The following is a 56,218-nucleotide window of genomic DNA, read 5'->3' as shown; positions in this document are numbered from 1 at the left end:
ACAGTGACCCGATCATTATTTCGGTGGATCGTGAAGGCGGATATTTTATTACGCTGGGTGAGGATTCAACCGCCGTTTCGCTTGAGCAAATATCAGAACGCGTTTCGGCCATATTGCAACGTCGCCCGGGCACGCCCGTCATGGTGCGTGGCGACCGAGGCGTACAGTATGGACAAATTGTTCTACTCATGAGCACGCTCCAGCGCTCGGGCGTTGAAAACGTAGGACTGCTTTCAGAGCCGCCGCAAGATGAGTAAGGGCAAGCCGCAAGTAACCGTTGCTGCGCCGCATGACCCGCAAGACGTTGGCTACACATTGCCAATCATCCTCGCGGTCGCTGTGCATTTGGCTATTATTGTTTTTAGCCTTATTAATTGGCCCAGTTCAACCCCGGAACCTGACTCTTCATCCATTGTTCAGGCCACGTTTGTGAGTACCGAGACGTTCACAGATCAGGCCCAGCAGGTAACTGAACAGCAGGCGGCAATGAACAGCTCAACTGAACCTGTTCCTGAGCCGGAAGTGAGTGAGCCTGAGGTAGCTGAGCCAGAGCCGGATAACCAAGAGGCCGAGCAGCAGGCTGCCGCTGAAGCTGAAGCGCAGGAACAAGCGTTGGAAGAAGCCCAAGCCGCAGCAGAAGCCGAAGCGCAACGCCGCGCTGAGGAAGCCGAACGACTAGCGCAAGAACAGGCGGCGCAAGCTCAAGCCCGTGAGGCAGAAGCCCAAGCTGCGGCGGAAGCAGAAGCCCAGGCAGCGGCCGAAGCAGAAGCTCAGGCAGCAGCCGAAGCAGAAGCTCAGGCAGCAGCCGAAGCAGAAGCCGAAGCAGAAGCCGAAGCAGAAGCTCAGGCAGAAGCCGAAGCAGAAGCCGAAGCAGAAGCCGAAGCAGAAGCTCAGGCAGCAGCTGAAGCAGAAGCCGAAGCAGAAGCTCAGGCAGCAGCTGAAGCAGAAGCCCAGGCAGCGGCCGAAGCAGAAGCTCAGGCAGCAGCCGAAGCAGAAGCTCAGGCAGAAGCCGAAGCAGAGCGTCAACGTGAAGCTGAAGAGCAGCGTGCTCGTGAAGAAGCTGAACGCCAAGCTGCTGCCGCAGCGGAAGCCGCCATGCAGCGCCAGTTAGAAGGTGAGGCGGAAGCAGCAGCCAATGCACAGCAAGCGCAGCAGGCCGCCAATAGCTTTATCAATATTGTGCGTCGCGCGGTTGAACAGGCGTGGTTGATCCCACCTGGAGCAAGCGACTCATTGAGTGCTACGCTACAAATACGTTTAGGCCCTTCGGGCGAGCTGCTTGCAACGTCAATTGCTACATCTAGTGGCGACAGTGCATTTGATCGGTCTGCCATGCAAGCCGTTGAACATGCTGCACCGTTTGGTGAATTAAGAGATTTACCTGCGGAACAGCAGCGGAACTTACGTCAATTTAATCTGCGATTTACCCCGGGGGATGTTCGCTGATGCAAAAACTAAGGAAAGTGTGGTTATTTTGCGTACTACTGCTAGTAAGTGGTTTCGCAGCTGCGAATGCAAACTTGACCATCGAAATTACACGGGGCAGCGACCAGGCATTACCCATTGGGGTGGTGCCTTTCGCAGGCAATCAGGGCATGTCGGAAGATGTTGCTCAAATCATTCAGGATGATCTTGAGCGTAGTGGTCTATTTTCACCGCTAGAGCGTAGTGCCATGTTTGACCAACCAAACCAAGCGGATGATGTTGAGTTTGGGACCTGGCGGTCATTGGACGTGCGTTATCTGGTCGTTGGGCGTGCCGAGCAAACGGACAACGGCTATCAGCTACAGTTTGACCTGATGGATGTCAGTGGCCAGCGCCGGATGATTGGCGAAACCGTCACAGCGAATGCCGATGATCTGCGTGGTGCGGCACACTACATCAGCGACCAGATATTTGAGGCGATTACTGATATACGCGGTGCTTTCTCAACCAGCATTGCTTACGTAACGGCCCAAGGGGTTGGCGATAATATGCAGTTCGGTCTCTATATAGCCGATGCTGATGGTCGCAATAGCCAGCAGGTATTAACGTCTGATCAACCGATTATGTCGCCCACTTGGTCGCCGGACGGACGCAAGCTTGCTTATGTTTCCTTTGAAACGGAGCGCCCAGCGATTTATATCCAGGATATCGCCACCGGTCAGCGTGTCATGGCAACATCCTTTGACGGTATCAATGGTGCACCTACGTGGTCCCCCGATGGTCGCCGTATCGCTATGTCGTTATCCAAGGATGGGCAGCCTGAAATCTATATCATGGATATCGCTAACCGCTCGGTAGAACGCGTTACCAACAGCAATAGCATTGACACTGAGCCCGCTTGGTCACCGGATGGTCGTAGCCTGCTGTTCACCTCTGATCGTAGCGGCGGCCCTCAGATTTACCAGCTTTCGTTAGGTAGCGGCGAGACAAACCGCGTGACATTTACCGGCAATTATAATGCCCGCGCGCGCTACTCTCCGGACGGCGATCAGATCTTTTTAATCCACCGTTCCAGCCGAGGATACCAGGTCGCACGCCAGGATTTGGATGGAGGGCGGCTGGTCGTAATAAGCGATTCGATAAGAGATGAATCTCCTAGTGTTGCGCCGAACGGGACCATGGTAATCTTCGCTAACCAAGAGGGTAACAATGGGGTGCTAAGTGCCGTTTCTGCCGACGGGCGATCGTCATTCCGGCTTCCTGCTGCTCAAGGCGAAGTACGTGACCCCGCATGGTCACCGTTTTTAAACTAATGATCTATCGTGTTATTTTTTCAGGCAAGGAGTCTGATTATGCAACTTAAGCCGTTGGCTCGCTCATTGGCCGTAGCGTTATCTATCGTAGCGATTGCTGGTTGCTCCAGCACCGGCGGAACCCAGGATGGGGATTCTTACGGAAGCCAGAATGGCAGCAGCACGGGCGCTGGCACTTCTGGTGCGGGTACCGGTGGTCAATATGGCTCTACTACCGGCTCAGGTACAGGCGCTGGTCAACAAGCTGACTCTCGCATTCCTGAGGTACGCACGATTTACTTCGATTATGACCGCGATGCTATCAAGAGCGAGTATGAATCTGCGGTAATGGCTCATGTACGCTACCTGCGCGCTAATCCGAGTGCCCAGGTTGTGTTACAGGGACATACCGATGAGCGTGGTACCCGGGAGTACAACATGGCACTGGGCGAGCGTCGCGCACGCGCTGTTCAGCGTTTCATGAATATCCAAGGCGTTTCTCCTTCACAAATGACTGTTGTAAGCTATGGCGAAGAGCGTCCGGCAGTAAATGGTCATAACGAAAATGCTTATGCCCAAAACCGTCGCGTTGTATTTAATTACTGATATTGACGGCGTGTAAACGGCACGCCGACTTTGTCTACGGAGTCGTCATGAATCACAGTCTCAAACGCTGTTTTGAGAGGCTGTGCGGTGCGGGAGCCTTAGTGCTCCCGCTGTCCGTATTGCCCCTTGCAGCTATTGCCCAGCAGCCGCTGGTCCAGGATCTTTCTTCCGGTAATTCCAGCGGATTTTATCAGCAGACTCAGCGTCAGGAAGCATCCGGTGGCAACCTTGTGCTGTTCAACCAGGTGGAAGCGCACACGCAGGAAATCCAACAGTTGCGTGGCCAAATTGAAGAGTTGCGCCATCAGCTTGAACAATTGCGTCGCCAATCGCAGCAGCAGTATCTGGACATCGAAGACCGCCTAATGAGCAGTGGATCTACGCCCATAGAGCAGTCTACGCCACAGGTTGAACCTGAGGCCGCTCAAGAAGTTATCAGTGCACCCTCAGCACGTAACGTGAGTGATGATGCCCAGGCGGACTATCAGGCTGCCTTTTCCCATGTTCAGGCACGCCAATTTGAAGAGGCAATTCAAGCGTTTGATGAATTCGTCACTGCTCATCCTGATACCAGCTTGACCTCTAATGGCTATTACTGGTTAGGTGAATTGTATGCCGCTGAAGGCCAGCTTGATAATGCCGATGCGGCCTTTAGCCGGGTTATTACCGACTTTGATAGCAGCAGTAAAGTGCCCGATGCCCTTTATAAACTTGGTTTGGTTAAAGCACGTCAAGGCGATGCAGAGCGCAGCCGTGAGCTGCTAGAGCAAGTGCGTGACGACTATCCGCAAAGTAGTGCGGCTGGGCTTGCCAATGATTTTCTCCGCCAGTCGGCTGGGTAATATCACGTTAAATGTTTGTTTGCAGGAAGTATCATGAGTTGCAAAATCGACTATCAAGCATCGCCGCAATTGCTTGAAAACCGTGTCGTATTGGTCACTGGAGCCGGCGATGGGATTGGTCGTGCGGCAGCGTTGCAGTATGCGCAACACGGTGCGACCGTTATCTTGCTAGGCCGTACTATCGAAAAGCTGGAGCGGGTCTACGACGAAATTGAGGCGTTAGGTGGGCCACAGCCCGCTATTTTTCCGCTTAATTTTGAAGGCGCAACGCTTAGTGACTTCGATGATATGGCGAAAACGCTCGATAAAGAGTTTGGTCGTTTGGATGGGCTTTTGCATAATGCTGGATTGCTAGGCCGGATTACTCCCTTCGAGCAGTACGATGCTGAGCTATGGGAGCAGGTCATGCAGGTGAATATCAATGGCCCAGTATGGATGACTCAAGCGTTATTACCGTTGCTTAAGCAATCAGACGACGCCTCAGTTATTTTTACCTCATCCAGTGTGGGACGCAAAGGGCGCGCGTATTGGGGGGCCTACTCGGTTTCCAAATTTGCCACCGAAGGGTTTGTTGAAGTGCTGGCCGACGAGCTTGAGCATCAAACCAATATCCGGGTGAATACCCTTAACCCGGGAGCTACCCGCACTCAAATGCGGCGAAGCGCCTACCCTGGTGAAGATCCTGCCACACTTCGAACGCCCAATGACATTATGCCGACCTATTTATGGCTAATGGGCCCCGATAGTGCCGGTGTTAGCGGCCAAAAGTTTGATGCGCAGCCGCCGCGTGTTTAATCTTTAATTCTACCGTTAGGGCTTGAATGCAGCGCCTTTAAAAAAGAGCCTTTAAAAAGAAGCCTTAAAGCAAGGCCCTAACGGTGGTTATTACGCCAGCTGTAGTGATAGCTGCTAACTACGCCGCATCATTAAAAGCGTTTAATGCATCAACCAGCATTGAGCACTCTTCAAACCACAGGTCGGCGGGCCACTGCTGATAATCATCCTCTTCACTGATATAACCATATCCGACCGCAACGGCTGTCATACCAGCGGCTTTCGCTGCTTGCATATCACGTACGTGGTCGCCGACATACCAGCACTGTTCCGGCGCGACGCCCAAACGACGGGCCGCTTCCCACAAAGGTTCCGGGTCGGGCTTCTTAACACTCAGGTCATCGGCACACAGCAACGCACCGGGCTCCAGCGCTAATGCGGCGAGTAAAGGCTCGGCATAGCGGCGCGGCTTATTGGTGACAATCCCCCAGGGCCGTTGATTTCCGTGCCATTCAATAAGCCATTGGTCAAGCGGGATAAATACTTGGCTATGCACCGCTACGGCTTGTTCATAGGCATCGAGCAGAAACTGGCGGGCGGTATCATGGCCTGGGGCTTTGTGATCAAGATCCAACGCCAGGGTGACTAGCGCGCTCCCCCCATTGGAAACCTGACGACGAATCTGCTCGTAGGCCAGGGGCGCCAGCCCGTGGTGGGCGCGTAGGGCGTTCGTTGCTTGAGCAAGATCGGGCGCGGTATCCACCAGGGTTCCGTCAAGATCAAACAGAATGGCAAGCGGTGGCGTCGTTGGCATCTATTGGCTCACTTTGCGGCAGTACATCATGTAGTTTACAGAGACATCGTCAGCCACTAAGCGGTAGCGACGAGTAAGAGGGTTGTAGGTCAGCCCTGTTTGCTCACGTACTTCCAGGCCCACTTGGCGGGACCATGCCGCCATTTCAGACGGACGAATAAATTTGGCATAGTCGTGGGTGCCGCGGGGCAGTAGCCTAAGGACATATTCGGCGCCTAATATCGCAAATGCGTAGGATTTTGGCGTACGGTTGAGCGTTGAAAAAAACACATAGCCGCCAGGGCGTACCAATGCACAACAGGCCCGAATCACTGAGGCGGGGTCAGGTACGTGCTCCAGCATTTCCATGCAGGTAACGACATCAAAATGTCCCGGGGTTTGAGCAGCCAACGCTTCAACACTAATATTTTGGTAGTCAACGGACACGCCGCTCTCTTCTGCATGCAGCCTGGCAACGCCAAGTGGCGCTTCGCCAAGATCAATGCCCGTTACCTTGGCACCACGATGTGCCATGGACTCACTCAGGATACCGCCTCCGCAGCCCACATCCAGCACCTGTTTTCCGGCTAAACCGGCGCGTGCGTCAATAAAATTCAGACGCAGGGGGTTTATCTCATGTAGCGGCTTGAATTCACTCTTTGGGTCCCACCAGCGGCTAGCAAGTGCTTCAAATTTAGCAACTTCCGCTGCATCGACGTTGCCTTGGTAGCGATCAGCAGTGCTATCCTGAGGTGTCGCTTGCATGTGTTGACTCCCATCGTCAGTCAGCAATGGATAGTGTTTTCCTATCCAGCCTGGTTATTAGCATCAAGTGCGAGTGGCATCCACTCAATCATTCAGTATTATGGACATTCTAACCACTCCCAGGTCAGAACGCATGAAAAGGACCATTGTATGAATCTTATGGCTATATTTTCTCGCTTTTCCGCCGTACAAGGAGTTCGGTAAATGCGAGTATTTCTTTACGGCAGTGAACTAAGTGCGGTGACAGCAGCGTCCGCATTAGCCTGGGTAGGTCATCAAGTAGAGTGGTTACCTCATCAGAGTGCGCCCTGGACGGTTCTTTCGCAGGTGGCTTGGCTGCGCAGTGAGCCGGAGCTAATGCCGCATATCCAGCAGGGACTGGCCGATGGCACGTTAGTACTGATTGATGATGTATCACAAGCGTCTTCGGCTGATGTTGTCTGGCTTGCACTTTCGCCAAGCCAGCGTAACGACGCCAGCACACTGCTTCAACAGTCGGAACTATGTCTGCAGCAAGGTGCTGTGTTAATTAATAACTCTACGTTTCCGGTCGGCGAAACGGAGCGCTTGGATGATTTAATGAGAGGCCAACATAGCAGCGTGGCCTTGCCTGATACGCTTGAAGAAGGGCGTGCCTGGGCGTCGTTTACTCGCCCCACGCGTTGGCTGCTTGGGTGTGATGATGCCCACGGAGAGCAGGTTGCACGCGAGCTTTTACGCGCGTTCAATCGCCGACAAGAAGTTTTCCAGCCCATGCCGCGTAGGGCGGCAGAGCTTACCAAGCTTGCCATCAATGGCATGCTGGCCACACGAATTAGCTACATGAATGAAATTGCCGGTTTAGCCGATACACTAGGCGTGGATGTTGAGCATGTTCGCCAAGGTATGGGGGCCGACACACGTATCGGTTTTGAGTATTTGTATCCCGGCTGTGGTTTTGGTGGCCCCAACTTTTCGCGGGACTTAATGCGCCTGGCAGATGTTCAGTCAAAAAGCGGCCGTTACTCCGCGTTGCTTGAACAGGTCATGGACATTAATGAGCAGAAAAAAGAGACGCTGTTTCGTAAACTTTGGGCCCATTTTGAAGGCGAGTTAGCGGGTAAAACGATCGCTATTTGGGGAGCCGCGTTCAAGCCTGGCACAGCACGTATCGACCATGCGCCGGTATTGACGCTTTTAGACGCTTTGTGGGCACAAGGTGTAAAGGTAAAGCTTCATGATTCCGCCGCTACTAGCGCATTACATCAGCTTGTTGGGCAGCGCGATGACCTTCAAACATTTGATCAAGACCCATATCAGGCGTGTGAAGGTGCCGATGCGCTAATGCTGGTTACGGAGTGGAAGTCATACTGGAACCCGGACTGGCATCGACTTGCAGGGCTACTCAGCGCTAAGCTGGTGTTAGATGGTCGAAATATTTACGACCCTACATTTGTTGCCAACTGCGGCTTAAAGTACCGTGGTATTGGTCGTCGTGCCGACCCTACGTCTTTTTGAGAAAATGCCATGCCTAATCCGACGCCTTCCCAACGTATTGTTCCCGATGTAGGCCAAAGCTTAACGGCCCAGCATTTGCGCCACCGAAAAGGGCCTCTCGTATGGCCCTTATGGCTTGGAATGCTCTTGTTCTGTGCGCTACTCGCAGGCGCCGCTGTCGTGCTGTGGTTTGAGCGCGAGCGTTTATTAACCGAACTCCACCGCGTCAGTGGCGAGGTCTCTAACGTTCATGCTCGGTTGGACTCAGGTGATACTGATGTGCAGGATACAATTGCGCTAGTGCAGGCTCAGATGACAACGCTGTTCCAAGAGCAGGAGCAGCTGTCTGTTGCGTTAATCAATACGCGTGAAGAGCTTTATGGTGCGCTGACAGATGACGAAGAGCGCCCATCCAATGAGATGATAACGTCGTTTAATCAGCGCCTTTCCCAGTACCAAGAGCAGGCTGCCTTACGTGATCGCCGATTGGCTGCGTTTAGCACCTCCCTGGATGCACTGGAACAGGCGGGCATATCCGGTCGGCAAAACCTTGTTGAAGAGGTTAATCATGTGGAACAAACCACCGCTCAGCAGCTCACGTCACTGGTAGAGCAGGTCAATCAGTTAAACCAAACAGTAACAGGGCAGTTGGAAGAGCAAATCGCTGCTTTGAGCGAGCGCTTTAATCAATTGGACACTCAGCTAAATACGCTACAGTTAGACTCATCCTCTCCAAGTGATGAAATTGCGGCATTTGAAGAGCAGTGGACTCAGCGTTTATCTACCCTTGAAAGTGATATACGGCAAATTCGCCAGGCCCAACTCGCTTTTAGCGCCCAAATAGAAATGCTTAGATAGTAGTAGTGGAACAGGCTATAACCGCCAACAAAAGAGTTTGTTAGGGAGTTTATTGTATGGGAAGACAGTGGCGTTGGCTTTCAGCTACTCGGATGGCTTGTTTGATTGCGCTCCCTCTGAGTTTTGCCTATGTTCCATCAGTTTTGGCGTTAACGGCTACTATTAACGGGGTTGACGGCGACGTTGAAGATAATATCAGCGCCTATTTAGAGGGCATTGATAAAAAACAATATACCCAAACTCGTTTAGAGGGTGAGATACGTAGCCGTACAAAAGTGGCAATGCGTGTCTATGGTTATTATGAGCCCACCGTTGAGATTCAAATTGACCCTGCCGTTGTACTCAATATTGATTCTGGTCCTCGAGTCGAAATTCAGGAGCTTGCGATTAATGTTGATGGCGATGCCAAAGATGATCCTACGTTTAAAGACGCCCTGGATAGCTTTCCCTTAAAAGTAGGCGACCCGTTAGTTCAGCCGCCCTGGGATCAATTGCGTTCGCAGTTTTCGGGGTTAGCTATCGAACGTGGCTACTTTGATTGGGCTTTTACCAAACGGCGTATGGAAGTGCGCCCTTATTTACGAAGTGCGCGCCTCTATATGGATTTTGATAGCGGCCCACGCTTTCGGTTTGGCGAAACCAATATCACAGGGAGCCACATTGTTCTTGATCGCCTGCATAATATGCAGACGTATGAGGATAACGATCCCTATCTCGCGGAGTCACTTGCTACTTATACGCAGCGCTTGGTTGAAACCGGTTGGTTTCGATCCGTTTCGATTCGCCCTCGTTTGACAACGGCCCAAGAGCTGGTGGTTGCGCCTCCTGAGGGGGGAGCCTCGCCTTGGTGGGAGTCAGCCACGGCTTCCCAGCCGAAGCGCCCGCGGATTAGTAGTGCGGCACTGGCGAGCGTACTGACTATCAATAAAAATGACGATATTCGTTTGCCCATTGATGTGAACGTTGATCCTGCGAACCGTCACCAGTATGAGGTGGGTATCGGTTATGCGACAGATGTAGGCCCTCGTTTACGCTTTAGCTGGCACCAGCCATGGATTAATAGTTTAGGTCACAGCCTGAATCATGACCTTTATCTTTCCGCGCCGGAACAGCGTTTTACCGGTGTTTACAACGTTCCCCTTGAAGACCCGCTCCGCGATAGCTATCGATTGCAGTACGGGGTTCGCAATATTGATAATAGCGATACCCGGTCGATGCAAGGCTCTGTTGAGCTGGCTCGTCGCTGGCAATTTGACAACGACTGGATCCAGTCGGTGTATTTTCGAACAACGTATGAAGACTTTACTCAAGGGGGAGAGGCAGACAAAGTCTGGCTCTTTTATCCAGGCATCCAGTGGTCCCGAACGCGGACACGGCCACAGAGATTCCCTCTTTGGGGCGACCGTCAGCAGCTCTCGATTGAGTATTCCGACACAGTGTGGGGATCAGACGCCCAGTTTTTGCGTTTAACCGGTGATACCGAATTTATCCGCACTATCAACAACGATAATCGCTTTTTAGCACGGCTAAGCGTTGGCGCTATCGAAACAGATGATTTTTCCAAAATTCCACCCTCGCTGCGTTTTTTCGCAGGGGGCGATCGCAGCGTGCGCGGTTACTCCTATGAGAGCCTGTCGCCACGAAACGACGAGGGTCGCTTGCAGGGCGGGCGTCAAATGATTACCTCGACGCTTGAATATCAGCGTCGTGTTAGGGGCGACTGGTGGGCGGCGACGTTCGTGGATACCGGTGATGCGTTCGATAACTGGGGTCCACACGATTTAAAAACCGGCGCCGGGGTGGGTGTCCGCTGGGTATCGCCGGTAGGGCCAATTCGCTTTGATGTAGCGCACCCCTTCGATAACGACGATGCATATCGTGTGCATTTCTCCATCGGCCCGGAATTCTAGGAGTACGCTTTGTCCCAGGTTGAATCTTCTACTTCTACGACGCGCCAACCATACTCACCCCGACACCGGGCGTGGTTATTGATCTGGAGCCTTGTACGGCTGGCTATTGTTCTGCCACTTTGGTTATTTGGGTTAGTCGCACTGCTACTGGGTACGGCATTATCGCCTTGGGGGACGGATTTTTTATTCTCACAAGGGGAGAAGCGGGGATACTTTTCTTACGAGCAACAAGACGGCGCATTACTGGAACAATTTACGTTAAAAGGCTTTCATCTTGATCTAGGCAACCTAACGATCGGCATTGCTGACCTTGAGATTGCCTGGGCCGATGATTGCCTCCTCTCTGGACGACTCTGCCTGGATACATTGCACGCTGATGGATTAAATGTGCGCTTGAGTGCAGATGACACGCCTGAAGAGCCACAAGCGTCGGGCGAGCCTTTCCGGCTACATCTGCCATTTCCTATCGAGCTGCGCTCGGTGGTTGTCAATAATAGCAATGTGCAGCTTGCAGATGGTACGCGTATTCAATGGGCATCATTTGAATCATCTGCTAGTGCCGCGTGGAGCAACGTTGATTTAGCGCCAACACATCTTGATCAGTTGACCATTTATTTACCGCCCTCAGCGGGTGTTCAGCTTACGCAGGGTGCTCAAACCTCACTAGCGGCTGAGGGCATTGACGGCGCCATTGCCGTGGCCACGCCTCAACCTCAAGAGGATGCCTTACCAGCTCCGCCGCCCGAGCAACGCTTGGCTGACGGTGAGCGTATTGAGCTGCCCGAGATCGCTTTACCTGTCGATATAAGCGTGAGCGACCTGACAGTAACCGATGTTCAACTGACAGGTGCCTTTGAATACACTGTCGAGCGCTTGCAGTTAGCGGGTAGCACGAAGGAAAGTAAGGTAGATATCACATCTTTTGATGTGGTGACCAAGGATGTTGAAGCCACTCTTGTAGGCAATGTGGGCTTAACCGGTAGTTATCCGCTGGAAGCGCAGTTAAATGCCGAGCTGTTTTTACCCGAACTTTATCCAGAATTAAGGGGGGAAAAACTGGCCCTTACGCTGTCCGGTCCGCTAAACAATCTACAGGCTGAGCTTAGTGCCTCAGACGTGGTAACCGCATCCCTTGCAGTAAGCGTAGATGCATTAGCACCCGACGTACCTTTCCATGCGCGGCTGCAAAGCGACCGGTTGCAATGGCCTTTAGTAGAAGCAGCGCCGCCAGCAGGCGAGAGTGCTCTTGAGCCTTATGTGATTGAAGCCGTTGACCTTACGGTAGAGGGGAGTCTTGAGGCTTACCGCACCGAGGTTAGCCTACGCGCGCAGGGCCCTCAGTTACCACCTACTCAGGTAACGCTTACTGGCGATGGAGACGTTGACCATTTTCAGTGGCAGCCTTTAGTTCTGCAACTGGGGGAAAACACGCTGCGCAGCGAGGGGCATGTCGATTGGTCAACACCTGATTTATCTTTCCAAGCGCGTTTGCAAAGTGAACGACTGCAATGGCCCTTGGTAGACGAACCTGCGGCCGACGGTGCGAGCGCTACCCAGCCGTATGTGGCTGAGGCGGTTAACCTGACGGTGGAAGGCAGCATGGAGGCTTACCATGCGGAGGTTAGTCTTGAGGCGCATGGCCCTGAGTTGCCTCGCGCTAGCGTTACACTGACAGGCGATGGCGATGCTAATCACTTCCGTTGGGAGCCGCTGGTTCTGCAGGTAGAAGAAAGCAGGCTGCGCAGCGAAGGGCGTATCCACTGGTTAGCGCCGCTAACGGTCGATGCACAGGTCTGGTTGGATCAGTTTAATCCCGGCAATTTTGTTGACCAAATGGAAGGTAGCTTAACCGGCGATATTGATCTCAACGTGCGCCAGCTAGACGATGTATGGTCGGTTAGCGTGGCAAACATCGATATTGAAGGCAAGCTTCGCGATTATCCCTTGACCTTGCAGGCGGCGCTGGATGCTAACAGTAATCTGGAAATCGATATTCATCAACTTCAGTTCGCTCAGGGCAACAACCGACTTCACGCGTCAGGCCAGCTAAGCGAGCGGGCAATGTCCTTGAAGGCTGATATTGACCTACGTGAACTCAATACGCTCTCGCCTGAGTTGGGCGGTACATTAACGGGTAACCTGCAGGCCGGAGGTAGTTTTGAGCAACCTACCCTTGTTGCCGACTTGTCAGGCAGTGATCTGCGCTTCACCGACAGCCTTGTGCAGCAACTCTCGCTTAACGCTAATGTGCAGGGGCTTGAGGATCCAAGACTTGATGTTCAGCTAGGCTTGAAAGAGATTTTTGCAGGCGGGCAGGATCTTGAGGCCGTTGACCTGAACCTAACCGGCCGACTTTCCCAGCACCAGCTTGAAGCGACTGTGCAAGGTCAACCAGAGAGTCCATTAAGCCGTGCGGTAGTGGCGTTGAATGGTCGCTTTGATCAACAGCGCCACGTCTACCAGGGACGTTTGACACCGTTGGAGATTGATTCCGAGGCGGGCACTATTCGCCTAGCGGAACCCTTGGACCTAAGCTATAACCTCGCCAATGGTCAAGCGCGTCTCTCCGCGTTTTGTTTGCGCCGTGAGGAAGGCGGGCTGGTGTGCTCTGAAGAGCCGATTAACGCCTCGGCTAACCAGGGCCATGCGGTGGTAAGCGTACGCGAAGTACCTATGGAAATGCTCGAACCTTTCCTGCCTGAAGAGTGGACGTTTGAGGGTGATACAACGGCCGATATGGTTGTTGACTGGCGTCAAGGTGGAGCGCGCTGGCAGGCTGATGTAGAGCTACTAAGCAATCTCGCCATTACCGCTGTTAACGATTATGGACAGCCGGTTCAGCTTCCTGCTATTGACCTCAATGTTCAGGTGCAAGCGAATCAAGCACAAGCGGACGCCAACATCGTACTCTCGTTTTCTGAGGCGGGAGAGCTAACCCTGGATCTTACCCTCGATGATCCGATGGGGCGGGGCACGCTAGATGGCGATCTACGCGCGAATAAACTGTTGCTTGAACCTTATCTACCCATGGCCATCGGCTTAGACCGTCTTGAAGGCGAGTTTGATGGGCGGGTGCTCATTGGCGGAACCACAAGCCAGCCAGATTTACAGGGTGCGTTAGCGTTGCGCAACCTGCATGTTCATGGGCCAGGTATCCCTGTTGACGTCCGTGATGGCGAACTTACGCTTTTATTTGATGGAGAGCAGGGGAATATCAATGGGTTTGTGGAAGCCGAAAAAGGTCGGCTTAACATTACCGGCGACAGCTATTGGCCAGCGCTAGATGATTGGCGTATCGGTGTCGATCTTGAAGCAGTTCAGGAGCCCGTCCTTCTGGTGCTGCCCCAATTTGGTCGTATAGAAGTCGCCCCGGATATTCGGGTACGTGTTACACCCGAGCATTTACAGGTGCGCGGTAATGTTGATTTACCGTGGTCCCGGCTTGTTATTGGTTCCAGATCTTCGTCCGCTATTGAGCCAAGCCCTGATGAGGTCATCATTACTGAGCGCGACGACCGCATGGCAGAAGAGGCCGCGCTAAGGGCCGCGGCAAATGGGGGGATTAGTAATTCGGAGGAGCTAGGCCAAACGGGCATGACGCTTGATGTATTGATTGACCTGACGCTAGGTCGCGATATGCATATTTCCGCTTATGGTCTGGAATCCGATTTGGGCGGGACACTTCAAGTTCGCCAGGATAGCGGTGGACTTCAGCTTTTTGGGGGTGTAAACCTGGTTGACGGGCGTTTCCAGGCCTTTGGGCAGGACTTGCTGATTCGCCGTGGCCAACTCCTGTTTAGTGGTCCACCATCGCTTCCCTCACTGGACTTTGAAGCAATACGTAATCCTGATAGAACAGAAGATAACGTTATTGCTGGGGTCCGCGTTACCGGAAGTGCCGCAGAGCCTAACGTCAGGATTTTCTCTGAGCCTTCCATGGGGGAAACACAAGCGCTTTCCTACTTACTGCGCGGGCGTAGCCAGGATTCAAGTGGTGGGATGGACAGCGCACTGACAACTGCGTTGATCGGAATGTCGCTAGGCCGTGTAGGTGGTGCTGTCGGCTCTATTGGGCAATCATTTGGCATTGATGACCTGGCGCTGGATACAACCGGCGCCGGGGATGAAAGTCAGGTTGCCCTTAGCGGTCAGCTGACCGAAGATATTAGAATTAGCTATGGTGTGGGAATTTTCTCGCCCATTGCAGAGCTAACCGTTCGCTATACGCTATGGCGTAACTTATACGTGCAAGCTGTATCGGGTACTAATCAGGCGATTGATTTGATTTATACTTTTACTCGCCGAGGCAACCCGGTGATTCAGCACGAAACGAATAGAGAGTGATATGACACGATTAACCGAGAACCATGTTCATACTATTAGCGGACACTCCCTGCAAGCGCAGTATCCTGAGGGTTATCAGGAAATCGTTCTGGGAATGGGGTGCTTTTGGGGTGTCGAGCGGCTCTTTTGGCAGCAACCAGGCGTATACGTGACTGCCGCAGGCTATGCGGGTGGCCAAACGCCTGATCCCGATTATGATGCAGTCTGCTCGGGGCGGACCGGGCACGCTGAAGTGGTTCGCGTGGTGTATGACCCCAACAAAACCGATATTGACGCCTTGCTCCAGATATTTTGGGAGCAACACGACCCGACCCAAGGCAATCGGCAGGGAAATGACATAGGCTCGCAGTATCGTTCTGTTATCTATACAACCACCGATGAACAGCAGCAGGCGGCTGAGCAGAGTGCCAAAGCGTACCAAAAGGCGTTAGAGGCGGCAGGTAAAGGTACTGTTACCACCGAGATAAAGCCGCTGGATACTTTCTATTTTGCAGAAGCGTACCATCAGCAATATCTGGACAAAAACCCTAACGGATACTGTGGCTTAAAAGGGACAGGGGTAACATGCCCCATTGGCGGGTAGATAACGCGGTATTAGCAGGCAAAGGCGACTATTGCTTCGGGCAATAGTCGCTTGGGGCTTAATCGGTTGGCTGCACTCGATCAATGCGGTAAAGCGTTTCTACCTGATCCAGCCCAGTGACGGTGCATTTAAGGTCTTTAACACGACCATCGCTTAAGCCGTAGACCCAGCCATGTACTGAAATATTCTGGCCGCTTTGCCAGGCGCGTTGCAAAATTTTAGTGCGACATAAGCTTTTAACCTGTGCTTTAACATTAAGCTCACACATACGGTCAATTTGCTCATCCAACGGAAGGTGATCAAGCGAGTGGCGATGGTGGTTATATTGCTCACGGACGGAGTGCAGCCAGTAATCAACGACACCGCACTCACCCCCCGTCACTGCCGCTCTAATACCGCCACAGCCGTAGTGCCCCACAATCATGATGTGGCTCACGTTAAGGACATCGACCGCATACTGCACAACAGAGAGCGCATTCATGTCGGTGTGATGTAAAAGGTTGGCGACATTGCGGTGAACAAACACTTCGCCTGGTGGTAATGAAATAATCTGATTAGCGGGAACCCGGCTATCAGAACAGCCTATCCATAAATAATCAGGATTTTGCTGATTAGACAGGCGCTTAAAATACTCGGGATCCTCTTCGCACATGCGTTCAGCCCAGGCACGATTATTTTCGAGGAGCGTCGCAATAGGGTCAGACATTGAGTCTCCGTATCGTTACATCGTCAGGTTAAGGCGAAATCAAGCAAGCGATGAAGGTTTTAACCTTCATCGCGACTAAGGTCAATAAGCATGTGCCGTCGGTTTCTTAACGCGCATGCCAATTTTTAGGAGCAAATAATGGTAGCCGATTCTGAGTATCAATATGACTTATTAGTGATTGGCGCAGGTTCAGGGGGCGTTCGCGCTGCACGCATGGCTGCAGCAACGGGTGCCAACGTCGCTATTGTGGAAGACCGCTATCTCGGGGGGACTTGTGTCAACGTAGGCTGCGTACCCAAGAAACTTTATGCCTATGCCGCACATTTTCATGACAGTTTTGATGACGCTGCAGGTTTTGGCTGGCAGCTATCCGAGCCGGCCACCTTTGACTGGGCCACATTGCGAGACAATAAAACAAGTGAAATTAAGCGTTTAAACAATATTTACCAACGCATGCTGGAAGGGGCAGACGTCACCCTGCTTAGCGCTCGCGGTCGACTGGTCGATGCACATACGGTGGCGTTAGAAGATGAAAACGGCGTTACTCACGTGAGCGCAAAAAAAATACTATTGGCCACCGGTGGCTGGCCATGGGTGCCTGATTTCCCGGGTAATGAGCATGCGCTGGACTCTAACCAGGTGTTTGATCTAGACACATTTCCCAAGCGTTTTATGGTCCTGGGCGGCGGGTACATCGCCGTTGAGTTTGCGAGTATTTTTAATGGTTTGGGTAGCGAAACGCATTTGATTTATCGTGGCGATCTATTTTTGAGACCCTTTGATCATGAAGTGCGTGAATTCACGCGTCAGGAAATGGATAAAAAAGGTGTCAATCTGCATTTCAACGCCAATATAGAGCGTATTGAAGCCATTGAATCCGGCTACAACGTTCATCTGACGACCGGCGAGACGTTAGAGGTAGACGCTGTACTGGCAGCAACAGGGCGTAAAGCCAATATTCAGGGCCTGGGCCTTGAAGAGCTGGGTATTCAGTTGGATGGCAACGGCAAGATTCCGGTTAACGCACATTATGAAACGCTGGTCCCGTCTGTGTTAGCGCTTGGAGATCTAACGGCTGGTCCAGAGCTTACCCCAGTGGCGCTGGCTGAAGCCATGCAGTTGGTGGATTATCATTTCAAAGACACCACGCCGACACGGCTTGATTACACTACGGTGCCTACCGCCGTTTTTTGTCAGCCCAATATTGGCACAGTTGGCTTAAGCGAGGAGGGCGCCCGCCAAAAGTTTACCAACATTCGGGTTTACTCCACGGAGTTCCGGGCGATGAAGCACACCTTGTCGGGAAGCCAGGAGCGCACGTTGATGAAGCTTATTGTTGATGACGCAACGGATATTGTAGTCGGAGCGCACATGGTAGGCGAAGAGGCCGGGGAAATTATCCAAGGCATTGCCATCGCCGTTAGAGCTGGCCTTACCAAGCAGGATTTTGATCTCACCGTTGGTATTCATCCAACCGGTGCTGAAGAGTTTGTCACCATGCGGACCGTTACCCGGCATTAACCTGCCAGCAGCTTCCTAATGTGCAGTACATCAAGCGAGCCAGTGGCTCGCTTTTTTAATATCACCGTTTTTTAAAAGTTGGACTAAACTCATATTTTTATTTCGCCAGTGGCGATGTCAGTATTAAAAAACCAAGCCTAATATAACCATAAATTATGGAAAACAGAGTGGTGGATAATATGGCTTTTGAATTGCTAATAATCAGCTGTTATAATGATGCTCAAATTCGCTACAGCGAAGCATAACCATGAATACGCCAATGCAACCTTTTACCCCTTCATCTGAGCTCGCACGACCCACCGTTGCCGACGCGGTCGTTGGGTTTTCAGAAGCGCCTCTCTATATCCGAAAGCCAAATGCAGAGGACGGTTGGGGAATATACGAGCTGGTAAAAGCGTGTCCTCCACTGGACGTTAACTCTGCTTACGCTTACTTGCTGTTAGCCACCCAATTTCGTGATACCTGCGCTGTTGCCACCAACGAAGAGGGCGAAATAGTCGGATTTGTGTCTGGCTATGTAAAAGACAACGCCCCCGATACCTATTTCTTATGGCAAGTAGCCGTAGGTGAAAAAGCACGCGGTACAGGGCTTGCCCGCCGCCTTGTTGAAGCCATCCTTTCTCGCCCTGAACTCGCCGATGTTCACCACCTGGAAACCACTATTACACCTGACAACCTGGCTTCCTGGGGACTGTTTCGGCGTTTAGCCACTCGCTGGCATGCGCCGTTAAATAGCCGTGAATATTTCTCTACCGAACAGCTTGGTGGGGAGCATGACCCAGAGAACCTGGTTCGCATCGGCCCATTCCAAACTGATCACATCTGATTTTTCTTTTTCTATCCGTATTGCCACGATGTTCTCGACATCTCTCGGCTTAACGATGACACAAGGAGGTCGCCAATGAAGACCCAATCGCTTGAACGTATGGAATCTAATGTTCGTACCTATTCACGTTCATTTCCCGTTGTGTTTACCAAAGCGCAAAATGCTCGTTTAACCGACGAAAACGGTCGCGAATATATCGACTTTTTGGCGGGTGCCGGAACGCTTAACTACGGTCATAACAACCCGCATCTCAAGCAAGCCATGATTGACTACCTGTCTAGCGACGGTATTGTCCACGGTCTGGATATGTGGACGGCAGCTAAACGGGAATATCTCGAAACACTCGAAGAACTCATCTTTAAACCGCGTGGGCTGGATTATAAAGTTCATCTACCTGGCCCGACCGGGACGAATGCAGTTGAAGCGGCTATTCGTTTGGCGCGCGTAGCCAAAGGTCGCCACAATATTGTGACGTTCACTAACGGTTTCCACGGTGTGACTATGGGGGCGTTGGCCACCACCGGCAACCGTAAATTCCGCGAAGCAACCGGCGGCATTCCGACGCAAGGGGCAAGCTTTTTACCCTATGATGGCTATATGGGAGAGCATGCCGATACGCTTGATTACTTTGAAAAATTACTGGGCGACCAGTCAGGCGGCTTGGATATTCCCGCAGGGGTTATTGTTGAAACCGTGCAAGGCGAGGGCGGTATCAACGTAGCAGGCTTGGACTGGTTAAAACGGCTTGAAAGTATTTGCCGTGAACACGATATTTTACTCATCGTGGACGATATCCAGGCAGGCTGTGGCCGTACCGGCAAGTTTTTCAGTTTTGAGCATGCCGGCATCAAGCCGGATATCGTCACTAACTCGAAGTCACTGTCTGGCTTTGGCTTGCCCTTTGCTCATGTATTGATTCGTCCAGAGCTGGACGTGTGGAAACCTGGCCAATATAACGGCACCTTCCGTGGCTTTAACCTAGCCATGGTAACGGCGACTGCCGCGCTTAAAAAATACTGGGCAAACGATACGTTTGAGCGCGACGTACAAAGCAAAGCCCGTATTGTTGAAGAGCGTTTCCAGAAGCTAGCGGCGCTGTTGACTGAAAATGGTATGCCGGCTACCGAGCGCGGCCGCGGCCTGATGCGTGGTATCGACGTTGTTTCGGGTGACATCGCCGACAAGATTACCAGCGAAGCGTTTGCAAACGGCTTGATTATTGAGACAAGCGGCCAAGGCGGCGAAGTCGTTAAATGCCTCTGCCCATTAACGATTAGCGACGAAGACCTGCTTGAAGCGCTGGATATTCTGGAAGCGGCTGTCAACACAGTTATCAACGAATAACCTGACGTTACTTTGGGTAGTTAACGAACCTTAACGATAAACTCAACGGCTGGTATCGCCAGCCGTTCAGGCATGGAGCATATTATGATCGTCCGTAGTCTTGAAGAAGCGCGTAAAACAAGCCGACTGGTAACTGCTGAAAATGGTAACTGGGACAGTACCCGTTTGGTGCTTGCCGAGGATAATGCGGGTTTCTCTTTCCACATCACACGCATCTTCCCGGGCACAGAGACTCACATTCAGTATAAGCATCATTACGAAGCCGTTTTTTGCTATGAAGGCGAAGGTGAAGTCGAAACCCTGGCGGATGGCAAAATCTGGCCAATCAAAGCGGGCGATATTTATCTACTGGATAAGCATGACGAGCACCTCCTGCGCGGCAAAGAAAAAGGCATGACCGTGGCCTGTGTCTTTACACCGGCACTGAGTGGCAATGAGGTGCACCGCGAAGATGGATCCTATGCGCCGGCCGATGAGTAAACCTTAGTTATTTACCGCTTTTAAAGCAGCCTTGCTAACGCAGGCTGCTTTTTAGTGCCTGCGAGATTAGACGACCAAGAAAAGCACTAAACTAAAAATAGTGAGCCGGGTCGAAAACCGGCTCACTTAAGCGCCAGGAGCTTATAAGTCTTTAACGATGCGCAGGGCATCATAAATCGCGGCATGGGTATTGCGGTGCGAAATGGCATCCCCAATCCTGAACAGCTGGAACTTGCCTTCGGTAGCGATAGGCTGCGGTGTGCCTACAATGAGGTTGTCATAGTTGACGGCCCCTTGGTTGCTCGACAGCGGCTTCAGCTCTTCATATAGATCGGCCATAGGCAAGGTGCCGAAATTGATGACGACTTGGTCTACGGGCCGCTCTTTAGCAACGTTTGTGTAATCGCTGCTGACCAAGGCAACGAGTTCACTGCCATCGCGCTTAATACCAGTCAGGCGGAAGGTGGGGGTGAACGTGGTATCCAGCATTTGTAACGTACGCATGTAAGGCACCAGGTTCATGGCCATGACCTCCGGCGCCAAGGCACGGTCGGCTGTCATGTATTCGACCTTACCGCCTGCTTTGGCAATAATCTCAGCCGCTTGCAAGGCGGTATGGTCGCCTGCATCATCATACACCAGCACGTTGCTGCCTGGCGCCACATGGCCTGAGAGTAAACCCCAACCGGTGACGGCCAGCTCGTTGCCCTCTTGAAGCGCCTCCTCGTTAGGCTGCCCGCCCGTTGCCACAATGACCACATCCGGCGATTCGGCGAGTACTTCATCCTGTTCGGCAAAGACATTGAAGTGAAACGTGACACCCATGGCCTGACAGCGCTCAAAGCGCCAATCGATGATGCCCATCATTTCTCGACGACGCTCGCTCTGTGCCGTTAAACGAATTTGCCCGCCGGGGGTATCTGCTGCTTCAAATACGACGACTTCGTGACCGCGTTCGGCAGCCACACGGGCGGCTTCCAGCCCGCCGGGGCCTGTGCCAACGACCACCACCTTACGTTTGGTATCGGCGGGAGGGATGGTATGGGGCATGGTGGTTTCACGTCCAGTCGCGGCGTTGTGAATACAGTATGCCGCGCCGCCCTGGTAAATGCGGTCCAGACAGTAATTAGCGCCCACGCAGGGACGGATCTCTTCTTCACGGCCTTCGATGACTTTTTTCATTAGGTGTGGGTCGGCCATATGAGCACGAGTCATGCCGATCATATCGACCTTGCCGGTGGCAATCGCATGGCGAGCCGTCGCAACATCCTGAATTTTAGCCCCATGGAAAGTGGGGAAGTCGACTTCACGCCTAATATCGCCCGCAAAATCCAGGTGTGGCGCGCTGGGCATGCCTTGGATAGGAATCACGTCCGTCAGACCCGGATCGGTATCAATATGCCCTTTAACGACATTAAGAAAATCTACCAAGCCGCTGTCTTTCAAACGGTGCGAGATGGTCATGCCATCACGGGCATCGAAGCCCCCGGGTAAGCACTCGTCACCGGTATAACGCACGCCAAGTAAGAACTTCTCACCAACACGCTCACGGATGCTTTGGAGCACTTCAAAGGTAAACCGTAGCCGGTTATCCAGGCTACCGCCATAAGGCGCATCAAGCTCGTTGGTTAACGGTGACCAGAACTGATCCATCAGATGACCGTACGCCTGAATCTCCATGCCGTCCAAGCCTGCTGCGTACATGCGTTCGGCGGCGTCAGTGTAATCCTTGATTAATCGCTCAATATCCCAAAGCTCGGCTTTTTTTGGATAAGCACGATGAGATGCTTCTCGATGATTGGAGGCTGATACCGCCGGTAGCCAATCCCCTTTGTCCCACCGGGTGCGGCGACCCAAGTGTGTTAGCTGAATCATTACCGCCGTACCGTGTTCGTGGCATGCCTCGGTGAGGTCGCGCATCCACGGCACCACCTCATCTTTATAAGCCAAAATATTGTTAAACACCGGCGGGCTGTCTCGGGAAACCGCTGCCGACCCAGCAGTCATGGTCAGGGCAATACCTGCCTTGGCACGTTCAACGTGGTAAGCCCGGTATAGCTCTTTAGGCATGCCATCTTCGGGGTAGGCGGGTTCGTGAGAAGTCAGCATTACCCGATTTATCAGCGTTAAATGTTTTAGTTGTAGCGGCTGGAGCAAAGGGTCATTTTTCACGGTCGTCTTCTCTTGTTGTTTTGATGATTATCACAAGCTAGTCTTCTCTGTTCATAGTTGTCAATATATATGACAGTGGTGTACATAAAGATGACAAGCTTGCTGTATGATCGATTACATCGCCATGGCAAAGAGAGCAATACGTGAAAAACGGACGCGCCACGATTAACCAAACTGCTTGGATTGATGCTGCTTACGAGCTACTGACAGCCTCGGGAGTCAGCGCCGTCAAGATCGTACCGTTAGCAAAGAAGTTAAAAACATCACGCACTAGTTTTTACTGGCTATTTAAAGACCGTGAAGAAGTGCTTGCTGCACTACTGGAGCGGTGGGAGCGACAAAATACCCAGGCCTTAATTGAGCAATCGGAGAAATATGCGTCCTCCATCGTGGAAGCCACGCTCAATATCTTTGACTGTTGGTTTGACCCAGCGGTATTTGATTCTGAATTTGAGTACGCCGTTAGAAGCTGGAGCCTGCAAGATCAAGCGGTTGCTGAGCGCGTTAGCCAAGCCGATAGCGTGCGGCTACAAGCGCTGCAAGACATGTTTATTCGCTATGACTATGACGTGTTGGAAGCTGATACCCGTGCACGCACGATGTATTTGATTCAGATCGGCTATATCTCGATGCATACCCAGGAGACCCAAGATACGCGGATCGCCCGAGTGGCTCAGTACATCAATATTTTTACTGGGCAGATGTGCACCCATGCTGATCTTGAGCGGTTTGCTGCGCGGCATAGAGCGCGGTTTACACCCGAAGAGATGGCGGCTCAACAAGAGATGACAGATGAAACCGACATTAACGCTCGGCATTATCGGGGGGGGCCACGTTAAAAAGCTGAAACGATAATCTGGGCTTGTCTGCAGCATAAATGTCATCTTCGCGGTCGGAACCGGTCCAGGAGGAAGCAATCGGCATCTGGTTATGTAAGAATGTGCACGTTAAAGCCATTGGGGTCCAAAAATCAAAATGTTAGACGGATATATGCCTCCTTAAGTGTTTTATGTGGAAATTAACAATCTAGATGTTCGCATAATATATATTATGTTAAATTACAGATTTAGATAGCTTCTAAAAAGTTAATACGGCGTTGGACAACTGGTCTAGCTTCTCCTTATTATTCCTTTTTAATTTTCAAGGATGTCTCTCGTTATGCGCCCAGGTGTTTTGTGGCTGATGGCTGGTTTATCACTTCTATTTTCTGGCTGCGCCCTTCAGCAACCAGATTCTAATGAGCCACCGTTATTGAACGAGGTAGCATTCAATACTCGAATGCTCGAGCTACAGGATGCATTAGGGCAACAATGCAGTGCCAATGCTCAGCATCAGGCGCAACAACTCAGCCAGCAGCAGGTGCTTACCGCTGATGTTCGTGAAGTGGGTAGCCTGCTACGCCTTTTACGCGGTGATATAAAGGAGCTTGAAGCTCGGGGTGACGAGCCCATCATTATCCGCGAAGAGTGTGAAGTGGACACCACGCTAGATATGAAAACCATGCTGGGACGTAGCGAATGGGTTGGCCTGCCAGGTGTAGGTACCTATTTAAAAGCACGCGTGGACTCCGGTGCAGAGACGTCATCATTATCGGCCTCCGACATTACGCGCTTTGAGCGCGATGGAGAAGATTGGGTGCGCTTCAAGCTGGCACTGACTGAGGATGATAGTGTCGTGGAGTCATTGCGTAACGAGTGGATAGAGGCACCTGTTCAACGGCGTGTACGCATTGTTCAAGCGTCTGGTGAAGAGTCTCGCCCCGTTGTCTCTCTATTAATGACGCTCGGTCCTATTCGTGAAAACGTCGAATTTACGCTGAATGATCGTACCCACCTCGATTTCCCCGTATTGCTAGGCCGCCGTTTCTTAATGGATATTGCTATTGTTGATGTGGCGCAAACCTACTTACATGAGCGTCCAGAATTTCCCGGCGGTGACCCTGCTGAACAAGCCGCTGAAGATGAAGCGGTCGACCAAGACGATATCGAAGAGTAAAAGCTCCCCTGCCGCTTTTCGCTGAAAGGAATTTTAATGTCACGCCTTCCGTTTTATATCATTGTAGGTCTACTTCTTGTGGCAGGTATTGCCACCAGTGTGCATAGACATCTTCATTTTGAAATTCCTTGGGTACCAGGCGAGCAGCGTCAGGTATGGGAAATTGAGGCCGTTATCAATTTCAATGCCCAGAATGGCCCCGTAAAAGTGGACTTAGCGCTGCCCACCCAGCAGGCAGGCTTTCGTGTACTGACCGAAAATACCGCTTCTTCTGGCTATGGTTTAGCCTACCAGACGGATGATTTCGGGCGCCAAGCCGAATGGACCATTCGGAATGCTGCTGGCAGCCAGCAGCTCTATTATTCGGTGCAAATGCTGGTATCACCTGGTTCCCGCCCGCCGGTACAAGCACCGCCAGGGCTGGTGTCGAGCACGCCCTGGGAAAGTCCTTATGATTCAGCAGCTACCCAGCTAATTGATAGAGCGTGGGCCAGAAGTGCAAATAATGCGACCTTTGCGCGTGAGCTAATTCTTGATGTAAATGGCGAGCGTCAGGGCGAAAATGCCCGCTTACTGCTTACCCAGGAAACGCCGTCAGCACTCATCGTGCGCTTGCTAAATCAAGCGGGTGTACAAGCACGAGAAGTAAGCGGACTGCTACTGGAAGATGGGCGCCGGCGTCAATTATTAAGCAGTTGGATTCAGGTATTTGATGAGCCTGCAGAAAGCTGGAATATATTCGACCCTGCAACGGGCGAGGAAGGCCAGCCCGAGAACCTGCTGCTCTGGGAAACAAGTGGCCGGGCGGTGCTTGAAGTTCAAGGTGGTACAAACTCGCGGGTTAGCTTCTCTATGCTAACGCACCATCAGCCAGCGTCTGCTGCTGTGCGCAACCACTTTTCTGATGATACGCTGCTGAATTTCTCAATCCATAGCTTACCGCTTGAAGAACAAGCACTTTTCCAAACGATTCTGCTGATTCCCATTGGCGCTTTGGTCGTTGTGTTTTTGCGTGTATTGGTCGGGGTGAAAACATCAGGCACCTTTATGCCTGTTCTGATCGCCCTCGCCTTTATACAAACCACCCTGCTGACGGGTTTGATTGGCTTCCTGCTGATCGTGGCTGTTGGCTTGGTTATTCGTAACTATCTGTCTTATTTGAACTTATTATTGGTGGCGAGAGTATCAGCGGTCATCATAACGGTCATCGCGATTATCTCGATCTTTACCGTATTGGCTTACCGTATGGGTCTAAGCGCGGGGCTCACTGTCACCTTCTTCCCCATGATTATCCTGGCCTGGACGATTGAGCGGATGTCGATCCTCTGGGAAGAAGAAGGCCCAAAACAGGTCATTATTCAGGGGGGCGGCAGCTTGTTGACAGCCGTGCTCGCATACCTTGCCATGAACAACCCTTGGGTGCGTCACATCACCTTCAACTTCCTGGGTGTTCAGCTGATTTTGATGGCGCTCATTCTGATTTTGGGTAACTACACCGGCTATCGTTTGCTTGAGTTACGCCGCTTCAAGCCGATTACTGATGACGAGAAGCCGTCATGAGTTGGCTCAACAACTGGACATGGCCTAGCCGCCTGCGCGACAAAGGCATTATCGGCATGAACCGGCGCAATATTCGCTATATTGGCCGGTATAATTCACGGCGCCTTTACCCGTTGGTGGATGACAAGCTCAAGACTAAACTTTTGGCGCAAGAGTATGGCATTACCACGCCGGAACTTATTGGTACGGTAACCACGCAGTTTGGCGTTCAGCATATTGGCGATATGCTGACAGGTCATGATGGTTTTGTTATCAAACCTGCCAAAGGCAGTGGCGGCAAGGGTATTCTGGTTATCGAAAAGGTAGTTGATAATCAGTTTGTTAAACCCAGCGGAGCGCATTTAACGCTTGAGGCTGTAGAGCGTCATGTCTCTAATATTCTTTCAGGGCTTTACTCCCTGGGCGGCTCTCCGGATGTAGCTGTCATTGAAACGCTGATTAATTTTGAAGAAAGCCTGATGGCATATACCTACGAAGGTGTGCCGGATATTCGGGTCATCGTTTTCAAGGGCTACCCCGTCATGGCGATGATGCGCTTATCAACGGCGGCTTCCGATGGCAAAGCCAACCTGCACCAGGGAGCGGTCGGTGTTGGATTGAATATTGCCACCGGAGAAGCGCTTCGCGGCGTGCAGTTTGACCGCCCCTGCTTCAACCACCCGGATACCGGGCATGACCTGGCAAGCCTGGCGGTCCCCCAATGGGACACCCTGCTAAATCTGGCGGCGGGTTGCTATGAAATGACCGGATTAGGCTATTTGGGAACCGATATGGTGCTGGACAGGCAACATGGGCCCATGCTGCTTGAGCTGAATGCACGCCCGGGCCTTGCGATTCAAATGACCAACGGAGAGGGTTTGCGTCGCCGGCTTGATCTCATCGAGCGTCAACCAGAAGGGGTGCCAGTTGCCGAGCGTGTCGCGTTTGTTCAGCACCACTTTGCTCGCAAGAGTGAGCTAACAGAAAGCCCTGACACAACTATCGCAAGCGCGTAGACTAAGCTGATGACGTTTACTGAGTGCACCAATGACTGAAGCGAATACGCTACTTCAACAAGCGGAATCACAGTGTCACAGCCGCGGCGTTCGATTTACCCCCATTCGACGCCGCGTGCTTGAGTTGATTGCTCACAATGGCGGCGGTTTAAAAGCCTATGACCTGTTGGATAAACTTTCAACCGAGCATGCGGCTGCCCGCCCTCCTACGGTTTATCGAGCGCTGGAATTCTTGATTGACCAAGGATTGGTGCATCGTATCGAGTCGCTAAACGCTTATGTGGCATGCGCCTGTCCTGAACATATTCATGGGTTCCAACTGCTGATTTGCCGTCAATGTGGTTACGTCGAAGAATTGCATTTGGATGAAGTTAGCGATCAGCTGTCAGCCTTTGCCAGCCGGCAAGGCTTTAGTGTTGAGCGACAGACGATTGAGTTGCAAGGCCTTTGCCAAAACTGTCGAGCCAAGAGTGAATAATAGATATGTCTCGTTTTGATCAACTACCGGCTGATACATTATTCAAGGCACTTGAGGCGGCAACGCCACAAGATACATTACCCGCCACCACGACGTTATTGGATGCTGTTAGATTTAACGCGGAAGGTTTATTGCCTGCTATCGCTCAACAGTATGACACCAAAGAAGTGTTAATGATGGCCTGGATGACGCGTGAAGCGCTGGAGGAAACGCTGAGCACGCATCGCGTTTGCTACTATTCGCGTTCACGCAACAAGCTCTGGCGTAAAGGCGAGTCATCCGGACAACAGCAGCATCTTAAGTCGGCGGCTCTGGATTGTGATGGCGATACATTACTGCTACAGGTAAACCAGACAGGTCCTGCTTGCCATACCGGTCGCCGAAGCTGCTTTTATCTGTCGCTAACCAGCGCCGATGCCACCATTAACAGTGAACCGCTTATTCACCCTGATGAGCTTTACGGTAACCGCTAGTCATGCGCTGGGTGCATTACATATTACGTGCTTTACGCAAGCTGGCGGTTTTAGTAATGGTTGGCACGGTGCGTGCCTACCAATACCTTATTAGTCCCCTGCTCGGGCCACGCTGCCGATTTTGGCCAAGCTGCTCCTCCTACACCATTGAAGCCCTTCAGGTGCATGGCCCTGCCAAAGGTGGCTGGATGGCTATCAAGCGAATCCTAAAATGCCATCCTGGCAACCCTGGTGGCATGGACCCTATTCCCGGAGGGCGTAGTGAGCAACTTTGTAAAGAGGACGACGAGTCGCCGCCCTCTCCTTCATGCTGTCATCAACATCAACATCAACATCAACGTTAATGCCGTATTAGGCTTGCTGCGCCACTTGGTAAATACGCTCAAGCATGGCGTGAAGGCCATTGCTGCGCGTGGGGGAAAGATGTTTATCCAGCCCAAGATCCGCTAAAAAGTGCGGTTCGGTAGTGCGAATTTCAGCCGCTGTGCGCTCGCTATAGATGCGTAGCAGCACTGCAATCAGCCCAGAAACAATTGCCGCATCAGAGGTAGCGCTAAAGACCAGCGTGTCGCCCTGCTGTTCATGGCGCATCCATACATTGGATTGGCAGCCCTGAATTTTATACTCCGCAGTTTTGCACGCCTCTGGAAAATCAGGAAGCTGCTTGCCCATATCGATAATGTATTGATATCGGTCCATCCAGTTATCAAACATTTCAAACTCTTCGATTAGCTCTTGCTGGGCCTGCTCGGCGCCGGAAGTGCTCATACTCGTTCCTTTTCACATTCGATTTAAAAGCGTCAGACCATTATACGGGTTCAAGGTGGCTTGCGTGGATAGCTTTTCAGCCTGACGTGCCTTATGGCGTAAGCCGGTGACGTTGCTGTTCACTGTGCCACTCATTATTTTCGGTGTGCAGGTAGCGCGACGTGGTGTCCAACCGTGCATGGCGGGCGCTTTCTGCTAAGTGACGCAAGCTAATGCCCGCCTGAGCCTGGTGAGTGATCGAGGTGTGCCGCAGCCAGTGCGGTGTTGCCTTGCGCAGCGCAGCCACATAGGTGGACGCCCCCTCTTCAGCTTCAAGCACGTCGGCCGCTTCTGCAAAGGTTTCACGGATCAGCCGGTAAAGCTGATTGTCACCAATACCCCGCTTTCCATCCAGCGCTCGGATAGCAGGCGTCTCGTCAAACTGCATGGGCAATCCATCAAGCCCAAGCGCTTGTCGCCAATTAGCCAAACATGCCTGCATATCATCAGGCACAGGGACGCGAGCAAGCTTGCTGCCTTTGCCCACCACGGACCACCACCAACGCCCTTCTGATTGGGAAAAATCGCCCATGCGGGTGCCCGCCATTTCGCTAATACGCGGTGCCAATAAGTAGGCAAAGCCAAAGATAAACCGGCGTCGGGCCTGTTCATACTCGGCACGACTTCCCTTCCCGTCACTCATTGGCTGATTAAGCCAACACCAAAACCAATCCCATAGCTCACGTTCCAGATAGCGCTCAATACGAGGTGTCTGATTGTTTAGGCGGCGAGATTTATCGCGCATCAACCGAAACGGATTATGGCTGACCCACCCTGCTTCTACCAGCCAGCTAAACAGCCCCTGCAAAATAATCAAACTTTGTCGGCGGCTGGCGGGTGATAACGCCCCACGAAATGGCCGCCACTCCGGGTGGTAACGAGGTTTTGAAGGCCCAGCCCAGTGCTGGGCGGGCTGCGGATCTGCCAGGAATGCTTCAAATTGGCGCAGCGTTTCCCGGTCCATCGCTTCCAGCGTTAAGTGCTGGTGGTCAAGCCAAAGCAACAGTCGCTCGGTTTCACGCCGGTAGCTTTTCCAGGTTTGCGGGCTGTCCTGATATTCGGCAAGCCATGCAGCAACGGCCTGAGCGTCTGTATGTGCATTAATGCGCGATGACTGAAACGGCAGCTCCACTACAGCGCTTGACGCCTGTATGCCGCCCTTCTGTCCGGCAATTACGTCCATTTGATCATAAACATACTGACACCTATCTCGATAACGCTACCTGGCTCTATTTTAGCCTGCATCGCTATGCCGCTGTTTGCTAAGGGGTAAGTGTGATGCCAAGCGTGTATAAATTCAAGATTAGAGGGGTAATCTTGAATTTATGTGCTTAATGATAAATAAAATTACGTAATATGTATAACGTAATTATTGTATTTATAAGCCATTGCACGGAAAATAGAACGATTCAATAGGCAATATCAGGAAGAGACAGCATGGCGCGCAGTGGCATTCAGTACAGTGACGTACAGCACGCAATTGATACGCTTCTTACCCGTGGCGATACGCCCAGCGTGCAGCGAATCCGCGAGGTGTTGGGTACCGGCAGCTTTACGACGATTAGCGAGCACTTCCGCTATTGGCGCACCGAGCGCGAACAGAACCGCGACGTTCCTCCACCTAAAGGTGTCCCTGAGGTAGTTGTTAATGTCGCCAGTGAGCTATGGCGTGAAGCGCAAGAAGTCGCCAATCAGGCGCTGCTGCACTACCGAGAAGAGGCGAACCGACAAGTCGAAGAAGCCCAACAGCTGGCTGAGAATGCCGAACAGTTAGCCGCGAACGCCGAACAGCGCGAAAGCGCCCTGGCGGAACACTTCCGCCATACCGAGCAGCGTCTTGAAGCGCTTAACCGTGAGCTGGCCGCAAGCCAGGCCAAAGAGCAACATTGGCAGCAGGCTGCCACTGAGGCGCATGAGGAAAACCAGCAGTTAAAAAAAGTGAATGAAGCCTTACAGCAGCATAATGAGACCCTTGGCCAGCAACATACCGCTGCGTTAAAAGAGCAACAGAGCGTATGGGAAAAACGCCTGGCCCAAGAAGAGCAGCGCAATGAAAATGCCGAGGGAAGATTGATGGCGATGCTGGATGAGGCTCGCCAGGAGCGTGCTCAGGAAGAAAAAGCCTCGCAAAAGCGGCTCCAGCAGAAGCAGCAACGCATCGAGGCGTTAACGGAGGAGCTAAAGCAAAATCGCGGCGATCTACTAAAACAGCAGACTCAGGCAAACCAACATGCCCAGCAGGCAAAAGAACAGGAGCAGCACATCGCCACCCAGGAAGAGCGCATTGCATCGCTCACTCAGCAATTGGAAGATGCTCAGGAAAATAACAAACAGCAGCGAGAGCAGATGAAACGTGAGCGCGAATGGCAAACAACAATGGGTCAACAAATGACGGCGTTACAGCAGCAACTTTCTGAACTACCTGCTTCGATAAACGTCAGAGAAAGGCAGTTGAACGAGAATGATTGAATGACGTCGACACCGGCTAGCCTGCCGACATCATTTAACCAGCCGATGGTTGTTGACCGGCAGGAGCATCACCATGCTGATTAAAATTGCCAAACCTGGCGACTTACATGAATCAGAGATCACCCCTGAGTCGATTTACTTATCACGCCGACGTTTTATGGGCGGACTCGCGGGCCTCGGAGCAGGGCTGGCATTAGCAGGCCACGTCTCAGCCAGTGAGCAAATGCCTGACTACAACGATGTTCCCGAAGGCGATGCGCCTGAATGGTTTAAGGCCAAACGCGATGCGGCCGAGTGGCGGGCAGTTGTGCCTACTGATCCGAGCCAGGACAAAATGGCCCCTTATGCGGATGCCAGCAGCTACAACAATTTTTTTGAATTTGGTACCGGCAAAAGCGACCCCTCACGCAAAGCGGGCTCGCTGGTGACTAAGCCTTGGAGCGTAGTGATTGATGGTGAGGTCAATAAGGGTGGGCGCTTCGCCCTTGAAGATCTCGTCAACCCTTCCCAGTTTGAAGAACGCATTTACCGGCTACGCTGTGTTGAAGCCTGGTCGATGGTTATTCCTTGGCTAGGCATTTCGCTTGCCGAGGTTATTCAACGCGCAGAGCCGACGTCAAAAGCCAATTACGTGCGCTTTGAAACGCTAGTCGATCCTGAACAAATGCCTGGGCAAAGCTCCGCTTTTGCCCTAATCGACTGGCCCTATGTAGAAGGGCTACGCCTTGATGAGGCAATGCATCCGCTAAGCTTTCTAGCGATGGGCATGTATGGACGAGAGCTACCTAATCAAAACGGCGCACCGCTTCGCCTAGTGGTGCCATGGAAGTATGGCTTTAAAAGCATTAAATCGATTGTGCGCATTTCACTGGTTGAAGAAGAGCCACTCAATTCCTGGCAGCAAATCGCTGCCAATGAATATGGCTTTTACGCCAACGTGAACCCTGAGGTCGATCATCCTCGTTGGAGCCAGGCCACCGAACGCCGTTTACCGAACAGCCTCTTCAATACCAATATCATCGATACGCGTATGTTTAATGGTTATGCCGATGAAGTCGCTGACTTATACGCAGGCATGGATCTTCGGACTCACTACTGATGCCGGCTTATTTTATGACGCTATGGCGTATAGGCGTTTTCATTTTCGCCTTGGCGCCCTTGGGCTGGTGGAGTTTGCAAGTAGCTAACAACCTGGCGGGCCCAGAGCCTGGGCGCTATTTGCTGTTAAATATTGGCCAAGGCGCACTATGGCTATTGTTGCTTACCTTAAGTCTTACGCCTCTGACCCGGCTGACACGCTGGAAAGGTTTTAGCGTTATTCGTCGCCAGTTGGGTCTGTGGACGCTGGCCTATGCATTTTTGCATTTCGTTTGTTACGCGTTATTTATTCTGGGACTTAATTGGACTCAGCTAGGCAGTGAGATCGTTAAACGGCCGTATATTATTGTGGGCATGCTTGCCCTGCTGGGTTTGGTAACGTTAGGCGCTACGTCTAACCGTTGGGCCATGCGTAAACTGGGCAAGCGCTGGAAAACGCTCCATAAGTTTAGCTACGTTATTTTGGTGCTGGTGTTGCTGCATTTCTTGTGGATAGTACGCGCCGACATGCAGGAGTGGTTTTTATACGCGATGGCAGGCGCACTGCTGATGTGCCTGCGCATTCCGGTCATATCGCGCATGTTGCCCAAGGTACGCCAACGAATAAAGCATTCCGCGTAACGAGTCTTAAAGACTCCTTACCTTGCACAACACGTATCCCGTATACGTTTGGAAAAACGAAAAACCCAGCCATAAGGCTGGGCTCGAATCAAAACACGGCTTTATTTAGCGGTAATAAGCGTTGGTGTTATCGGTATGGTCCGTCACATCACGAATACCGGCAAGCTCAGGAATGCGCTCCATCAGCGTTTTTTCGACGCCGTCTTTAAGCGTTAAATCTACCGCTGCACACCCTTGGCAACCGCCGCCAAAGGCCAGAATGGCCATTTTTTGCTCTGTTAACTCAATCAGCTTGATCTCACCGCCATGCGCTGCCAAGCCAGGGTTAATCTCGCTATACAGCACGTAATTAATACGGTCCTCAAGCGGGCTGTCAGCATTTACCTTGGGCATCTTGGCGTTGGGTGCCTTGATGGTCAGTTGCCCCCCCATACGATCAGCATTGAAATCGACCACGGCTTCTTCTAAAAACGCTAGGCTGTTTTTATCAAGAAATACGTTGATCTTTTTAAGTTCAAGCGTAACGTCAGCGGGTTCTTCTTCGCCCGGACGGCAGTATGCAAGGCATGTCTCTGCATACGGCGTGCCCGGTTGGGTAATAAAAATACGCACAGCGATACCTTCAACGTTTTGCTTTTCAAGCAATTCCGCAAGGTACTCTTGGGCGCTATCGGTAATGTCGATACCTGGTGCTTCGGTAGTCGTGGTCATGAGGCTATTTTCCCTCCCGTGAACAGTGGTAATACCACTTCACATGTCATTTTATTGCTATGGTAAGCAAAACAGCGCGTCGACACAATCCCGACTGTTTTAGTAGGCTATTAAATGGCTAACGGGCTAATGATTTTTTAACAGCTGCATTGTATAGCTGCCCTGCTTGGCGGCCTTTGGTATCATAATGTCCGTTTGGTTATTGATATGTTGTAAAACGCCGCTCATACCCCTTTTCGAAAACGTATTTTAATAAAATATTTTCGATCAAGACGCTGGAGAAGATTCCCTGTTATGGCCGCTAGTGATTTGAACGCCTCGCTTACCCAACGCATTCTAATTCTGGATGGCGGTATGGGGACCATGCTGCAAAATGCCCAGCTGAGCGAGGAAGACTTTCGTAGCGAACGCTTCAGCGATTGGCCGTCAGATTTAAAAGGCAATAATGACTTGCTGGCGCTCACCTGCCCCGACGTAGTGTCGCGTATTCACCGGGGCTACCTGGAAGCGGGTGCGGACATTATTGAAACCAATACCTTTAACAGTACGCGCCTTTCTCAAGCCGACTACGGCATGGAAGACATTGTTGTCGAGCTTAACCGTGAGTCTGCGCGCCTGGCTCGGGAAGTGTGCGATGCGGTCGCGGCTGAAACCGGCGTGCCGCGTTTCGTTGCAGGCGTATTGGGACCCACTTCACGCACTGCTTCGTTATCGCCGGATGTGAACGACCCGTCCAAGCGTAACGTGACCTTCGATGAGCTGCGTGAAAACTATTATGAAGCTGCTCAGGCGCTGATCGAGGGCGGCGCTGACCTGATCATGATCGAAACCATTTTCGATACGCTTAACGCCAAAGCCGCGATCTATGCACTTGAAGTGCTGTTTGAAGACCTTGGCAAGCGTCTGCCGGTCATGATTTCAGGCACGATCACCGATGCCTCGGGCCGGACGCTTTCCGGGCAAACCACTGAGGCGTTTTGGAACTCGGTTCGCCATGCCCAGCCGCTGTCAGTAGGCCTTAACTGTGCGCTAGGGGCTGAAGAGCTACGTCCTTACCTTGAAGAGCTATCCACCAAAGCCGATACGTTTGTCTCTGCACACCCTAACGCTGGCTTGCCTAACGAATTTGGTGAGTATGACCAAACGCCGGAGGAGATGGCGGCGATTGTTAGCGAGTTTGCCGAGAGCGGGCTGGTTAATATCATTGGTGGCTGCTGTGGCTCAACGCCTGAACATATTCGTGCAATTGCAGATGCGGTGCGTCCCATGGCACCGCGTCAGATTCCTGAGCGTAGCTCCGCTTGCCGTTTGTCCGGACTTGAGCCTTTCAACATTGATGCAGACTCGTTATTCGTCAACGTGGGTGAGCGTACTAACGTAACGGGTTCGGCGCGTTTCAAACGGCTTATCGTTGAAGAAGATTTCACCACTGCCCTGGAAGTAGCGCTTGAGCAAGTCGAGAACGGCGCGCAAATCATCGATATCAATATGGATGAGGGCATGCTGGAGTCGCAGGAAGCCATGGTACGCTTTCTGAATCTGATTGCTGGCGAGCCGGATATTGCCCGCGTGCCGATCATGATCGACTCGTCCAAATGGGACATTATCGAAGCAGGCCTAAAATGCGTTCAGGGCAAGGCCATTGTTAACTCGATCTCTTTAAAAGAAGGCGAAGCGGCGTTTCGTGAGCAGGCCACCAAATGTCGTCGCTTTGGCGCGGCGATCGTGGTCATGGCCTTCGACGAGGATGGTCAGGCCGATACGTTCGCACGCAAGACGGAAATCTGTGAGCGTGCCTACCGCCTACTGGTCGATGACATCGGCTTTCCGGCCGAAGATATCATTTTCGACCCCAACATCTTCGCCATTGCCACGGGCATCGAAGAGCACAACAACTACGCCGTCGACTTTATCGAGGCGTCTCAGTGGATTCGCGAAAACCTGCCCCATGCGATGATTTCAGGCGGCGTTTCCAACGTCTCCTTCTCGTTCCGGGGCAATAACCCGGTACGTGAAGCGATCCACTCGGTGTTCCTGTATCACGCTATCCGTGCGGGTTTGAGCATGGGGATCGTTAACGCCGGGCAACTTGCGCTATACGACGACTTACCCGCCGAGCTTCGCGATGCCGTGGAAGACGTTGTGCTGAATAAGCGCAGCGACGGCACCGAGCGCTTGCTGGAGCTGGCAGACAAGTACAAGGGTGACGGTAGCGGCCCGGCCAAGAAAGAGGACCTTGAGTGGCGTGATTGGCCCGTTAATAAGCGCATCGAACACGCGCTGGTGAAAGGCATCACGGCCTATATCGAAGACGACACCGAAGAAGCTCGCGTTCAGGCCGAGCGCCCTATCGAGGTCATTGAAGGGCCACTGATGGATGGCATGAACGTAGTCGGCGACTTGTTTGGCGCCGGTAAAATGTTTCTGCCCCAGGTAGTGAAGTCCGCGCGGGTCATGAAGCAGGCGGTTGCCTATCTGATCCCCTATATCGAGGCGGAAAAAAGCGAAGGTACCCAGGCCAAGGGCAAAATTGTCATGGCCACGGTTAAAGGCGACGTTCACGATATCGGCAAAAATATTGTCGGCGTGGTGCTGCAGTGTAATAACTACGAAGTTATTGATCTTGGCGTAATGGTGCCTGCCGAGAAAATTCTTCAAGCCGCGATTGACCACAACGCCGATATTATTGGCCTCTCGGGGCTGATTACTCCGTCGCTTGATGAAATGGTACATGTAGCCAAGGAAATGCAGCGCCGAGGCATGAACCTGCCGCTGCTGATTGGTGGCGCGACGACCTCCAAAGCGCATACGGCCGTTAAAATTGAGCCACAGTACGAGCAACCGGTCATTTATGTGACCGATGCTTCTCGCGCGGTAGGTGTCGCCGGCCGATTACTCGCCCCCAATCTAAAAACGGCGTATGTCGCGGAAATTCGTGAAGAATATGTCAAGGTGCGCGAACGTAACGCCAAGCGGCGCCCTAAAGCGGCGGACCTGGATTATACGCAGGCGCGCAAACGTCGTTTCCGCACCGACTGGAGCACCCAGACGCCGGTTGAACCCAAGTTCCTGGGCCTCAAAACGTTCGATAACTATGACCTTGAAGAGCTGATCGAGCGTATCGATTGGACGCCCTTCTTCATGAGCTGGCAGTTAGCGGGTAAGTACCCAAAAATCCTTAACGATGAGGTCGTGGGCGAAGCGGCGCGCAACCTGTTTGCCGATGCGCAAGTCATGTTGCGCAAGCTTGTCGATGAAAAGCGCGTTCAGGCTCGGGGCGTCATCGGCCTGTGGCCGGCCAACAGTGTGGATGATGACGTCGTTGAAGTGTATGCCGATGAATCGCGCAGTGAGGTCATCGAGCGCCTTCACCATATTCGCCAGCAAACCACTAAGGGTCGTGACGGTATCTGCTACAGCCTGGCGGACTTTATTGCGCCTAAAGAGAGCGGTAAAGCCGACTGGATCGGCGGGTTTGCGGTCACCGCCGGCCATGGCGTTGACGAACTTACCAAAGCGTATGAAGCGGCAGGCGATGACTACAATGCGATTTTGGTTCAAGCACTTACCGACCGTTTGGCAGAGGCCTTTGCAGAGCGCATTCACGAGCGGGTACGTAAAGAGTTCTGGGGTTACGTGCCAGAAGAAACTCTGGATAACGACGCGCTGATAGCAGAAAAATACCAGGGTATTCGCCCCGCCCCCGGCTATCCTGCCTGCCCGGACCACACCGAGAAAGGCACCTTGTTCAAGCTGCTTAACGCCACAGAAAATACTGGCCTTGCGCTAACCGAAAGCTACGCCATGTGGCCAGCCGCTGCCGTTGCGGGTTGGTATTTTGCTCATCCGCAGTCAAAGTATTTCTCGACGGGCAAAATCACTCGTGACCAGGTAGAAGCAATCGCTGAGCGTAAACAGATGCCGTTTGAGGAAATGGAGCGCTGGCTATCGCCGGTACTCTCTTACGACCCCAGTTGATATGGCGTTAGCAACTCGGCGTCACGGCAAGGTCGTTCGCTTGGCGCTACCGATCATGTTGGGCATGCTTTCTCAGAGCATGCTCAACATCATTGATGCCGCACTGGTGGGGCATTTAGGCCAGGTCGCGCTGGCGGGTGTGGGTGTGGGTGGTTACGCCATGTTTATGCTCACCGCCCTGGTGTTTGGTCTCTCTTCAAGCGTTCAATCGCAAACGTCCCAGCGCCTTGGAGCGGGCTGTGAGTATTCGGCTCAGCCTTTACAAGCAGGCGTTGCGGTTGGCCTGGTAGTTGGGCTGCCGCTATCGCTGCTGGCCTGGTGGCAAGCGCCTGCCCTGCTGTATTTGATAACGCAGGTGCCTGAGGTGCATCACGTGGCGGTTGATTACTTTCGCTGGCGGGTTATCGCCCTAACAGCCATTGCGTTAACACTATGTTTTCGTGGTTATTGGAATGGCCGCCAACAGACACACCTTTATCTGCGCATCATTATGGTTGTTCAGCTGTTTAACGTAGCGGCCAGTAGCGGGCTGATCTATGGCCTGTTTGGGCTACCTCGTATGGGGGCAAGCGGCGCAGGCGTAGGCACAACTCTCTCGATGTTTTTAGGATTTTTTATCTGGCTTTGGGTCACTGTAAGACAGCGCGACCAGAATGGATTTTTGTTCAGCCTACCGACGTTCGATACGCTGCGCACAACGCTAGCACTTGCTCTGCCTCATTCCCTACAGCAGATATGTTTTGCGGCGGGCTATGTGGTGCTTTTTTGGTTGTTAAGTCGTATGGGGACCGCAAGCGTTGCGGTTGGGCATGTGTTGGTTAACTTGTCATTATTGCTAATCCTGCCGGGCGTGGGTGTGGGTGTTGCTGCCATGAGCCTGGTAGGCGAAGCATTAGGCCAGGATGACCAAAGGGCGGCCCATCGGTGGGGGCTGGATGCGCTGGGCGTTGCCGGTGTGCTGCTCACCCTCTTGGCACTGCCAATGCTCGTATTCCCGATGCAGGTACTCAGCATTTTCTTTTCCAGCCCCGAGCTTATCGCCCTGGGCACGCTGCCCTTACAAATTACCGGTGCAATGATTGTGCTGGATGCGGCGGCGCTGGTGCTGGCTCAGGCATTGATGGGCGCTGGCGCACAGCGTACGGTGATGCTGCTGACCTTAAGCATGCAGTGGCTTTTGTTTCTGCCCCTTGCCTGGTGGGTTGGGATTGGTTTACAACAAGGCCTGCTTGGGGTTTGGCTGGTACAGATAGTTTATCGACTTGCCAACTCGGCGGGTTTTTTATGGATTTGGCAGCGTAAGCGCTGGCTAGCTCCCAATGTTTTAAATAGCGTTTAACGATAAAAAGATAATTATATATTCTTTTGTAGAATATGAAACACGCGTTAAGGTAACACTACATTAATGTCCGCTTTGACGTGACCATTTCGCTTTTAGCAGGATCGTGCCACATGTACCGTTATGATATTCATGACCAGACGCTGGTTGATGAGCGTGTCGTCCAGTTTCGTGACCAGATGGATCGCTACCTGGCAGGACGCTTGGGAGAAGAAGAGTTTCGTCCGCTGCGGCTGCAAAATGGCCTGTATATCCAGCGGCATGCACCGATGCTCCGGATCGCCATTCCCTACGGCATGCTCGCAAGCTACCAGTTACGCTCGCTTGCCGATATTACCCGTCGTTATGACCGGGGTTATGGGCACTTTACGACCCGGCAGAATCTTCAGTTGAACTGGCCTGCGCAGGAAGATGTGCCGGATATCCTGGCCGAGCTTGCTAAAGTGCAAATGCACGCCATCCAAACCAGCGGTAACTGTATCCGCAACACGACCAGTGACCAGTTCGCCGGTATTGCTAACGACGAAGTGGAAGATCCGCGCCCTTGGTGCGAGCTAATCCGCCAGTGGTCGACGCTACACCCTGAATTTGCCTATCTGCCGCGCAAGTTCAAGATTGCGGTAACCGGAGCGGCCAAGGATCGTGCGGCTATCCAGGTTCACGATATCGGCCTACGCCTGTGGCGCAATGAAAAAGGCGAACTGCGCATCAAGGTGCTCGCTGGTGGTGGTCTCGGTCGTACGCCGATGATTGCTGAGGTAGTGCGTGAAGACCTACCCTGGCAGCATCTGCTGACCTACCTTGAAGCCTGCGTACGCGTTTATAACCAGTTTGGTCGTCGGGACAACAAGTTCAAGGCACGTATCAAGATTCTGGTCAAAGCGCTAGGCATTGAAGAGTATCGCCGCCGCGTTGAAGAAGAGTGGGCACATTTAAAAGATGGCCCGCAGACGCTTAATCAGGCAGCGGTTGATGCCGCTAAAGGCCACTTCCCTGAGCCGGAACGTCGCCCGGTAGCCGAAAGTGCTGTGGTTGATTTTGAACGCTTGCGCAGTGAAAACCGCAGCTTCGCACGCTTTGTGACCAATAACGTTACCGATCACAAAGTGCCTGGCTATAAGGCGGTGACACTGTCGCTCAAGCGTCGTGAACACGCCCCAGGCGATGTCACTGCCGATCAGATGGATACCGTGGCAGATTTAGCTGATCGCTATAGCTTTAGCGAAATGCGCGTGACCCACGAGCAGAATCTGGTGCTTTCCGATGTTCCTGTCGATGAAATCGAAGCGCTGTGGAACGAGCTTGAAGCGCTGGGCATGGCCAACCCTACCGTGGGTACGCTGAACGACATTATCTGCTGCCCTGGCGGTGACTATTGCAGTTTGGCCAATGCCGTTTCTATTCCTATTGCCCAGGCGCTGCAGGAACGTTTCGAAGATCTGGATTTCCTGTATGACCTGGGGCCGCTGGATCTTAATATTTCGGGCTGCATGAACGCATGTGGTCACCATCATGTGGGCCATATCGGCATCCTCGGTGTCGACAAGAAAGGTGAAGAGTTTTACCAAATATCGATTGGTGGCAATGCCACCGACGATGCATCACTCGGCAAAATCCTGGGCCCCTCTTTCTTCCGCCAGGACGTTCCGGACGTGGTTGATAAGGTGTTGCAGGTTTATGTTGCCGAGCGTCATGAAGATGAGCATTTCCTGGACACCTATCGCCGGATTGGCCTGAAACCTTTTAAAGAGCGTGTGTATGCCAAATAACGTGGATACCCCGACTGAAGAAACGCTGAACCCGGTGCACGTTGATCACCTTCTGCTTAACGGAGAACTGGCCGCTGAAAACGCTTGGTGTGTTTCTTACGACGACACCCATCTTCCTGAACAGCGTCCGGCATTTGTGCCGTTAACGTTATGGCAGGCGAACAAGCAGGATGCAGAGCTTGCTCCGTTACTGTTGAGTGACACCGAGCTTAACGCTGAGCTGGCAGCTGAACTGAATCCGCTGCCTGCCGTGGCGATCGACTTCCCAAGCTTTACCGATGGCCGTGGCTACTCAACCGCTCGCCTGCTGCGCGAACGCTTTGGGTACGCTGGTGAAGTACGCGCCGTCGGTGATGTGCTGGTTGATCAGCTCGACTACATGCGCCGCTGTGGCTTTAATGCCATGGCGCTGCGCGATGATCAGCACCCTGACGATGCGCTACGCCTACTCAATTCATTTAGCGTTCGTTATCAGCCCGATGTAGAAGAGCGCCACGCGCTCTTTGAACGCCGCTTGGCAACCAGCCAGTAAGCCGCTGAAAAGAACCGGCCAGGGAGGAATACCCTGGCCGGTTTTTATTCTGAAAGGGGCTTTTAAAACGTTTAAACGCGGCGTCGCCTACAGCTTCAGACGAAGATGGGAAGCTACTTCATCTATCAGCGAAGCGGGCACTCCATGCTCGTTCGCTAATACATTCCACTGTGCAACGTGCTCAACGGTTTCGTCGATCATGGCGTTGATTTTTGACCGGGTAAAACGTGGGCTAAGCTTTTCAAGTGAGTAAAAATCGTCTCGCGTAAAGTGATCGCGCTTACCGTTTAAGCTCATCCAGTGATTGTTAATCCACCGACTTCCCGGTTTATAGCTATACGCAAGGTCATAAGCTGGCGCGAGTGCCCATCGCTCTTTTTTCAGGATAAAAGCAAAATTTTTGGCATGATCATCATGGTTTCGCGCCACGATGTTAAACACCATACGTCTAAAAAGCTGGTCGGCCTCTTCGGCAGAAAGGCGCAGCTGCCTTGCGATGCCAAATAGCTCTGCGTAAGAGAAAGAACCAGGTTTGTTGTAATCCACGTGGGCGATGCCATTTAGCGTCTGCACATGCCGCTTTTGATTCTCGATACGGTCAAAGCGCTGGGTTATAAAGTGTCGGCGTTTACCTTCTTGCAGCAATTGGCTAGGCATCATCTCGATACCGCAGGATTTTGCCAGCCGATAATACACATACTCCATGGCACCATAACCCAGCGGGTCACCAAAAACCTCACGGTTTTGGTTATGCTCACTTACGCCATCAAATTTCATTAAGTAGTGCGTAAACCCTTTAGGCACATCCGCCTGGCCTGAACGCACCTCGGAGAAATCCTGGTTAAATGCCAGCACGGCTTTGGGCCGAGCGCCGCCAGCACTCATTCCCACCGAAAGCAGTGCCATCATCGCTTCGCGATCGTCCTGGCCCTCTTTCGCAAGTTCAACGGAAAAATTCGCACGGTTATCCAGAATTTCCTGAGCAATGCCTACCAGTGAGGCTATTTCTACTTGGCTTGAGGCATTCAGGCTTTTTAGCCGCGTAGCGGGCGTATACTCAAGGGCGCCCATGCCCCGCTTGCCGGTATATTGAAGTCGCTGAAGCGGCGTAATATCGCTGGCCTGTCCCCCTTTGCTGGCAATCCAGGCGTTTAATACCGCGTTGCCAAAATCATCGGGTAACGAGTCGGCAATTAATCCAGGCAGCCCTTTAAAGGTTTTAAAATCAAGTTCAGGGAACGCATATATTCTGTTGGCTAATGGCATCTTCAGAGGAGAAAGTTCAATCCCCTTTTTCACAAACGACGTATTGTACTCAAACGCGCCTTGTCCGGTACGCGTATCGAAACTAACAGCGCCTACGTAGTGCTCCATGCAGTGAACATCGACAGCTTCCATTACCATTCAAACGTCCCCTCTTCATCCGCGCTACTCTGCCCTGAAGTACTCTGTCCAGAAGTACTCTGCCCCGAAGCACGCTGGCGTTGCCTCCCCTGGAGCTTGGAGAGCTGTAAGGGCGAAATCATCGGGGGTGGCAAGAAATAATCCAGCTGTGAGGTCACATTCAGGGCTATCATAATAGCGACGAGCGCCTCCAGCTGAACTTTGCCTTTTTCCGCATTCAGCACCACCTTTCTGGACAGCCCCGCACGCTTGGCCACTTCCAATTGCGTCATATCCTGGTTAAGGCGTGCCTGCTTCAAGCGCTGCCCCAGCTCTTCCGCAAGAGCTGCAGGCGACATGTCGTTAATGCTCATAAAGTCCTCTAATAAGCACTTAAAAGCGTAAAAATCTCTTTGTGTCCTTATAATAGCACATTAACGCAAGCAATTTTCAAAGTGCTATTATGTGGACCTTAAGGTCTGCAAAGAAGCATTAAGTGCCCTTTTGGGCACTTAATGAGATGATAGGTGAAGGAAGTAAGAAAATAGAAGAGAGATAACTAAATCCTGATTAACCGCGCCTTTTTTGCTGGCGCTCACGGTTATTGGCTTTCGCCCGCTGGCTTTTGCGCAGCATCACCCACGTAGCGCCAAGCCCGCCTTCGGAAGGCTGGGCAGAGACATACGCCTGGACCTCTTCAAACTGGCCAAGCCACTTGGCTAGGTAAGAGCGCAGCACGTTGGCTGGGCTGTCCAGTTCGCGCCCTCTTCCATGCACAATCATGACCGAACGCAGATCATGCGCATAGGCTTCCTGAATATACGGGAACAGCATGCGGCGACATTCAGCCAACGGCCGACGCAATAAATGAAGTTGTGCCTGTACGCTATATCCTCCATGCCTTAATTTATCGACAACGCCCTGCTGAATGCCTTCTCGACGGTATTCGATAGGATCAAAAGGGGGCAGTAAATCAACAAAGTCATCGGATAGAAAATTACGTTCACTAAGCTCTTCTTGAGCGCTTTCTCTGCGTGCAAGCTGTGCAGCAGAAGGCTTCCTCCGGTGATTACCTGCGTCGGCCTGATTACTACGTGCCAACGGCGTTACATCACCCACAGAGGCTCGGAAATCCATATCATCACGAAGTGGCTGGTTCATTGCAGGCTCCTCCGATAAGGTCTATCCCTATCCTAGCAAACCATATCGTATTGCTTAAGCAGATTACTCAACACTTGCTTAAGGTAGAACGGCACGCCAGGCTATCCCACTCACGTTTTTAAAAGGGCAACGGATGGGCTGGGTTAAAAAAACAGTCGCTCTGGCAGGTTTATTACTGCTGTCAACGGCCACATGGCTATGGCTAACCCTGTTAAGTCCCTGGCTCTATTCCCCGCCTGATGAGGTGCAAACGGTAGAGCAACGCACACATCAGTTGTTTGTGTATGGAACGCTACGTTATCCACTGATTCGCTGGTTAGTCGCTGGCAGTTTAGGCAGTCCAGAACCGGCGGTCCTTCCAGGGTATCAGCGTCACGATCTGGACGTCGCTCCCCAGCCAGGTAGCCACGTCGAAGGCCTAAAATTAACCGTGACGCCGGAAGCGTTAAGGCGGCTTGATCGCTATGAACGCTTGGGCGTTCGGTACGAGCGCGTTAATAAACGGTTAGCCGATGGAAGCGACGTCTGGGTTTACGTCAGATTACCCGAAACCAGCTACCATCTTTTAAAGCCATCTCCTGCCAAGTACATAGCTCTGATACCATAAGGCATCAGGCAGGGCTTTTATCGGCGTTCTTCCAGGACCAAGGAAAATTTATGAGTAACACCACCCCTTACGTATTGGTTCTTTATTACTCTCGCTCAGGGGCGACGGCCGACATGGCCCGTCAATTGGCTGCAGGTATTGAAAGCATTGCGGGTATTGAAGCGCGTTTACGCACGGTGCCTCCAGTTTCAACAACTTGCGAGGCCGTCGCGCCGGAAATCCCTGAGGAGGGAGCGGTGTATGTTGAACTTGATGATCTGCGTAACTGCAGCGCGCTTGCCTTGGGTAGCCCCACGCGCTTTGGCAATATGGCCGCTCCCTTAAAGTATTTCCTGGATAGCACAAGCAGCTTATGGATGAACGGTGCTTTGGTCGATAAACCAGCTTGTGCATTTACATCGACCTCCAGTCTACACGGCGGCCAGGAAAGTACGCTGCTGACCATGTTAGTGCCTTTGTTGCACCACGGAATGGTCTATGCAGGTATTCCCTATAGTGAAACGGCCCTGTTAAGCACCCAAGGCGGAGGCACGCCTTACGGTGCCAGCCATTTGGCAGGCCCGCGTAGCGACCGTTCGGTAGATGAACATGAACGAGCACTATGCGTGGCACAAGGCAAACGACTGGCTAAACTAGCAGTAGCGCTTAATGCCATGCGCCAGGGGACATCATGAAGCAGTGGCTAACTAGCCTGGAGCAGCGCCACGGCATAAATACGTTAACACTGCGTGCTCGGCAGTGTGTATTGATCAGTTTTACGCTGCTCTTGCTGCTGGTTATTTATCGTGGCTTTACATTGCAAAGCGATACGTTTGATTGGCGGCCTATAGTGGCCTTTATTTTACCGCTGGTGCTTTTTTTACCTTCCATTCTTGGCCAGCGTGCACGTGGCCATGCCTGGCTCGCCTTTGTCAGCCTTCTCTACGTTACACAAGGTGTCATGCTAGCCGCTGTACCCGGGCAAACGGTGCATGGCATTGTGGAAGCGCTCGTATCGCTGGCGCTTTTTGTAGGTTGCATGGGGTACGCACGTTTTCGTAGCCAACAACAGCGCCAAACAGGTAAGTGAACGTTTTGGGCGTTATCTAAAGAGTGACGAACGTTATTAAAATTCAGGGTATTATTAAAACTTAGGGAGTTCCGCTAATGACTCGCAACATAGCCGACATTCGGCGTGATTACGAAGGTGGCAGGCTTGATGAAACCCATGTCACTCAAGGGCCTTTCGTGCTGTTTGATGAGTGGTTTAGCCTGGCCATGGAGAAGGAGGCCAAAGACGCCAATGCCATGACGCTGGCAACAGTGGATAGCCAAGGGCGGCCGCATGCACGCGTTGTATTGCTGAAAGGATTTGATGAGCAAGGTATGGTGTTTTACACCAATTATCATAGCCATAAAGGTAGTGAGCTGAGCAATGTGCCGTTTGCGGCAATGACGTTTTGGTGGCCATCACTTGCTCGCCAAGTGCGTATTGAAGGTTCCGTCGAACAGGTTGCGCCGGATGAATCGGATGAGTACTTTGCCAGCCGCCCTCGCGGTAGCCAGTTAGGCGCCTGGATTGCAACGCAAAGCGTTGTCATTCCTGATCGTAACTGGATTGAGGAGCGTCAGAAGCGCTTTGAACAGGCCTATGAGGGGCAAGAAATCCCGCGGCCCATCCATTGGGGCGGCTACCGCCTGCAACCTGACATGATTGAATTTTGGCAGGGCCAGCCCAGCCGACTACATGACCGTATACGTTTCGAGCGTCGCGATGGTGGAGAGTGGAGCCAGTTCCGCTTGGCCCCATAACCCCTATAAAGATCGCTCATTATTGTTCAGCGCAGGTCTGTTTCGGTGATACGTTAATTAGGCAGGCCTGCTGTAGTGGTGATGTAGAGGTGGTGCACTTGGCCGAGTTAATCGGGCAGACTTTCCAGGCGAAGGCGCTGCCACTCGCTTTCGGGCTCATTTAAGCGCAGGACAGCATCAATCACCTGTTCTTCCATGTTATAGCGGCACGTGAACCCCAAGTGTTTCATTAACGCCCGCATTGGGTGGTTATCGACCATGATTTTGCCTATCATTTCGAGCGTACCGATATGCGTGCAGTAATTGACCATCTTCTTCATCAGCAGGCTGCCAATCCCAAGCCCTTGTAAATCATCGCGGATGATCACCGAAAACTCGGTGCGTATATTGTCAGGGTCGTTCCACACACGCACAACGCCTAACATCTCTTTACGCCCATCTGCGTGCTGGTGCTCGGCGATAAATGCCATTTGTCGATCATAATTAATATGTGACAAAACCGATAAATCACGTTGAGTAAGGTTGGACTTATTGTGGAAGTATCGGAAACGAATACTCTCTTCCGATAGCTGACGGTGAAAGGCGGTGATTAAAGGCGCATCTTCGGCCCTGATGGGGCGTACCTCTACCTGCCAGCCGTTTTTCAGTGTTACCCACTCTCGCAACTCTTCCGGGTATGGCATGATGGCAAAGCGCGCAGGCGTGCCTAAATCCATCGCAAAATCCACCGCCAGCATGCCATCACGATTAAGCAGTAACGGGTTGATCTCCAACCCTCGCAGATCCCCCAAATCAGATGCCATTTGCGAAAGCTTGACTAACAGCTGACATAGCCGCTGAATGTCGCGCTCAGGTTCAGCGGAGTGCTCACGAATTAAAGAGGCTGCGTGCGTCCTGCCGACGACGTCGGCCGCCAGGCTCATGTTCAACGGCGGCAGAGCGACCTGGCGGTCTGCCAAAATATTGACTTTATAGCCGCCAATACCAAACACAATCAGCGGGCCGAAAACCGGGTCGCGGGTAATTCCGGCACAAATCTGCATGGAGTGCTTACCCCGCTGCATAGGCTGTAAGCAGAACTCGCGAATAGTGTACTGGGGAAACTTCTCACGTACTTTATCACCCAACTGATGTATCCCTTGCGCCACTTCAGCAGGCGTTTCCAGGTCTTGTAGCAGCCCGGCAGACATTTTATGGGGGTGTTTACGGTATCGGTAAGGCCGACAATTACCTTCATGAACCACTTTCAGAGCCATCGGCCCTTGGATTTTTTGGGCTGCGGACTCGGCCTCTTCAGGGTTGCTCATATACACACTTGGCGCCGTAGGAATACCATACGCTTTAAGTACCTGGGCTGTTTCTGAATGGCTGAGTGTCTTTCTCCCCTGCTCTTTTGCCTGGGTGATCAGCGACCGACACTGGGCACGTATTTCCGGGCTGGTTGAAAATGGCAGGCTAGGTGGAATTTCATGCAGCAAGGCTTGAACACGCTGGTAAATTACCATGTGCATGAAGGCCTTAACGGCTTTTTCCGGGGAAATGTAGGTCGGTATACCCGCGATGTTGCAGAGATGGCGTGCATTCAGGGCTTCCTTCAGGCCCATCCAACTGGTCAGCAAGTTACGCCGAAATTTTTTGCGATTATCAATTAGTGCTTGAGCCGTCATCGCTGAAGGTGCCAACCGTGTTGGGGCATGGACCACCAGCACCGCATCGACATTGGCATCGGCGGCCACAATTTCCAGCGCCTCAACAAAACGCGCGGGGGTTGCGTTGCCACCCAAGTCAACCGGGTTTTCGCCGGGCTTACTTATATCGACTTGGCTTTTATGTAGCGCCGCTTGGGTTTCCTCGCTAAACACGGCAAGCTTACCACCTGCGCTAACCAGCTTATCAATCGCCAGCATGGCTGGACCCAAGCCATTAGAAACAATGGCTAACCGATCACCGCGTAGTGGCTTCATGCGCGAGAGCGTTTCCAGAGCATCCAATAGCTCATCAGAATCGTCGACCCTTACCACCCCAGCGCGTGCAAACGCCGCATCGAAAACAACATCACGATTAGCAATACCCGGCGTAGGTGCCATCCCCGAAATATCGGATTGCGGCGTACGGCCGCTTTTAATGGCAAGTACCAAGCGGTTACGCGAAGCATCGCGTACAGAGGTCATAAAATGTTGTGCGTCATTCACCCTTTCCAGGTGTAATAAGATGGCCTGAGCGGGTGAAAACTGGTTCACGTAGTCGATTAAATCCGGCAGCAAAACATCGACACTATCCCCCACCGTAATCAAGTGAGAGAACCCCACATCGCGTCCAGCGGCCCAATCAATCATGGCGTTGGCAAGCATGCCCGATTGGCCCAGGTACGCAACACGGCCCGCTTTGACAGGCTGGCTGGCGTAAGAGGCATTCAAACGCTTGCTTGGGACGATGACACCCATGCACTCTGGGCCCAACACTCGAATACCTGAGGCGATGGCGGCTTTTAACATCCGCTCACGAATAGAGCCGGTATTGTCGCTATCGCGGTCCAGGTAGGCGCCTCCGGAAAGCACCAACGCGGCTTTCACTCCAGACTCGCCCAAGCGTTTAATTAATTTGGGAACGCCTTTAATCGGCGAGCAAACAACCGCCAGGTCCGGCGCTTCGGGCAAGTCCGCTACACTGCTGAAACAGGGCACGCCGAATACCTGGTCATAACCTTTTGGATTGACCGCCCACAGGGTGCCTTTAAAGCCCCCCTCTTGCAGGTTATTCAGCACTAACCCACCCAGCGAGGCCGGTTTTTCAGAGGCGCCAAACACGGCTAGCGTGCGAGGTTCAAAAAAATGATGCAAAAAGCGCGTACTCAAAATTGAGCCTCCCCTGAAGTAAATAACGACGGTGTACGACTTATTGACACTGTCGCGCAAGCCCCAGAGGCGATTAAGGTGGCCTCAATACAATGGAGCGCTTGAATGATCACCTCTTACCTTACCCATCCAGACTGCTCATTGCATCATATGGGACCAGAACATCCTGAAAGTCCACAGCGTCTGGAAGCAATTCGTGCTCGCCTTTCACTTGCCGGTTTATTACAGCAGACCATGCAGTCTGATGCCAAAGAAGCCAGTTTTGAGGCGTTGGCAAAAGTACACCCGCCCCGGCACCTTAATGCTTTAGAGAAATGTGTGCCTACTGAAGACATTGTCGCGCTGGACAGCGAAACACTCATGAATCCGGATAGCTTAAAAGCTGCCCGGGTTGCTGCCGGGGCCACTATAAAAGCAGTCGATCAGGTGTTTAAGGGTCACGCTGATAATGTTTTTTGTGCCGTTAGGCCTCCCGGCCATCATGCCGAAGCAAGCGAGGCGATGGGCTTTTGCTTTTATAACAATATCGCCGTAGGTGCCGCCCATGCGCGTGACGTATATGGTGCCAAGCGTATCGCTATCCTCGATTTTGATGTCCACCAGTGTAATGGAACTATCGATATTTTTAAGGGCAGATCAGATGTCCTGATCTGTACAAGCTTTCAGTACCCGTTTTACCCGTGGCGTTATCTGCGTAGTGAGTGGCACAACGTTGTTAATACGCCGCTAGAATCAGGCACTGACAGCGCTGAATTTCGACGCCTCATTGAGCATCAGTGGCTACCCGCCCTTCATGCGTTTAAACCGGACCTGGTGATGATATCGGCAGGGTTTGATGCTCATCGCGACGATACGATGGCCGATATCTGCCTGGATGATGAAGACTATTATTGGATAACGCACCTAGCAATGGAGATCGCGGCACTTTATGCGGATAACCGCGTTGTCTCTGTACTGGAAGGTGGCTACGACCCTAAATCATTAGGAAGAGGTGTGGAGGCGCATATTAGAGCCTTGCTGGGGCTACCATTTTCAGAAGAAGGTTAAATATTCTGTACTCGCGAATACCCTGGCAGACGCTAACGCTATGTTACTATGGTCCCTATTGCTGTCTCTTATGTGACCATTATGACCGCCACTTCTGAAGAACATGCCGCACTGCGTATTGCCTCCGGCAGCAAACCGTTTGTAGAACCGCTTCTCTTGGGTGCGCGGCTCAAGCAGATTCGCTTGGCTAACCAATGGACGCTGGAAGATGTCAGCCAGCGTACCGGGCTAGCGCGCTCTACCCTTTCAAAGATTGAAAATGATCAAGTCTCGCCTACGTTTAGCGTCGTTCAAAAACTCACCACTGGGCTTAATATCGATCTACCCCAGCTCTTTACGCCGCCCAAACGTGAACGCTATACCATGGGGCGACGCGACTTAACGCGTAAAGACAAAGGGCAGCTACATCCAACGCCTACTTACGAGCATGAGTTACTGGGGCACCAGCTGGCTCAAAAGCGCATGATTCCCTTTAAAACCATTGTGCGCGCACGCAACTTTGACGAATACCACCAATGGGTGCGTCATGATGGTGAAGAGTTTTTGATGGTGCTTCATGGCGATATCATGCTGTACAGCGAGTTTTATGCTCCGCTACTGCTTGTTGAAGGCGACAGCATCTATTTTGATAGTGATATGGGGCATGCACTGGTGTCTACCAGTGCTGATGATGCGGTTGTTCTGTCCGTTTGTACCCGAGGCGATTTGGCTTAACATCCAGCCTATCTTCAACTTACCGCTTCTACAGACAGTTGGTGGGTTTAGGCAACCCGGCAAGCCGCGCTATACGTTTCGCAGGGCTGCCGGGGAAAAGCGACATTAAATACATCGACTTGCCCTTCTCTTCTCCCAGCGCATTCTTCGTGGCTTTTACCAAGGGACGCATAGCCGGCGCCATTTCATAGCGGTTATAAAAATCACGCATTACACCAATTAATTCCCAATGTGCTTCAGTTAATACGAGCCCTTCATCACTGGCCAGCATTTCAGCTACAGCTTTTGACCATTTCGACTGCTCTACCAAGTATCCCTCAGAGTCTAATCCAATTTCTTTATCTGAATCAAGATAACGGTATATTTTTGAATCCGACATATTAATACCACGTAACGATTTGAGGGTGGTGCTCAGTTAACGTAACGAATCCGTTCATATCAACCATAGGTAAGCCATTCGCTGTAACGGCAGCATTTAGGCCCCACGCCGCGACATCTTCTGCTAACAGAAAGATGCGTGACTGATACGCCTGCCAACCTTCCCAGTGCGTTTTCAGCGCCGCTTGTACACCTTCTTCCGTCAGTACTACGATATCCTCTTCACCAACGGCTTGCTGCATCTGTTGCGCAGCATCGCTATTTAGCGCCTTGGTTAAAATATGCAACATACTGAGCATCCCACTAAAAATTAAGTATTTGCGCGTACTGCTGAAGAAATCCAGGCATTGTTTTAGCTTTCAAAAACTGTACATCGTCTCGCAACGTGGATGCGGGCACTCCTAGAGTGGCCAAGGTCTCTTCAGTGGTCCAAAGCTGCTCGACATCGTACATCTCCAGCATATCGATGGTGGGGAGGCTGGCTTTCTGCCCTGGCGCCCCGCTGCCTTGCTCTTTTAATAACGCCATAGCGCCCTGCCCAAGGAACAGCAGGTCTACAGGCTGTCCAAATGCGGCCGCTACCAGCGCTGTATCCAGCCCTTCTCGCAGCAGGTTGGAGCCGTAAGGAGCATGACGAATGATAACCAGCAAGCTGTTTGACTCAGCCATTAGCTCTCCTGTTAGGCAAACGTAATAAAACGATCACAGCGCTGCTGTAAGGTTAACAACTGCCCTAGCCCGGTTAACTCAAAGGGCGCATCTATATTAAACGATGCTTTACCATGACGCAGCGCTTCCGCTTCACTTGTCAAGCCACGCCTTAGTGCCGCCGCTATGCATACGTCCAGGGGAACGTTATGCGCGCGGTGTAATTCGACCCAGGCATCGCGCAGGTTAAGCTCATCCTGGGGTGGGGCCATGAGTGAAGACGCGTTGTGCACCCCTTCATGATAAAAAAATACGCCCGACAAGTGGTGCCCCTGTGCCAGCAGCGTACGAGCAAACCTTAAAGCAGAGTGTGGTGCGGGGCTGGTATACGGCGCACCCATCACCAATAAACCATACTCCATTATCGTCTCTCGAATCGGATAGCCAAAAAAAGACAGACCCTACAAGTAGGGTCTGTCCGGTTACCAGCTGACAACGCTATTGGTTAGTCGTTGCTCATGATACCTAAAATTGAAAGCAGGCTGATAAACAGATTGTAGATAGAAACATACAGCGTAACGGTTGCCAGAATATAGTTCGTTTCACCAGCGCGATGAATGATTTCACTGGTTTGATACAGGATGGCCGCTGAGGCGAACAGAACAAAGCCTGCTGATACCATCAGTGACAGGGCAGGAATGTTGAAGATCAAGCCAGCAACCATCGCAAGCACTAGCACAATAGCGCCAGCCAGCAGGAAGTTACTTAAGAAGCTGAAATCCTTCTTGGTCGTTAACGCAACCGCTGAAAGGCCAAAGAAGGTAAGGCCTGTCATTGCCAGCGCATTCATAATCAGCGCGCCACCATTAGGGAGCGTTAAATAGGCTGAAATGATGGGTCCCAGTGTGAACCCCATAAAACCGGTAAAAGCGAAGGTGGCCAGCAAGCCAGCCGCAGAATTTGCCGTTTTATGTACCAGGAACATCAAGCCGTAGGCCCCAATAAAGAACACAAAGATGTTCATTTGTTGGATACCCATAGCCACTGATGCGCCAGCGGTCACTGCGGAGAAAAGCAGTGTCATTGCCAATAATGCGTAGGTATTGCGCAGTACCTTATTGGTGCTGACGCTGTTGGCAACACCACTGGATCGTGTTTGTGCCGTGTTCAGATCGTTATAAGCCATCTACGTATGCTCCCCAAATAATAGTGCTAACAATAGACCAGCATGCCGTTACCAAGTTCCAGACGCAAGTCCTTATCGCTTCGTTCATGTAAAGTACTCAACTTTTTTCTAACGAAAGAATTGACGGATTTGCATAGCGGCGTCTTGCAGAAAAAACCACGACTTACGATATTGTCATCGCCAGTCGTGGTTTTTAATGCTCGATTTCTAGCTCTCTATTTCTTCATCTTTTTTCGGCGGAGTCACCGCGCTGCTGGCGGTTTGGCGAATATCCTGCGAGGCATATAACCGGGCATCAACCACATGTAGCACCGCAAGTTGTACGAAAAGCACTGCAAAACAGATGATTAAAGCTTTGATCATGGCGGCTTTCCTGAACCAGGCTGGCGATAGCCAGCCTTTTGCTGAATGCTAGCTTAAAGCAGGCTGAAAGCAATAGCGGTATTCGATAAAAACCTGCCATGAAAAATAGCGCCCTATCTCTTGTCTACTGAGTAAACTCTTCCGTATCGATGTCCGCTTGCTGCGCTGGACTATACCGCTCACCGACTACCTGATCAGGTGTCATCATTGAGTTGAGGTCACTGAGATAGTTTTTATCGAGCACCCAACTATCGGCTGCCAGGTTTTCACGCATATGAGCGATTGAGCAAGTCCCAGGAATGGGCACTATATGGCTACCTTGTGCTTTTACCCAGGCCAGTGCCAATTGGGCGGTAGTCACGTCCAGCGACTGGGCTAGCGCCTGAAAGCGTGAAAGTGCCGCGAGATTTTTAGGCAGATTGTCAGCGTTAAAACGAGGCATGTTAGCCCGCATATCGCCCTCACCAAACACTGTATCGACCTGAATCGCTCCTGCCAAAAAACCACGACCCAAGGGGCTAAATGCAACCATCGCCACATCCAGTGTTTGGCAGGCTTTAATGAGCGCAATTTCGGGGTTGCGTGTCCAGAGGGAATACTCTGACTGCACTGCTGCTACGGGATACTCCTTATGCGCTTTGGAAAGCGTTTTTGCTGAAACCTCCGACAGCCCCACACCGCCTATCTTGCCTTCATCGACCAACTTACCCAGTTCGCCGACACTCTCCTCGACGGGTACGCCGGGATCAAGCCGGTGCAGGTAATAGATATCGATATGATCAGTCTTTAAACGTGTCAGGCTTGCCTCACACTGTTGGCGTAGTATGTCTGGTCGACCATTGATAACCCGCTTTCCCGTCTCAGCATCAATCGCCATACCGCATTTACTGGCCAACAACAGCGCTTGGCGCTTGTCTTTTAAGGCATGGCCCAGCAAGCGCTCATTCGCCGTGGCCCCATACAGTGTCGCGGTGTCAAAGTGCCGATACCCCATTTCAAACGCTTCATACAATGCTCGCAGGCAGCCTGTTTCAGACACCTGCTGACCATAACCATGAGACAAGTTCATACAACCAAGGCCAACAGCAGGCGAAGACACTTCTTTAAGACGCTGGAAAAACATCGACATAGGTATTCCCTGAAAGAAAATTTCTGCAGTACCGTTATGCCGTATAATAGTTAACAACTCAACGAACGAAAGCCCCACGGCACACCATGGGGCTTCCGGCAACGAACCATAAATTTCAGATGGCAGGTTTTAAAAAGCCTATTAACCGGTATGACGGCCTTGAAGCTTATCCAGTAGCCGATCAACCATGCCGACGCCCGGCCCGACGCTCTTATGAAATAGCTCAGAATGAGGTGCGCTAGGGTGCGGCCGTGTCGGCGCTAGCTTTTTGGCAGCGTCGACTTTATTCCCCAAGTCGATAAGTTCATCAACGGGTATATGATTACGTAGTTTGGGAAATTGGTCGGACTCTTCATCATCAATGTGATGGCGAAGCTGTTTTTCCATCTCTTTAGTCAGTGTCATAAACGAGGGGTCTGACGCATCGACATCCTCTAGCTTCTTCATCACGTTGACCAATTCATCATGCTCTCTCTTATCGTGCTCAACTTCATCACGCCCATTAGGAATATGTTTCTCCATAGCAGGGTAAACATACATTTCCTCAGCAACGGCATGGCGCATCACTTCGGCAATAGCGGCGTCTATCAAGTCTCGACGTTGCTCGGGGTCGTTACTGCTTTCTACTTGGGCGAGTAGCTCCAGCATTTCCTGGTGGTCAGTCGTTAAAATATTGATGACGTCCAACCCGTTTCCTGTCTGGCCTTGCGTGTGGTTATCCATACCCTTCTCTCCCTCTTATTCAGAATCCATGAGCCGCCAGCTCCATTTCAAGCTAGCTCGCCTGACCGGTATTTCCAAGCTAACAGCCCGTGACCTAATACATGTTAAGAAGGTTTTTAAAACTGATTGGCAGGTGGCTGACGTCGTATTCAAGCCGCACGCCATCAGCTACGTTATAAAAGGATTTCAAACCAGGGAGCGGATGATGGCGACGTTTATGGTGTATCGAGCGGTTCAGGAAGGCGCTGAAATTGATGCCCAGCCTGAGTGGTGGGTCGTAGACTTGCGTGAGGAGGAAGAAAGAGATGGCGATTTGGTACGCAAACGTTGTGCGACCAAGCCTGAAGCCGATGAAGCCGTTAATGAACTTAACAAAAAATATGCAACGACTTAGTAGCATCGATAACAATACGACGGCTGAACATACACCAGCCTGACAGCTGACAGGCTGGTGGACGATAATAATGTAGCAAGCAGAAAGAGGCCGCTATTTTTTACCCGTTAACGATCTAAGCAGCGTCTCAACCTGGTGGTCGCCCTCGCCTTCATTATCCAACTCCTCTTTCGCCAGCTCTTTTTTATTTCCCACGACGGCATTGCAGGCACTGCAGTAGATGTTGTCATCTTCGTCTGTGTTTTCAGGAAAACGGTAGTCTTCGCTGCCACATTGGGCACATCGTTTCGGAAATAC

The 56,218-nt window shown here is 52.0% G+C and carries 56 protein-coding genes (1 of these 56 cut by a window edge); 36 read left to right on the top strand and 20 right to left on the bottom strand.

What is annotated here, in order from left to right; genetic code table 11:
• The 6 genes in view from tolR to ACT3T6_RS08340 are tightly spaced (at most 47 nt apart) and all read left to right on the top strand, a layout consistent with a single transcriptional unit that may run on beyond the window.
• A protein-coding gene (gene tolR, locus ACT3T6_RS08365; protein WP_193053541.1) for a protein TolR crosses the window boundary here: on the top strand, window positions 1-257 show its 3' portion. 178 nt of this gene lie to the left of the window's left edge; only the last 257 of its 435 coding nucleotides appear in the window; the start codon falls outside the window, past its left edge; it ends in the stop codon at window positions 255-257.
• Window positions 250-1,446: a cell envelope integrity protein TolA gene (tolA, locus tag ACT3T6_RS08360; RefSeq protein ID WP_287076441.1), complete on the top strand. Its 1,197-nt coding sequence runs from the start codon at window positions 250-252 to the stop codon at window positions 1,444-1,446. Before tolR ends, tolA begins: the two co-directional genes overlap by 8 nt.
• On the top strand, window positions 1,446-2,738 hold the full coding sequence (gene tolB / locus ACT3T6_RS08355) for a Tol-Pal system beta propeller repeat protein TolB (RefSeq protein WP_172116611.1): 1,293 nt from the start codon (window positions 1,446-1,448) through the stop codon (window positions 2,736-2,738). The genes tolA and tolB overlap by 1 nt, the downstream gene beginning before the upstream one ends.
• Window positions 2,739-2,777: 39 nt before the next feature.
• Window positions 2,778-3,323, top strand: a complete 546-nt coding sequence (gene pal / locus ACT3T6_RS08350; RefSeq protein ID WP_172116612.1) for a peptidoglycan-associated lipoprotein Pal — start codon at window positions 2,778-2,780, stop codon at window positions 3,321-3,323.
• A 47-nt stretch (window positions 3,324-3,370) separates the two neighbouring features.
• Entirely contained in the window at window positions 3,371-4,165 is a 795-nt protein-coding gene (ybgF, locus tag ACT3T6_RS08345) for a tol-pal system protein YbgF (protein WP_193053543.1), read from the top strand.
• A gap of 33 nt (window positions 4,166-4,198) precedes the next feature.
• The gene (locus ACT3T6_RS08340) at window positions 4,199-4,960 is read left to right on the top strand and encodes a YciK family oxidoreductase (protein ID WP_193053544.1); all 762 of its coding nucleotides are present in this window, start codon (window positions 4,199-4,201) and stop codon (window positions 4,958-4,960) included.
• 118 nt (window positions 4,961-5,078) lie between these two features.
• On the opposite strand, the gene ACT3T6_RS08335 is transcribed toward ACT3T6_RS08340, so the two are convergent.
• Together ACT3T6_RS08335 and ubiG are read right to left on the bottom strand one after the other, a co-directional pair.
• Window positions 5,079-5,753 (bottom strand): HAD family hydrolase, encoded by a 675-nt coding sequence (locus ACT3T6_RS08335; protein WP_193053545.1) that lies wholly within the window; start codon window positions 5,751-5,753, stop codon window positions 5,079-5,081.
• Window positions 5,754-6,497: a bifunctional 2-polyprenyl-6-hydroxyphenol methylase/3-demethylubiquinol 3-O-methyltransferase UbiG gene (gene ubiG, locus ACT3T6_RS08330; protein ID WP_172116616.1), complete on the bottom strand. Its 744-nt coding sequence runs from the start codon at window positions 6,495-6,497 to the stop codon at window positions 5,754-5,756.
• Between the two features lie 204 nt (window positions 6,498-6,701).
• Here ubiG and ACT3T6_RS08325 point away from each other — a divergent pair, with 204 nt between their 5' ends.
• From ACT3T6_RS08325 to msrA, 5 genes are read left to right on the top strand one after another with little or no spacing between them, the layout of a single operon-like run.
• A complete protein-coding gene (locus tag ACT3T6_RS08325) occupies window positions 6,702-7,994 on the top strand; it encodes a nucleotide sugar dehydrogenase (RefSeq protein WP_193053546.1) in 1,293 nt (430 codons plus the stop codon).
• Between the two features lie 9 nt (window positions 7,995-8,003).
• On the top strand, window positions 8,004-8,831 hold the full coding sequence (locus tag ACT3T6_RS08320) for a hypothetical protein (protein ID WP_193053547.1): 828 nt from the start codon (window positions 8,004-8,006) through the stop codon (window positions 8,829-8,831).
• Window positions 8,832-8,887: 56 nt separating this feature from the next.
• Window positions 8,888-10,741, top strand: a complete 1,854-nt coding sequence (gene tamA, locus ACT3T6_RS08315; RefSeq protein ID WP_172116619.1) for an autotransporter assembly complex protein TamA — start codon at window positions 8,888-8,890, stop codon at window positions 10,739-10,741.
• Between the two features lie 9 nt (window positions 10,742-10,750).
• Complete coding sequence (tamB, locus tag ACT3T6_RS08310) at window positions 10,751-15,085, top strand: autotransporter assembly complex protein TamB (RefSeq protein WP_226913429.1); 4,335 nt, start codon at window positions 10,751-10,753, stop codon at window positions 15,083-15,085.
• A 1-nt stretch (window position 15,086) separates the two neighbouring features.
• A complete protein-coding gene (msrA, locus tag ACT3T6_RS08305) occupies window positions 15,087-15,668 on the top strand; it encodes a peptide-methionine (S)-S-oxide reductase MsrA (RefSeq protein WP_193053548.1) in 582 nt (193 codons plus the stop codon).
• Window positions 15,669-15,726: 58 nt separating this feature from the next.
• Here the strand turns inward: msrA and can are convergent, their stop codons facing one another.
• Entirely contained in the window at window positions 15,727-16,374 is a 648-nt protein-coding gene (gene can / locus ACT3T6_RS08300; RefSeq protein WP_087105449.1) for a carbonate dehydratase, read from the bottom strand.
• Between the two features lie 138 nt (window positions 16,375-16,512).
• Between can and gorA the strand changes: the two genes are divergently transcribed.
• From gorA to ACT3T6_RS08280, 4 genes are all read left to right on the top strand, one after another.
• The gene (gene gorA / locus ACT3T6_RS08295; RefSeq protein WP_193053549.1) at window positions 16,513-17,895 is read left to right on the top strand and encodes a glutathione-disulfide reductase; all 1,383 of its coding nucleotides are present in this window, start codon (window positions 16,513-16,515) and stop codon (window positions 17,893-17,895) included.
• Between the two features lie 247 nt (window positions 17,896-18,142).
• A complete protein-coding gene (ectA, locus tag ACT3T6_RS08290; protein ID WP_172116622.1) occupies window positions 18,143-18,721 on the top strand; it encodes a diaminobutyrate acetyltransferase in 579 nt (192 codons plus the stop codon).
• A 75-nt stretch (window positions 18,722-18,796) separates the two neighbouring features.
• Window positions 18,797-20,065, top strand: coding sequence for a diaminobutyrate--2-oxoglutarate transaminase (gene ectB, locus ACT3T6_RS08285; RefSeq protein ID WP_193053550.1), 1,269 nt, complete (start codon window positions 18,797-18,799; stop codon window positions 20,063-20,065).
• Window positions 20,066-20,149: 84 nt separating this feature from the next.
• Window positions 20,150-20,545: an ectoine synthase gene (locus ACT3T6_RS08280; RefSeq protein ID WP_172116624.1), complete on the top strand. Its 396-nt coding sequence runs from the start codon at window positions 20,150-20,152 to the stop codon at window positions 20,543-20,545.
• A gap of 141 nt (window positions 20,546-20,686) precedes the next feature.
• On the opposite strand, the gene ACT3T6_RS08275 is transcribed toward ACT3T6_RS08280, so the two are convergent.
• Entirely contained in the window at window positions 20,687-22,717 is a 2,031-nt protein-coding gene (locus tag ACT3T6_RS08275; RefSeq protein ID WP_193053551.1) for an NADH:flavin oxidoreductase, read from the bottom strand.
• A 143-nt stretch (window positions 22,718-22,860) separates the two neighbouring features.
• On the opposite strand from ACT3T6_RS08275, the gene ACT3T6_RS08270 reads away from it, so the two are divergent.
• The 7 genes from ACT3T6_RS08270 to yidD all read left to right on the top strand — a co-directional run bounded on the left by ACT3T6_RS08270 (window position 22,861) and on the right by yidD (window position 28,562).
• A complete protein-coding gene (locus ACT3T6_RS08270; RefSeq protein ID WP_193053552.1) occupies window positions 22,861-23,556 on the top strand; it encodes a TetR/AcrR family transcriptional regulator in 696 nt (231 codons plus the stop codon).
• A 319-nt stretch (window positions 23,557-23,875) separates the two neighbouring features.
• Entirely contained in the window at window positions 23,876-24,712 is an 837-nt protein-coding gene (locus ACT3T6_RS08265; protein ID WP_193053553.1) for an ATP-dependent zinc protease family protein, read from the top strand.
• A 36-nt stretch (window positions 24,713-24,748) separates the two neighbouring features.
• Window positions 24,749-26,272 (top strand): inactive transglutaminase family protein, encoded by a 1,524-nt coding sequence (locus tag ACT3T6_RS08260; protein ID WP_172116628.1) that lies wholly within the window; start codon window positions 24,749-24,751, stop codon window positions 26,270-26,272.
• Window positions 26,269-27,267, top strand: a complete 999-nt coding sequence (locus tag ACT3T6_RS08255; protein WP_193053554.1) for an alpha-L-glutamate ligase-like protein — start codon at window positions 26,269-26,271, stop codon at window positions 27,265-27,267. The genes ACT3T6_RS08260 and ACT3T6_RS08255 overlap by 4 nt, the downstream gene beginning before the upstream one ends.
• A gap of 31 nt (window positions 27,268-27,298) precedes the next feature.
• Window positions 27,299-27,745 (top strand): Fur family transcriptional regulator, encoded by a 447-nt coding sequence (locus ACT3T6_RS08250; RefSeq protein WP_172116630.1) that lies wholly within the window; start codon window positions 27,299-27,301, stop codon window positions 27,743-27,745.
• A 5-nt stretch (window positions 27,746-27,750) separates the two neighbouring features.
• Window positions 27,751-28,218 (top strand): phosphoribosyl-AMP cyclohydrolase, encoded by a 468-nt coding sequence (gene hisI / locus ACT3T6_RS08245; RefSeq protein WP_193053555.1) that lies wholly within the window; start codon window positions 27,751-27,753, stop codon window positions 28,216-28,218.
• A 2-nt stretch (window positions 28,219-28,220) separates the two neighbouring features.
• Window positions 28,221-28,562: a membrane protein insertion efficiency factor YidD gene (yidD, locus tag ACT3T6_RS08240; RefSeq protein ID WP_193053556.1), complete on the top strand. Its 342-nt coding sequence runs from the start codon at window positions 28,221-28,223 to the stop codon at window positions 28,560-28,562.
• A 7-nt stretch (window positions 28,563-28,569) separates the two neighbouring features.
• On the opposite strand, the gene ACT3T6_RS08235 is transcribed toward yidD, so the two are convergent.
• Together ACT3T6_RS08235 and ACT3T6_RS08230 are read right to left on the bottom strand one after the other, a co-directional pair.
• The gene (locus ACT3T6_RS08235) at window positions 28,570-28,986 is read right to left on the bottom strand and encodes a SufE family protein (protein WP_193053557.1); all 417 of its coding nucleotides are present in this window, start codon (window positions 28,984-28,986) and stop codon (window positions 28,570-28,572) included.
• A gap of 91 nt (window positions 28,987-29,077) precedes the next feature.
• A complete protein-coding gene (locus ACT3T6_RS08230) occupies window positions 29,078-30,208 on the bottom strand; it encodes a tyrosine-type recombinase/integrase (protein WP_193053558.1) in 1,131 nt (376 codons plus the stop codon).
• Window positions 30,209-30,462: 254 nt separating this feature from the next.
• On the opposite strand from ACT3T6_RS08230, the gene ACT3T6_RS08225 reads away from it, so the two are divergent.
• From ACT3T6_RS08225 to msrQ, 3 genes are all read left to right on the top strand, one after another.
• Window positions 30,463-31,494 carry a DNA-binding protein gene (locus ACT3T6_RS08225; RefSeq protein ID WP_193053559.1) on the top strand — a complete coding sequence of 344 codons (1,032 nt, stop codon included), beginning with the start codon at window positions 30,463-30,465 and terminating at the stop codon, window positions 31,492-31,494.
• A 73-nt stretch (window positions 31,495-31,567) separates the two neighbouring features.
• Window positions 31,568-32,593 carry a protein-methionine-sulfoxide reductase catalytic subunit MsrP gene (msrP, locus tag ACT3T6_RS08220; protein WP_193053560.1) on the top strand — a complete coding sequence of 342 codons (1,026 nt, stop codon included), beginning with the start codon at window positions 31,568-31,570 and terminating at the stop codon, window positions 32,591-32,593.
• A 14-nt stretch (window positions 32,594-32,607) separates the two neighbouring features.
• Window positions 32,608-33,213: a protein-methionine-sulfoxide reductase heme-binding subunit MsrQ gene (gene msrQ / locus ACT3T6_RS08215; protein ID WP_226913431.1), complete on the top strand. Its 606-nt coding sequence runs from the start codon at window positions 32,608-32,610 to the stop codon at window positions 33,211-33,213.
• 105 nt (window positions 33,214-33,318) lie between these two features.
• Here the strand turns inward: msrQ and nfuA are convergent, their stop codons facing one another.
• Window positions 33,319-33,924 (bottom strand): Fe-S biogenesis protein NfuA, encoded by a 606-nt coding sequence (nfuA, locus tag ACT3T6_RS08210; protein WP_193053562.1) that lies wholly within the window; start codon window positions 33,922-33,924, stop codon window positions 33,319-33,321.
• Window positions 33,925-34,218: 294 nt separating this feature from the next.
• Between nfuA and metH the strand changes: the two genes are divergently transcribed.
• The 4 genes from metH (at window position 34,219) to ACT3T6_RS08190 (ending at window position 41,542) form a co-directional block, all read left to right on the top strand.
• Window positions 34,219-37,902: a methionine synthase gene (gene metH, locus ACT3T6_RS08205; protein WP_193053563.1), complete on the top strand. Its 3,684-nt coding sequence runs from the start codon at window positions 34,219-34,221 to the stop codon at window positions 37,900-37,902.
• A 1-nt stretch (window position 37,903) separates the two neighbouring features.
• Window positions 37,904-39,241 (top strand): MATE family efflux transporter, encoded by a 1,338-nt coding sequence (locus ACT3T6_RS08200; RefSeq protein ID WP_193053564.1) that lies wholly within the window; start codon window positions 37,904-37,906, stop codon window positions 39,239-39,241.
• Window positions 39,242-39,354: 113 nt separating this feature from the next.
• Window positions 39,355-41,010, top strand: a complete 1,656-nt coding sequence (locus ACT3T6_RS08195) for a nitrite/sulfite reductase (RefSeq protein WP_193053565.1) — start codon at window positions 39,355-39,357, stop codon at window positions 41,008-41,010.
• A complete protein-coding gene (locus ACT3T6_RS08190; protein WP_193053566.1) occupies window positions 41,000-41,542 on the top strand; it encodes a DUF934 domain-containing protein in 543 nt (180 codons plus the stop codon). The genes ACT3T6_RS08195 and ACT3T6_RS08190 overlap by 11 nt, the downstream gene beginning before the upstream one ends.
• Before the next feature lie 87 nt (window positions 41,543-41,629).
• Here the strand turns inward: ACT3T6_RS08190 and ACT3T6_RS08185 are convergent, their stop codons facing one another.
• The 3 genes from ACT3T6_RS08185 to smrA form a co-directional block, all read right to left on the bottom strand.
• The gene (locus tag ACT3T6_RS08185; protein WP_193053567.1) at window positions 41,630-42,946 is read right to left on the bottom strand and encodes a type II toxin-antitoxin system HipA family toxin; all 1,317 of its coding nucleotides are present in this window, start codon (window positions 42,944-42,946) and stop codon (window positions 41,630-41,632) included.
• On the bottom strand, window positions 42,940-43,299 hold the full coding sequence (locus ACT3T6_RS08180; protein ID WP_193053568.1) for a helix-turn-helix domain-containing protein: 360 nt from the start codon (window positions 43,297-43,299) through the stop codon (window positions 42,940-42,942). Before ACT3T6_RS08180 ends, ACT3T6_RS08185 begins: the two co-directional genes overlap by 7 nt.
• Window positions 43,300-43,495: 196 nt before the next feature.
• Complete coding sequence (gene smrA, locus ACT3T6_RS08175) at window positions 43,496-44,086, bottom strand: DNA endonuclease SmrA (protein ID WP_193053569.1); 591 nt, start codon at window positions 44,084-44,086, stop codon at window positions 43,496-43,498.
• 133 nt (window positions 44,087-44,219) lie between these two features.
• Between smrA and ACT3T6_RS08170 the strand changes: the two genes are divergently transcribed.
• The 4 genes from ACT3T6_RS08170 (at window position 44,220) to pdxH (ending at window position 46,484) form a co-directional block, all read left to right on the top strand.
• Window positions 44,220-44,693 carry a gamma-glutamylcyclotransferase family protein gene (locus tag ACT3T6_RS08170; protein ID WP_193053570.1) on the top strand — a complete coding sequence of 158 codons (474 nt, stop codon included), beginning with the start codon at window positions 44,220-44,222 and terminating at the stop codon, window positions 44,691-44,693.
• Window positions 44,694-44,743: 50 nt separating this feature from the next.
• Entirely contained in the window at window positions 44,744-45,367 is a 624-nt protein-coding gene (gene wrbA / locus ACT3T6_RS08165) for an NAD(P)H:quinone oxidoreductase (protein ID WP_193053571.1), read from the top strand.
• Window positions 45,364-45,762: a DUF2069 domain-containing protein gene (locus ACT3T6_RS08160; protein WP_172116646.1), complete on the top strand. Its 399-nt coding sequence runs from the start codon at window positions 45,364-45,366 to the stop codon at window positions 45,760-45,762. Before wrbA ends, ACT3T6_RS08160 begins: the two co-directional genes overlap by 4 nt.
• Window positions 45,763-45,839: 77 nt before the next feature.
• Window positions 45,840-46,484 (top strand): pyridoxamine 5'-phosphate oxidase, encoded by a 645-nt coding sequence (gene pdxH, locus ACT3T6_RS08155; protein ID WP_193053572.1) that lies wholly within the window; start codon window positions 45,840-45,842, stop codon window positions 46,482-46,484.
• Window positions 46,485-46,591: 107 nt separating this feature from the next.
• Here pdxH and ACT3T6_RS08150 read toward each other — a convergent pair whose 3' ends face one another.
• Window positions 46,592-49,339 (bottom strand): bifunctional acetate--CoA ligase family protein/GNAT family N-acetyltransferase, encoded by a 2,748-nt coding sequence (locus ACT3T6_RS08150; RefSeq protein ID WP_193053573.1) that lies wholly within the window; start codon window positions 49,337-49,339, stop codon window positions 46,592-46,594.
• 105 nt (window positions 49,340-49,444) lie between these two features.
• Here ACT3T6_RS08150 and ACT3T6_RS08145 point away from each other — a divergent pair, with 105 nt between their 5' ends.
• The gene (locus tag ACT3T6_RS08145; RefSeq protein ID WP_193053574.1) at window positions 49,445-50,386 is read left to right on the top strand and encodes a histone deacetylase family protein; all 942 of its coding nucleotides are present in this window, start codon (window positions 49,445-49,447) and stop codon (window positions 50,384-50,386) included.
• An 81-nt stretch (window positions 50,387-50,467) separates the two neighbouring features.
• The gene (locus tag ACT3T6_RS08140; protein ID WP_172116650.1) at window positions 50,468-51,100 is read left to right on the top strand and encodes a helix-turn-helix domain-containing protein; all 633 of its coding nucleotides are present in this window, start codon (window positions 50,468-50,470) and stop codon (window positions 51,098-51,100) included.
• Window positions 51,101-51,128: 28 nt separating this feature from the next.
• Here the strand turns inward: ACT3T6_RS08140 and ACT3T6_RS08135 are convergent, their stop codons facing one another.
• From ACT3T6_RS08135 to ACT3T6_RS08100, 8 genes are all read right to left on the bottom strand, one after another.
• The gene (locus ACT3T6_RS08135; protein WP_193053575.1) at window positions 51,129-51,479 is read right to left on the bottom strand and encodes a TusE/DsrC/DsvC family sulfur relay protein; all 351 of its coding nucleotides are present in this window, start codon (window positions 51,477-51,479) and stop codon (window positions 51,129-51,131) included.
• Between the two features lies 1 nt (window position 51,480).
• On the bottom strand, window positions 51,481-51,768 hold the full coding sequence (gene tusB / locus ACT3T6_RS08130; RefSeq protein WP_193053576.1) for a sulfurtransferase complex subunit TusB: 288 nt from the start codon (window positions 51,766-51,768) through the stop codon (window positions 51,481-51,483).
• Window positions 51,769-51,781: 13 nt separating this feature from the next.
• Entirely contained in the window at window positions 51,782-52,147 is a 366-nt protein-coding gene (tusC, locus tag ACT3T6_RS08125) for a sulfurtransferase complex subunit TusC (protein WP_172116653.1), read from the bottom strand.
• Window positions 52,148-52,158: 11 nt separating this feature from the next.
• A complete protein-coding gene (tusD, locus tag ACT3T6_RS08120) occupies window positions 52,159-52,548 on the bottom strand; it encodes a sulfurtransferase complex subunit TusD (protein ID WP_193053577.1) in 390 nt (129 codons plus the stop codon).
• An 83-nt stretch (window positions 52,549-52,631) separates the two neighbouring features.
• Window positions 52,632-53,312: a Bax inhibitor-1/YccA family protein gene (locus tag ACT3T6_RS08115; RefSeq protein WP_193053578.1), complete on the bottom strand. Its 681-nt coding sequence runs from the start codon at window positions 53,310-53,312 to the stop codon at window positions 52,632-52,634.
• Window positions 53,313-53,519: 207 nt separating this feature from the next.
• Window positions 53,520-53,675 (bottom strand): hypothetical protein, encoded by a 156-nt coding sequence (locus ACT3T6_RS08110; protein ID WP_193053579.1) that lies wholly within the window; start codon window positions 53,673-53,675, stop codon window positions 53,520-53,522.
• A gap of 124 nt (window positions 53,676-53,799) precedes the next feature.
• A complete protein-coding gene (locus ACT3T6_RS08105) occupies window positions 53,800-54,804 on the bottom strand; it encodes an aldo/keto reductase (protein WP_193053580.1) in 1,005 nt (334 codons plus the stop codon).
• Between the two features lie 141 nt (window positions 54,805-54,945).
• Window positions 54,946-55,527, bottom strand: coding sequence for a hemerythrin domain-containing protein (locus tag ACT3T6_RS08100; protein WP_193053581.1), 582 nt, complete (start codon window positions 55,525-55,527; stop codon window positions 54,946-54,948).
• Between the two features lie 205 nt (window positions 55,528-55,732).
• Here ACT3T6_RS08100 and ACT3T6_RS08095 point away from each other — a divergent pair, with 205 nt between their 5' ends.
• Window positions 55,733-55,921: a hypothetical protein gene (locus ACT3T6_RS08095; RefSeq protein ID WP_172116773.1), complete on the top strand. Its 189-nt coding sequence runs from the start codon at window positions 55,733-55,735 to the stop codon at window positions 55,919-55,921.
• Window positions 55,922-56,014: 93 nt separating this feature from the next.
• Here ACT3T6_RS08095 and ACT3T6_RS08090 read toward each other — a convergent pair.
• Window positions 56,015-56,218, bottom strand: a 204-nt coding sequence (locus ACT3T6_RS08090) for a hypothetical protein (protein WP_444625942.1), incomplete at its 5' end; no start/stop codon positions are given.

This window comes from Halomonas sp. 72, from assembly GCF_052379785.1.
In the GTDB taxonomy this organism is placed as follows: Bacteria; Pseudomonadota; Gammaproteobacteria; order Pseudomonadales; family Halomonadaceae; genus Vreelandella; species Vreelandella citrativorans.
The sequence above is the reverse complement of the archived record's forward strand: the minus strand, read 5'-3'. Positions and strand labels throughout refer to the sequence as shown.

Excerpts from the sequence above, each read along its gene's own strand:
- tolA (WP_287076441.1), top strand. The coding sequence starts at position 250 with ATGAGTAAGGGCAAGCCGCAAGTAACCGTTGCTGCGCCGCATGACCCG.
- ACT3T6_RS08110 (WP_193053579.1), bottom strand. The coding sequence starts at position 53,675 with ATGATCAAAGCTTTAATCATCTGTTTTGCAGTGCTTTTCGTACAACTT.
- ACT3T6_RS08095 (WP_172116773.1), top strand. The coding sequence starts at position 55,733 with ATGGCGACGTTTATGGTGTATCGAGCGGTTCAGGAAGGCGCTGAAATT.
- ACT3T6_RS08225 (WP_193053559.1), top strand. The coding sequence starts at position 30,463 with ATGGCGCGCAGTGGCATTCAGTACAGTGACGTACAGCACGCAATTGAT.
- ACT3T6_RS08195 (WP_193053565.1), top strand. The coding sequence starts at position 39,355 with ATGTACCGTTATGATATTCATGACCAGACGCTGGTTGATGAGCGTGTC.
- ACT3T6_RS08190 (WP_193053566.1), top strand. The coding sequence starts at position 41,000 with ATGCCAAATAACGTGGATACCCCGACTGAAGAAACGCTGAACCCGGTG.
- wrbA (WP_193053571.1), top strand. The coding sequence starts at position 44,744 with ATGAGTAACACCACCCCTTACGTATTGGTTCTTTATTACTCTCGCTCA.
- ACT3T6_RS08180 (WP_193053568.1), bottom strand. The coding sequence starts at position 43,299 with ATGAGCATTAACGACATGTCGCCTGCAGCTCTTGCGGAAGAGCTGGGG.
- ACT3T6_RS08230 (WP_193053558.1), bottom strand. The coding sequence starts at position 30,208 with ATGGACGTAATTGCCGGACAGAAGGGCGGCATACAGGCGTCAAGCGCT.
- yidD (WP_193053556.1), top strand. The coding sequence starts at position 28,221 with ATGCGCTGGGTGCATTACATATTACGTGCTTTACGCAAGCTGGCGGTT.
- msrA (WP_193053548.1), top strand. The coding sequence starts at position 15,087 with ATGACACGATTAACCGAGAACCATGTTCATACTATTAGCGGACACTCC.
- metH (WP_193053563.1), top strand. The coding sequence starts at position 34,219 with ATGGCCGCTAGTGATTTGAACGCCTCGCTTACCCAACGCATTCTAATT.
- msrP (WP_193053560.1), top strand. The coding sequence starts at position 31,568 with ATGCTGATTAAAATTGCCAAACCTGGCGACTTACATGAATCAGAGATC.
- nfuA (WP_193053562.1), bottom strand. The coding sequence starts at position 33,924 with ATGACCACGACTACCGAAGCACCAGGTATCGACATTACCGATAGCGCC.
- ACT3T6_RS08160 (WP_172116646.1), top strand. The coding sequence starts at position 45,364 with ATGAAGCAGTGGCTAACTAGCCTGGAGCAGCGCCACGGCATAAATACG.
- ACT3T6_RS08200 (WP_193053564.1), top strand. The coding sequence starts at position 37,904 with ATGGCGTTAGCAACTCGGCGTCACGGCAAGGTCGTTCGCTTGGCGCTA.
- ACT3T6_RS08115 (WP_193053578.1), bottom strand. The coding sequence starts at position 53,312 with ATGGCTTATAACGATCTGAACACGGCACAAACACGATCCAGTGGTGTT.
- ACT3T6_RS08135 (WP_193053575.1), bottom strand. The coding sequence starts at position 51,479 with ATGTCGGATTCAAAAATATACCGTTATCTTGATTCAGATAAAGAAATT.
- msrQ (WP_226913431.1), top strand. The coding sequence starts at position 32,608 with ATGACGCTATGGCGTATAGGCGTTTTCATTTTCGCCTTGGCGCCCTTG.
- ACT3T6_RS08265 (WP_193053553.1), top strand. The coding sequence starts at position 23,876 with ATGCGCCCAGGTGTTTTGTGGCTGATGGCTGGTTTATCACTTCTATTT.
- ybgF (WP_193053543.1), top strand. The coding sequence starts at position 3,371 with ATGAATCACAGTCTCAAACGCTGTTTTGAGAGGCTGTGCGGTGCGGGA.
- tusC (WP_172116653.1), bottom strand. The coding sequence starts at position 52,147 with ATGGCTGAGTCAAACAGCTTGCTGGTTATCATTCGTCATGCTCCTTAC.
- ACT3T6_RS08250 (WP_172116630.1), top strand. The coding sequence starts at position 27,299 with ATGACTGAAGCGAATACGCTACTTCAACAAGCGGAATCACAGTGTCAC.
- ACT3T6_RS08335 (WP_193053545.1), bottom strand. The coding sequence starts at position 5,753 with ATGCCAACGACGCCACCGCTTGCCATTCTGTTTGATCTTGACGGAACC.
- ACT3T6_RS08235 (WP_193053557.1), bottom strand. The coding sequence starts at position 28,986 with ATGAGCACTTCCGGCGCCGAGCAGGCCCAGCAAGAGCTAATCGAAGAG.
- ubiG (WP_172116616.1), bottom strand. The coding sequence starts at position 6,497 with ATGCAAGCGACACCTCAGGATAGCACTGCTGATCGCTACCAAGGCAAC.
- hisI (WP_193053555.1), top strand. The coding sequence starts at position 27,751 with ATGTCTCGTTTTGATCAACTACCGGCTGATACATTATTCAAGGCACTT.
- ACT3T6_RS08255 (WP_193053554.1), top strand. The coding sequence starts at position 26,269 with ATGAGTTGGCTCAACAACTGGACATGGCCTAGCCGCCTGCGCGACAAA.
- ACT3T6_RS08170 (WP_193053570.1), top strand. The coding sequence starts at position 44,220 with ATGGGCTGGGTTAAAAAAACAGTCGCTCTGGCAGGTTTATTACTGCTG.
- tusB (WP_193053576.1), bottom strand. The coding sequence starts at position 51,768 with ATGTTGCATATTTTAACCAAGGCGCTAAATAGCGATGCTGCGCAACAG.
- ACT3T6_RS08320 (WP_193053547.1), top strand. The coding sequence starts at position 8,004 with ATGCCTAATCCGACGCCTTCCCAACGTATTGTTCCCGATGTAGGCCAA.
- ectB (WP_193053550.1), top strand. The coding sequence starts at position 18,797 with ATGAAGACCCAATCGCTTGAACGTATGGAATCTAATGTTCGTACCTAT.
- ACT3T6_RS08100 (WP_193053581.1), bottom strand. The coding sequence starts at position 55,527 with ATGGATAACCACACGCAAGGCCAGACAGGAAACGGGTTGGACGTCATC.
- ACT3T6_RS08260 (WP_172116628.1), top strand. The coding sequence starts at position 24,749 with ATGTCACGCCTTCCGTTTTATATCATTGTAGGTCTACTTCTTGTGGCA.
- pal (WP_172116612.1), top strand. The coding sequence starts at position 2,778 with ATGCAACTTAAGCCGTTGGCTCGCTCATTGGCCGTAGCGTTATCTATC.
- ACT3T6_RS08145 (WP_193053574.1), top strand. The coding sequence starts at position 49,445 with ATGATCACCTCTTACCTTACCCATCCAGACTGCTCATTGCATCATATG.
- tusD (WP_193053577.1), bottom strand. The coding sequence starts at position 52,548 with ATGGAGTATGGTTTATTGGTGATGGGTGCGCCGTATACCAGCCCCGCA.
- ACT3T6_RS08325 (WP_193053546.1), top strand. The coding sequence starts at position 6,702 with ATGCGAGTATTTCTTTACGGCAGTGAACTAAGTGCGGTGACAGCAGCG.
- pdxH (WP_193053572.1), top strand. The coding sequence starts at position 45,840 with ATGACTCGCAACATAGCCGACATTCGGCGTGATTACGAAGGTGGCAGG.
- ACT3T6_RS08340 (WP_193053544.1), top strand. The coding sequence starts at position 4,199 with ATGAGTTGCAAAATCGACTATCAAGCATCGCCGCAATTGCTTGAAAAC.
- can (WP_087105449.1), bottom strand. The coding sequence starts at position 16,374 with ATGTCTGACCCTATTGCGACGCTCCTCGAAAATAATCGTGCCTGGGCT.
- ACT3T6_RS08105 (WP_193053580.1), bottom strand. The coding sequence starts at position 54,804 with ATGTCGATGTTTTTCCAGCGTCTTAAAGAAGTGTCTTCGCCTGCTGTT.
- ACT3T6_RS08140 (WP_172116650.1), top strand. The coding sequence starts at position 50,468 with ATGACCGCCACTTCTGAAGAACATGCCGCACTGCGTATTGCCTCCGGC.
- ACT3T6_RS08280 (WP_172116624.1), top strand. The coding sequence starts at position 20,150 with ATGATCGTCCGTAGTCTTGAAGAAGCGCGTAAAACAAGCCGACTGGTA.
- ACT3T6_RS08185 (WP_193053567.1), bottom strand. The coding sequence starts at position 42,946 with ATGGTAATGGAAGCTGTCGATGTTCACTGCATGGAGCACTACGTAGGC.
- ectA (WP_172116622.1), top strand. The coding sequence starts at position 18,143 with ATGAATACGCCAATGCAACCTTTTACCCCTTCATCTGAGCTCGCACGA.
- tolB (WP_172116611.1), top strand. The coding sequence starts at position 1,446 with ATGCAAAAACTAAGGAAAGTGTGGTTATTTTGCGTACTACTGCTAGTA.
- smrA (WP_193053569.1), bottom strand. The coding sequence starts at position 44,086 with ATGAACCAGCCACTTCGTGATGATATGGATTTCCGAGCCTCTGTGGGT.
- gorA (WP_193053549.1), top strand. The coding sequence starts at position 16,513 with ATGGTAGCCGATTCTGAGTATCAATATGACTTATTAGTGATTGGCGCA.
- tamA (WP_172116619.1), top strand. The coding sequence starts at position 8,888 with ATGGGAAGACAGTGGCGTTGGCTTTCAGCTACTCGGATGGCTTGTTTG.